This is a genomic window from Kocuria subflava, from assembly GCF_012163155.1.
Classification (GTDB): Bacteria; Actinomycetota; Actinomycetes; order Actinomycetales; family Micrococcaceae; genus Kocuria; species Kocuria subflava.
This window is the reverse complement of sequence record NZ_JAAVUN010000015.1, coordinates 1-57,511: the sequence shown is the minus strand read 5'-3', so window position 1 is coordinate 57,511 and position 57,511 is coordinate 1. Positions and strand designations below refer to the sequence as shown.

Annotated in this window: 51 protein-coding genes, 1 tRNA gene and 1 pseudogene (1 of these 53 cut by a window edge); 31 read left to right on the top strand and 22 right to left on the bottom strand. The window is 64.4% G+C overall.

Annotated features, from left to right (window positions below; all coding sequences use genetic code 11):
* The 5 genes in view from GTW58_RS08805 to GTW58_RS08785 are tightly spaced (at most 43 nt apart) and all read right to left on the bottom strand, a layout consistent with a single transcriptional unit that may run on beyond the window.
* Positions 1-185, bottom strand: the beginning of a protein-coding gene (locus GTW58_RS08805; RefSeq protein WP_370448274.1) for a THUMP-like domain-containing protein. 1,207 nt of this gene lie to the left of the window's left edge; the window shows 185 of its 1,392 coding nt (coding positions 1-185); it begins with the start codon at positions 183-185; the stop codon falls past the left edge of the window.
* 43 nt (positions 186-228) lie between these two features.
* Positions 229-984, bottom strand: a complete 756-nt coding sequence (locus GTW58_RS08800) for an iron ABC transporter ATP-binding protein (RefSeq protein WP_047689521.1) — start codon at positions 982-984, stop codon at positions 229-231.
* Positions 981-2,042: an iron chelate uptake ABC transporter family permease subunit gene (locus GTW58_RS08795; protein ID WP_047689519.1), complete on the bottom strand. Its 1,062-nt coding sequence runs from the start codon at positions 2,040-2,042 to the stop codon at positions 981-983. Before GTW58_RS08795 ends, GTW58_RS08800 begins: the two co-directional genes overlap by 4 nt.
* Positions 2,043-2,055: 13 nt before the next feature.
* Complete coding sequence (locus tag GTW58_RS08790; RefSeq protein WP_119932989.1) at positions 2,056-3,063, bottom strand: ABC transporter permease; 1,008 nt, start codon at positions 3,061-3,063, stop codon at positions 2,056-2,058.
* A gap of 7 nt (positions 3,064-3,070) precedes the next feature.
* Positions 3,071-4,051, bottom strand: coding sequence for a siderophore ABC transporter substrate-binding protein (locus GTW58_RS08785; RefSeq protein ID WP_119932988.1), 981 nt, complete (start codon positions 4,049-4,051; stop codon positions 3,071-3,073).
* A gap of 506 nt (positions 4,052-4,557) precedes the next feature.
* On the opposite strand from GTW58_RS08785, the gene groES reads away from it, so the two are divergent.
* The 9 genes from groES to GTW58_RS08740 all read left to right on the top strand — a co-directional run bounded on the left by groES (position 4,558) and on the right by GTW58_RS08740 (position 19,157).
* A complete protein-coding gene (groES, locus tag GTW58_RS08780) occupies positions 4,558-4,854 on the top strand; it encodes a co-chaperone GroES (RefSeq protein ID WP_047689510.1) in 297 nt (98 codons plus the stop codon).
* A 5-nt stretch (positions 4,855-4,859) separates the two neighbouring features.
* Positions 4,860-6,461 (top strand): chaperonin GroEL, encoded by a 1,602-nt coding sequence (groL, locus tag GTW58_RS08775; RefSeq protein ID WP_119932987.1) that lies wholly within the window; start codon positions 4,860-4,862, stop codon positions 6,459-6,461.
* Between the two features lie 166 nt (positions 6,462-6,627).
* On the top strand, positions 6,628-8,865 hold the full coding sequence (locus GTW58_RS08770; protein WP_232818037.1) for an acyltransferase family protein: 2,238 nt from the start codon (positions 6,628-6,630) through the stop codon (positions 8,863-8,865).
* Positions 8,866-8,907: 42 nt separating this feature from the next.
* Positions 8,908-10,467 (top strand): IMP dehydrogenase, encoded by a 1,560-nt coding sequence (guaB, locus tag GTW58_RS08765; protein ID WP_119932986.1) that lies wholly within the window; start codon positions 8,908-8,910, stop codon positions 10,465-10,467.
* A 77-nt stretch (positions 10,468-10,544) separates the two neighbouring features.
* Complete coding sequence (locus GTW58_RS08760) at positions 10,545-11,666, top strand: GuaB3 family IMP dehydrogenase-related protein (RefSeq protein WP_119932985.1); 1,122 nt, start codon at positions 10,545-10,547, stop codon at positions 11,664-11,666.
* A 53-nt stretch (positions 11,667-11,719) separates the two neighbouring features.
* Positions 11,720-12,685 carry an SURF1 family protein gene (locus GTW58_RS08755; protein WP_119932984.1) on the top strand — a complete coding sequence of 322 codons (966 nt, stop codon included), beginning with the start codon at positions 11,720-11,722 and terminating at the stop codon, positions 12,683-12,685.
* A gap of 9 nt (positions 12,686-12,694) precedes the next feature.
* Positions 12,695-13,297, top strand: coding sequence for a DUF3817 domain-containing protein (locus GTW58_RS08750; protein ID WP_119932983.1), 603 nt, complete (start codon positions 12,695-12,697; stop codon positions 13,295-13,297).
* 33 nt (positions 13,298-13,330) lie between these two features.
* Positions 13,331-14,974 carry a glutamine-hydrolyzing GMP synthase gene (guaA, locus tag GTW58_RS08745; protein WP_119932982.1) on the top strand — a complete coding sequence of 548 codons (1,644 nt, stop codon included), beginning with the start codon at positions 13,331-13,333 and terminating at the stop codon, positions 14,972-14,974.
* A 55-nt stretch (positions 14,975-15,029) separates the two neighbouring features.
* Positions 15,030-19,157 (top strand): hypothetical protein, encoded by a 4,128-nt coding sequence (locus tag GTW58_RS08740; protein WP_189587270.1) that lies wholly within the window; start codon positions 15,030-15,032, stop codon positions 19,155-19,157.
* A 213-nt stretch (positions 19,158-19,370) separates the two neighbouring features.
* Here the strand turns inward: GTW58_RS08740 and GTW58_RS08735 are convergent, their stop codons facing one another.
* The 3 genes from GTW58_RS08735 to GTW58_RS08725 form a co-directional block, all read right to left on the bottom strand.
* Entirely contained in the window at positions 19,371-20,210 is an 840-nt protein-coding gene (locus tag GTW58_RS08735; protein WP_081993958.1) for an SAF domain-containing protein, read from the bottom strand.
* Between the two features lie 113 nt (positions 20,211-20,323).
* On the bottom strand, positions 20,324-20,743 hold the full coding sequence (locus tag GTW58_RS08730; protein WP_119932980.1) for an FmdB family zinc ribbon protein: 420 nt from the start codon (positions 20,741-20,743) through the stop codon (positions 20,324-20,326).
* A 94-nt stretch (positions 20,744-20,837) separates the two neighbouring features.
* Positions 20,838-21,461 (bottom strand): 5-formyltetrahydrofolate cyclo-ligase, encoded by a 624-nt coding sequence (locus GTW58_RS08725; protein ID WP_156125460.1) that lies wholly within the window; start codon positions 21,459-21,461, stop codon positions 20,838-20,840.
* 217 nt (positions 21,462-21,678) lie between these two features.
* On the opposite strand from GTW58_RS08725, the gene galU reads away from it, so the two are divergent.
* From galU to GTW58_RS08700, 5 genes are all read left to right on the top strand, one after another.
* The gene (gene galU, locus GTW58_RS08720) at positions 21,679-22,593 is read left to right on the top strand and encodes a UTP--glucose-1-phosphate uridylyltransferase GalU (RefSeq protein WP_047690767.1); all 915 of its coding nucleotides are present in this window, start codon (positions 21,679-21,681) and stop codon (positions 22,591-22,593) included.
* Positions 22,594-22,613: 20 nt separating this feature from the next.
* Positions 22,614-23,222, top strand: coding sequence for a GNAT family N-acetyltransferase (locus GTW58_RS08715; RefSeq protein WP_255349597.1), 609 nt, complete (start codon positions 22,614-22,616; stop codon positions 23,220-23,222).
* 288 nt (positions 23,223-23,510) lie between these two features.
* Positions 23,511-24,317 (top strand): hypothetical protein, encoded by an 807-nt coding sequence (locus GTW58_RS08710; RefSeq protein WP_119932979.1) that lies wholly within the window; start codon positions 23,511-23,513, stop codon positions 24,315-24,317.
* A gap of 20 nt (positions 24,318-24,337) precedes the next feature.
* Positions 24,338-26,173, top strand: a complete 1,836-nt coding sequence (locus GTW58_RS08705; RefSeq protein ID WP_119932978.1) for a CYTH and CHAD domain-containing protein — start codon at positions 24,338-24,340, stop codon at positions 26,171-26,173.
* A gap of 23 nt (positions 26,174-26,196) precedes the next feature.
* The gene (locus GTW58_RS08700) at positions 26,197-27,657 is read left to right on the top strand and encodes a TIGR01777 family oxidoreductase (RefSeq protein WP_119932977.1); all 1,461 of its coding nucleotides are present in this window, start codon (positions 26,197-26,199) and stop codon (positions 27,655-27,657) included.
* Between the two features lie 16 nt (positions 27,658-27,673).
* On the opposite strand, the gene GTW58_RS08695 is transcribed toward GTW58_RS08700, so the two are convergent.
* Complete coding sequence (locus GTW58_RS08695; protein ID WP_119932976.1) at positions 27,674-28,372, bottom strand: GntR family transcriptional regulator; 699 nt, start codon at positions 28,370-28,372, stop codon at positions 27,674-27,676.
* A gap of 98 nt (positions 28,373-28,470) precedes the next feature.
* Here GTW58_RS08695 and GTW58_RS08690 point away from each other — a divergent pair.
* The 4 genes and pseudogenes from GTW58_RS08690 to GTW58_RS08675 form a co-directional block, all read left to right on the top strand.
* Positions 28,471-29,312 (top strand): annotated as a pseudogene (locus tag GTW58_RS08690) (1-aminocyclopropane-1-carboxylate deaminase); the annotation flags it as partial.
* A 3-nt stretch (positions 29,313-29,315) separates the two neighbouring features.
* Positions 29,316-30,464, top strand: a complete 1,149-nt coding sequence (locus tag GTW58_RS08685) for an MFS transporter (RefSeq protein WP_119933010.1) — start codon at positions 29,316-29,318, stop codon at positions 30,462-30,464.
* A gap of 83 nt (positions 30,465-30,547) precedes the next feature.
* Positions 30,548-30,802 carry a type II toxin-antitoxin system Phd/YefM family antitoxin gene (locus GTW58_RS08680; RefSeq protein WP_047691611.1) on the top strand — a complete coding sequence of 85 codons (255 nt, stop codon included), beginning with the start codon at positions 30,548-30,550 and terminating at the stop codon, positions 30,800-30,802.
* Complete coding sequence (locus GTW58_RS08675; RefSeq protein ID WP_052209695.1) at positions 30,799-31,200, top strand: type II toxin-antitoxin system VapC family toxin; 402 nt, start codon at positions 30,799-30,801, stop codon at positions 31,198-31,200. The genes GTW58_RS08680 and GTW58_RS08675 overlap by 4 nt, the downstream gene beginning before the upstream one ends.
* A 109-nt stretch (positions 31,201-31,309) precedes the next feature.
* On the opposite strand, the gene GTW58_RS08670 is transcribed toward GTW58_RS08675, so the two are convergent.
* The 3 genes from GTW58_RS08670 to GTW58_RS08660 form a co-directional block, all read right to left on the bottom strand.
* Positions 31,310-31,549: a DUF3806 domain-containing protein gene (locus GTW58_RS08670; protein ID WP_280842294.1), complete on the bottom strand. Its 240-nt coding sequence runs from the start codon at positions 31,547-31,549 to the stop codon at positions 31,310-31,312.
* A gap of 6 nt (positions 31,550-31,555) precedes the next feature.
* Entirely contained in the window at positions 31,556-31,744 is a 189-nt protein-coding gene (locus GTW58_RS08665; protein ID WP_047691606.1) for a hypothetical protein, read from the bottom strand.
* 560 nt (positions 31,745-32,304) lie between these two features.
* Positions 32,305-32,377 (bottom strand) — tRNA-Ala (locus GTW58_RS08660).
* Between the two features lie 115 nt (positions 32,378-32,492).
* Between GTW58_RS08660 and GTW58_RS08655 the strand changes: the two genes are divergently transcribed.
* Positions 32,493-33,491, top strand: coding sequence for a LysR substrate-binding domain-containing protein (locus GTW58_RS08655; RefSeq protein ID WP_157980490.1), 999 nt, complete (start codon positions 32,493-32,495; stop codon positions 33,489-33,491).
* Between the two features lie 69 nt (positions 33,492-33,560).
* On the opposite strand, the gene GTW58_RS08650 is transcribed toward GTW58_RS08655, so the two are convergent.
* Positions 33,561-34,508 (bottom strand): mechanosensitive ion channel family protein, encoded by a 948-nt coding sequence (locus GTW58_RS08650; protein ID WP_119933009.1) that lies wholly within the window; start codon positions 34,506-34,508, stop codon positions 33,561-33,563.
* Between the two features lie 120 nt (positions 34,509-34,628).
* Between GTW58_RS08650 and GTW58_RS08645 the strand changes: the two genes are divergently transcribed.
* Positions 34,629-35,447, top strand: a complete 819-nt coding sequence (locus tag GTW58_RS08645) for a DedA family protein (protein ID WP_168023497.1) — start codon at positions 34,629-34,631, stop codon at positions 35,445-35,447.
* Between the two features lie 41 nt (positions 35,448-35,488).
* Here GTW58_RS08645 and GTW58_RS08640 read toward each other — a convergent pair whose 3' ends face one another.
* The gene (locus tag GTW58_RS08640) at positions 35,489-36,565 is read right to left on the bottom strand and encodes a magnesium and cobalt transport protein CorA (protein ID WP_119932973.1); all 1,077 of its coding nucleotides are present in this window, start codon (positions 36,563-36,565) and stop codon (positions 35,489-35,491) included.
* Positions 36,566-36,612: 47 nt separating this feature from the next.
* On the opposite strand from GTW58_RS08640, the gene GTW58_RS08635 reads away from it, so the two are divergent.
* The 3 genes from GTW58_RS08635 to GTW58_RS08625 all read left to right on the top strand — a co-directional run bounded on the left by GTW58_RS08635 (position 36,613) and on the right by GTW58_RS08625 (position 39,573).
* Complete coding sequence (locus GTW58_RS08635; protein ID WP_280842293.1) at positions 36,613-37,188, top strand: NUDIX hydrolase; 576 nt, start codon at positions 36,613-36,615, stop codon at positions 37,186-37,188.
* On the top strand, positions 37,185-38,252 hold the full coding sequence (locus GTW58_RS08630) for a glycine betaine ABC transporter substrate-binding protein (protein WP_119932972.1): 1,068 nt from the start codon (positions 37,185-37,187) through the stop codon (positions 38,250-38,252). Before GTW58_RS08635 ends, GTW58_RS08630 begins: the two co-directional genes overlap by 4 nt.
* A gap of 94 nt (positions 38,253-38,346) precedes the next feature.
* Positions 38,347-39,573, top strand: coding sequence for a pyridoxal phosphate-dependent aminotransferase (locus GTW58_RS08625; RefSeq protein WP_047691593.1), 1,227 nt, complete (start codon positions 38,347-38,349; stop codon positions 39,571-39,573).
* 85 nt (positions 39,574-39,658) lie between these two features.
* Here the strand turns inward: GTW58_RS08625 and GTW58_RS08620 are convergent, their stop codons facing one another.
* The gene (locus GTW58_RS08620; RefSeq protein ID WP_119932971.1) at positions 39,659-41,263 is read right to left on the bottom strand and encodes an MFS transporter; all 1,605 of its coding nucleotides are present in this window, start codon (positions 41,261-41,263) and stop codon (positions 39,659-39,661) included.
* 190 nt (positions 41,264-41,453) lie between these two features.
* On the opposite strand from GTW58_RS08620, the gene GTW58_RS08615 reads away from it, so the two are divergent.
* Positions 41,454-41,993, top strand: a complete 540-nt coding sequence (locus GTW58_RS08615) for a TetR/AcrR family transcriptional regulator (RefSeq protein WP_119932970.1) — start codon at positions 41,454-41,456, stop codon at positions 41,991-41,993.
* A 24-nt stretch (positions 41,994-42,017) separates the two neighbouring features.
* On the opposite strand, the gene GTW58_RS08610 is transcribed toward GTW58_RS08615, so the two are convergent.
* Together GTW58_RS08610 and xseA are read right to left on the bottom strand one after the other, a co-directional pair.
* Complete coding sequence (locus GTW58_RS08610) at positions 42,018-42,281, bottom strand: exodeoxyribonuclease VII small subunit (protein ID WP_119932969.1); 264 nt, start codon at positions 42,279-42,281, stop codon at positions 42,018-42,020.
* 110 nt (positions 42,282-42,391) lie between these two features.
* Positions 42,392-43,678 carry an exodeoxyribonuclease VII large subunit gene (xseA, locus tag GTW58_RS08605; protein ID WP_119933006.1) on the bottom strand — a complete coding sequence of 429 codons (1,287 nt, stop codon included), beginning with the start codon at positions 43,676-43,678 and terminating at the stop codon, positions 42,392-42,394.
* Positions 43,679-43,901: 223 nt separating this feature from the next.
* Here xseA and GTW58_RS08600 point away from each other — a divergent pair, with 223 nt between their 5' ends.
* Entirely contained in the window at positions 43,902-44,948 is a 1,047-nt protein-coding gene (locus GTW58_RS08600) for a hypothetical protein (protein ID WP_119932968.1), read from the top strand.
* A gap of 117 nt (positions 44,949-45,065) precedes the next feature.
* Positions 45,066-46,148 carry a 4-hydroxy-3-methylbut-2-enyl diphosphate reductase gene (locus GTW58_RS08595; protein ID WP_119933005.1) on the top strand — a complete coding sequence of 361 codons (1,083 nt, stop codon included), beginning with the start codon at positions 45,066-45,068 and terminating at the stop codon, positions 46,146-46,148.
* Between the two features lie 38 nt (positions 46,149-46,186).
* Here GTW58_RS08595 and GTW58_RS08590 read toward each other — a convergent pair whose 3' ends face one another.
* Genes GTW58_RS08590 through GTW58_RS08570 form a run of 5 tightly spaced genes read right to left on the bottom strand, consistent with a single transcriptional unit; the run spans position 46,187 to position 50,976 of the window.
* Positions 46,187-47,416, bottom strand: a complete 1,230-nt coding sequence (locus tag GTW58_RS08590; protein WP_119932967.1) for a DNA recombination protein RmuC — start codon at positions 47,414-47,416, stop codon at positions 46,187-46,189.
* Between the two features lie 41 nt (positions 47,417-47,457).
* Complete coding sequence (locus GTW58_RS08585; protein ID WP_119932966.1) at positions 47,458-48,072, bottom strand: response regulator transcription factor; 615 nt, start codon at positions 48,070-48,072, stop codon at positions 47,458-47,460.
* A complete protein-coding gene (locus GTW58_RS08580; protein ID WP_119932965.1) occupies positions 48,069-49,193 on the bottom strand; it encodes a sensor histidine kinase in 1,125 nt (374 codons plus the stop codon). The genes GTW58_RS08585 and GTW58_RS08580 overlap by 4 nt, the downstream gene beginning before the upstream one ends.
* Positions 49,190-50,023, bottom strand: coding sequence for an ABC transporter permease (locus tag GTW58_RS08575; RefSeq protein WP_232818036.1), 834 nt, complete (start codon positions 50,021-50,023; stop codon positions 49,190-49,192). The genes GTW58_RS08580 and GTW58_RS08575 overlap by 4 nt, the downstream gene beginning before the upstream one ends.
* Positions 50,020-50,976: an ABC transporter ATP-binding protein gene (locus GTW58_RS08570; protein WP_119932964.1), complete on the bottom strand. Its 957-nt coding sequence runs from the start codon at positions 50,974-50,976 to the stop codon at positions 50,020-50,022. Before GTW58_RS08570 ends, GTW58_RS08575 begins: the two co-directional genes overlap by 4 nt.
* Positions 50,977-51,148: 172 nt before the next feature.
* Between GTW58_RS08570 and ychF the strand changes: the two genes are divergently transcribed.
* The 5 genes from ychF (at position 51,149) to GTW58_RS08545 (ending at position 57,185) form a co-directional block, all read left to right on the top strand.
* Positions 51,149-52,246 (top strand): redox-regulated ATPase YchF, encoded by a 1,098-nt coding sequence (gene ychF, locus GTW58_RS08565; protein WP_119932963.1) that lies wholly within the window; start codon positions 51,149-51,151, stop codon positions 52,244-52,246.
* Positions 52,243-53,034, top strand: a complete 792-nt coding sequence (locus GTW58_RS08560; RefSeq protein ID WP_119932962.1) for a hypothetical protein — start codon at positions 52,243-52,245, stop codon at positions 53,032-53,034. Before ychF ends, GTW58_RS08560 begins: the two co-directional genes overlap by 4 nt.
* Before the next feature lie 56 nt (positions 53,035-53,090).
* Entirely contained in the window at positions 53,091-53,603 is a 513-nt protein-coding gene (locus GTW58_RS08555; RefSeq protein WP_119932961.1) for a DUF6998 domain-containing protein, read from the top strand.
* Positions 53,604-53,689: 86 nt separating this feature from the next.
* Entirely contained in the window at positions 53,690-55,510 is a 1,821-nt protein-coding gene (locus GTW58_RS08550; RefSeq protein ID WP_119932960.1) for an ATP-dependent nuclease, read from the top strand.
* A 388-nt stretch (positions 55,511-55,898) separates the two neighbouring features.
* Complete coding sequence (locus GTW58_RS08545; RefSeq protein WP_119932959.1) at positions 55,899-57,185, top strand: hypothetical protein; 1,287 nt, start codon at positions 55,899-55,901, stop codon at positions 57,183-57,185.
* The last annotated feature ends 326 nt before the right edge of the window (positions 57,186-57,511 follow it).

Here is a 57,511-nt window from a genome sequence, read left to right as displayed (position 1 = left end):
TGGGTGAGTGCCTCGGAGACAACCTCGGGGGCAAACCCCTCTGCCCGCAGCCGGGTGGACACGGCGAGCACCTGGTCCTCGCTATAGGGACCCAGGGAATCCACAAGGTGCATGCCCTCAGGGGTGAGCAGTTGCGCCAAGGGGGTTGCGTCGTCGTGGTTGTCGGAGGGGAGGTGGGGTCTCACCTGGACCACGCTACCTGCCCGGGAACGGGCCTGAGAGACGGGTTCAGTAGAAGCAGGCCAACCGACCGCGCGGACCGTTGATGCACTGGACCGGGGTCTCAAACACCCGGCTGAGCAGATCATCAGACATGATCTCCTCCGGGGTTCCGAACTCGGCTATTTGACCGTCCTTGACCGCACAGATGCGGTCCGCGTAGTGGCAGGCAAAGTTGATGTCGTGCAGCACGATGATGATGGTGCGCCCCAATTCCCTGGCCGCTTGGTGAAGGTGTTGCATCATCTGCACGGAGTGGCGCATGTCCAGGTTGTTCAGAGGCTCGTCCAGGAGCACGTAATCCGTTTCCTGGCACAGCACCATGGCCACGTAGGCGCGCTGGCGCTGACCGCCGGAGAGCTGGTCCAGGTACCGGTCCTCCAACCCGCCCAGGTCCAGGAAGTCGATGTAGCGGGAGATGATCTCCTCGTCCAGCAGCGTCAGGCGACCCTTGGAGTAGGGGAAGCGGCCGAATCCCACCAACTGGCGCACGGTCAACCGGGTCACGTAGTGGTTCTCCTGGCGCAGGATGGAGACGATCTTGGCCAGGTCCTTGGACTTGGTGGTGGACACATCCAGCCCACCCACTTCAATCGCACCGCGGTCCACGCCCAGCAGCCGGCCGATCATGGTCAGCAGCGTGGACTTCCCGGCACCGTTGGGTCCCACCAAGGCCGTGATGCCTCCGGCGGGAAGTTGGAGGTTGACCGGGCCGATCGAAACCTCACTGTTGTAGCTCTTGGCAACGTCCGTCAGGGTGATCACAAGCGTCCCTTTCGCAGGATGACGTACAGGAAGACCGATCCGCCCACTAACTCGATGATGATGCCCACCACACCTTGGGCGTAGAACACGTGGTTCATCACAAAGTAGGCGCCGGTGAGCACCACAAAGCCGGTGAAGAAGGCCATGGGGAACACGAATCGGTGGTCGTAGGTGTCGGCGAACTGGTAGGCCAATGTGGCCACCAGGAAGCCCAGGAAAGTCATGGGACCCACCAAAGCGGTGGAGATGGCCATCAGGATGGAGACCAGAAACAGCACCTTGATGGTTTCAAACCGGTGGTTCAGGCCCAGATTGACGGTGGAATCCCGGCCCAGGGACACCAGGTTCAGGCGCCGGGCGTTGAACCACAGGGCCGCCCCGGCCACCAGGCACAGGGGGATGGCGATCGGCAGGTAACCGGCCTCTGCATTGGTCACGGAGCCAAAGAGCCGGGCGGAGAGCAGATCGAACTCGCTGGGGGAGAGCAGGCGCTGCATGAACGTGGACACGGAGCCCAGCCCGCCGCCGATGATGATGCCCACCAGCAACATCACCTGCATGTTGCCGTACTTCCCGGAGAGCAACCAGCCGTAGAGCAGCAACGCGAAGGTCACCATCACGCTGATCTGGAACAAGAACTGGGGAGTTCCGCTGAAGGCAATCAGCCCGGCGGCCCCCAGCAGGTACACCGTGGAGGTCTGGATGGCCACGTAGAGGGACTCAAAACCCATGATGGACGGGGTGATGATCCGGTTGTTGGTGACGGTCTGGAAGCTGACTGTGGCCATGGCCTGGCAGAAGGCCACCACAGCCATGATGATCACGTTGGTGGTCCGCATCTCCGCGATCCGCCAGAATCCGGAGCTGCCGTACGGTGCGGGGTTGTTCCAGGCCAGCAGCCCGAAGCCGAAGGCCGCCGAGGCCACCACCATCACCAACAGGATGGTGAAGTACCGGCGCTTGGCGGCGGACGTGGGGAAGGCGCTGGCGCCGTGGCGCACCTGCGTCACCCGGGGTGTTCTGAGTGCCGTGCCGGGTCGTCTGATCTTCTTCTGCATCACTGCCCCCGGCCTAAGCACGACGCCTCTGACGCAGCAGCAGGAAGATGAACACCACGGCCCCCACGATTCCCAGGATCACGGAGACCGGGACCTCGAACGGCATGATGATGGTCCTCGCGATCAAGTCGCAGACAGTCACGATCGCAATGCCGAGCAGGCACACCCACGGCAGGTTGGAGCGCAGATCGTCCCCTCGGAACATGGACACGATGTTCGGCACGATCAGCCCCAGGAACGGCAGATTCCCGACGACGACCGTCACCACCCCTGTGGCCACGGCAATCAATCCGGTGCCCAGCAACATGATCCGGTTGTAGTTCAGCCCCACGTTGGTGGCGACGTCCTCACCCAGACCCGCCACGGTGAGCCGATCCGCCACCAAGAACACGGCCACTGCAATCAGGGCCACGATCCACAGCAACTCGTACTGGCCACGCAGCACGGAGGTGAAGGAGCCTGCAAACCACACCCCCAGGTTCTGCAGGGTGTCCGTCTGCAAGGCGATGAACGTGGAGATCGAGCCCACCACGGCTCCCAGCATGATGCCGACGATCGGCACGATCAGGGAGGACCGCAGGGAGACTCGGCGCAGGAATAGGAAAAACACCATGGTGCCGATGAAGGCTGCGATCACGGCCCCGGTCATCCGACCGATGATGGAGGCGGTGGGGAAAATGATCATGACCGTCAGCAGGCCCAGTCCGGCCCACTCGGTGGTCCCCGTGGTGGTGGGTTCCACAAACCGGTTCTGGGTCAGCAACTGCATGACCAGACCGGACATGGCCATGGCTGCACCTGCCAAGACCAACGCGATGGTCCGGGGGATGCGGGTGATGGCGAACATCTGACCGCCGTCCCCTGCGCCGAAGACGTCGTAGACGCCAGTGGTGAGGGACAGCATCAGAAGTCCTGCCACACCCACAACGCCGAGCAGCAGCTTCCAGTCGAACAACCTCCCCTTGAATCGATGCTCGGGGCGGGTTGCCGTGGTGGAAACTGCTGCTCGTGGTGGTGTCATGGGTGAATCAGCTCTTGTTCTCCATGGCATCGGCCAGGGCGTTGAAGAACTCGGTGTAGGTCTGGATGCCCTCGTTGGTGTAGGTGTCGCTGGGCATGTAGACCACGTTGCCCTCCTGGACGGCGGAGACGTTGCTCAAGGCCTCGGAGCCCTGGATCACCTGTTCGGCAGGCGTGTAGACCTCATCCGCGCTGACTGCGGCATCCCGGTCCATCACCAGGATCCAGTCCGGGTTGGCATCGGCAATGGCTTCCACGGAGATGTCATCACCCTGGTGGTCGTCACTGGCGCCTTCGATCTCCAGAGCGGGGGTCAACCCCAGAATCTCGAAGACCGGGCCCAGGGTCCGGCCCACACCGGGTGCGATGTAGCCGATTTCGCCACCTGAGACGTTGACGGCCATGACCGTCTCACCCTCCTGGTAGGCGTTCTTGACGCGTTCAATGGCGTCATCCAGATCCTGGTTGATCTGGTCGGCCTCATCTTCATTGTCAAAGATTTCGCCCAAGGTGGAGGTCTGACGCTTCAGTTCCTCATCAAAGGGCTCGCCGTCACGGGGATCCAGCTCCACCAGGGTGGCGTCCGGGGTCAGCTGCTGGAAGTCGTCGTAATAGTCGGCAAAGCGCTGGCCGTTGATGATCAAGTCAGGGTCGGCCGCCACCACGGCTTCCAGATCGGGTTCGCGGTGGTTGCCCAGATCAATGACGTCTGCGTTCTTCGTGTAGGAAACGGTGTCCGGCATGATCGGCTTGGGGGCGGCAGCCAGCTCAACATTCCATGTGTCCAGCGTTTCGAAAACGCGGTTGTCCGTGGCCACCACGGTTGCGGGCGGAACCTCCACGGACTGGGTGCCGTGGTTGTCCTCAACTTCAACGGTGGTGGTCTCACCGTTGGATTCCTGGTTGCCGTCTGAGGTGGCGCCGCAAGCGGACAGGGCCAGAGCCAGAGCACCGGAGAGAGCCACCCAGCGGGTGCGTGGGGAGAGCATGGAGATCCCTTCTGCGTGAACCGGTTGAGACGCACGTGAAGGCCAGGTGAAAGGTGGCGTTCACGGACACAACCGGTGGATGTGGTGCGCGCGATGACATAGGGAAGGCTAGCCTAAGTTGATGAGTCAGATCGCATGTGAGACAAATTAAGACATACATATGTTCGCTAATTCTGGTGTCTTGGTCATGTGGATGGATCCTCCCGCTTCAGGATTCCGCTCACAGCTACCCCCCTGGCACTCGCCTTGACCGACTGCTAGGGGCCTCTTACAGTGAGCGTTGGCACTCTCCCTGGGAGGGTGCTAATGGGATTCGGGCCGATCGGCACCGCGACGACGATTGGCACCCCCGCAGGTCAACATCCACGTCAAGATCCCCGCGGCATCGCCGTCGAACCTGGTTCGGTGGCTGCCTTGCCCGGGGAGCAGCAGCTTGTGTGGATGGGACATGACAAGCACAAAAACTCAACTGGGACTCACACTCGAGTCCAAGAAAAGGAGACATCGTGTCGATCTCCATCAAGCCGCTCGAAGACCGCATTGTTGTCCAGGTCGTTGAGGCCGAGCAGACCACCGCTTCCGGTCTGGTCATCCCGGACACCGCCAAGGAGAAGCCCCAGGAGGGCAAGGTCCTGGCTGTTGGCCCCGGCCGTTTCGACGAGTCCGGCAACCGCCTTCCCATGGACGTCAAGGAAGGCGACGTCGTGATCTTCTCCAAGTACGGCGGAACCGAGGTCAAGTACGGCGGTCAGGAGTACCTGGTGCTGCCGGCTCGCGACGTCCTCGCCGTCGTCGAGAAGTGATCTGAATGCCCAAGCAGCTCATTTTCAACGAAGACGCACGCAATCATCTGAAGGCAGGCGTCGACAAGCTGGCTGACACCGTCAAGGTGACCTTGGGCCCGCGCGGCCGCAACGTGGTGCTCGACAAGCAGTGGGGCGCCCCTGTCATCACCAACGACGGCGTGACCATCGCGCGTGAGGTCGAACTCGATGACCCTTACGAGAACCTGGGTGCACAGCTGGCCAAGGAAGTCGCCACCAAGACCAACGACGTCGCAGGTGATGGCACCACCACCGCCACGGTGTTGGCCCAGGCCCTGGTGAACGAGGGTCTGCGCAACGTGGCCGCCGGTGCGGCTCCCGCTCAGATCAAGAAGGGCATCGAGGCTGCCGTTGAGGCCGTCTCCCAGCGTCTGCTGGATGACGCCCGCCCCGTCGAGGGGGAGCAGACCGCCAAGGTTGCTGCCATCTCCTCCCAGTCGGAGGAGATCGGTGAGTTGATCGCCCGTGCCTTCTCCGTGGTGGGCAAGGACGGTGTGATCACCATCGAGGACGGCTCGGGTACCGAGATCGAACTCGACGTCACCGAGGGCATGCAGTTCGACAAGGGTTACCTGTCGCCGTCGTTCGTCAAAGACGCCGAGCGCCAGGAAGCCGTGATGTCTGACGGCTACATCCTGCTCTACCAGGGCAAGATCTCCTCCGCTGCCGACATCATGCCGGTGCTGGAGAAGGTCCTGCAGGCCAAGAAGCCGCTGACCATCATTGCCGAGGACGTCGAGGGTGAAGCCCTGTCCACTCTGGTGGTCAACAAGCTGCGCGGCAACCTGGATGTTGTGGCCCTCAAGGCACCGGGCTTCGGGGACCGCCGCAAGGCGATCCTGGAAGACCTGGCAGCCTTGACCGGCGGCACGGTGGTGACCTCCGAGCTGGGAATCACCCTGGAGCAGGTCACCCTGGATCAGCTGGGCACCGCCCGCACGGTCACGGTCACCAAGAACGAGACCACGATCGTGGACGGCGGCGGCTCAGCGGATGCCATCCAGGACCGCGTGGCCCAGATCCGTGCCCAGGCCGAGCGAACCGACTCCGAATGGGACCGGGAGAAGTTGCAGGAGCGGCTGGCCCGCCTTTCCGGTGGCGTGTCCGTGATCAAGGTCGGTGCAGCCACGGAGGTCGAGGCCAAGGAGCGCAAGCACCGGATCGAGGACGCCGTGTCCTCCACCCGTGCCGCACTTGAGCAGGGCATCGTCTCCGGCGGTGGCTCCGCCCTGGTGCACGCCTCCAAGGTGCTGGATCAGGATGACCTGGGTCTGACCGGGGATGCCCTGGTGGCCGTGGACATCGTGCGCCGCGCACTGCGTGAACCCCTGCGGTGGATCGCTGCCAACGCGGGGCAGGACGGCTACGTCGTCGTCTCCCACGTTGCTGAGATGCAGCCAGGCCACGGGTACGACGCCAAGGCCGGTGAGTACACCGATCTGCTGGCAGCCGGGATCATCGACCCCGTCAAGGTGACCCGTTCGGCCCTGCAGAACGCAGCCTCCATTGCAGCGCTGGTGTTGACCACGGAAACGTTGGTCACGGACAAGCCTGCAGAGAAGGATGCGCACGGTCACCAGCACTGAGGTGGTTGCCCAACCAGCTGTGACCGGCGGATGAACGCCGCATGACGTGATGAGCCTCGCCTCCCCGATGACGGGGAGGCGAGGCTTTTCGCTGATAAGTTCATGCCCCGGGTGGTCCCGGGGAGAGTGGCCACCCGGAAGACGTCACACAGTGATCGAGGAATCCATGGGTGAACAAGCGGTGCCGTGGGGACAAACTCCTGCAGCAGGACGCATGGGGCACGGGACTGCAGCTGGGCACGGGACAGGAACTGGGCGCGGTGCAAAGGCTCAGGGCCAGGGGACAGTCGGCCTGGACCCCGCCTCCGTGGACCGCGTGGCTCGCTACTCCGGCTTCCGACCGGAAATCCAGGGCCTGCGTGCCGTGGCCGTGTTCATGGTGGTCTTCTACCACATCTTCTTGGGCCGGGTTTCCGGTGGCGTGGACATCTTCCTGCTGATCTCCGCGTTCTTCATGACCCTGTCCTTTGTGCGCAAGCTCGAGGGTGGACGCCCTCTGCAACTGGGGCGCTACTGGTTGCACACGTTCAAGCGGCTGCTTCCGCTGGCGGTCATCACCGTGTTGGGAACCTTGGTGCTCACGGCCATCTTCTTCCCGCCGTCGCGCTACCAAGAGGTGCTTGACCAGTCCGTTGCCACGGTGACCTACACCCAGAACTGGGAACTGGCCTTCACCCAGGTGGACTACTACGCTGCGGACCGCTCCACGGCCAGCCCGCTGCAGCACTTCTGGTCCTTGTCCGTTCAAGGTCAGGTGTTCCTGCTGTGGCCCTTGATCTTTGGTCTGAGCTGGTTGATCGTCAAGCGCACCCGGTTGAAGGTGGTGCCGGTTCTGGCCACGGCCTTCAGCCTGGTGTTCGTCTCCTCCCTGGTGTTCTCCATGATCACCACGACCTCCCAGCAGGAGTTCGCCTACTTTGACACCCGAACCCGCCTGTGGGAGTTCGCCCTGGGCTCCCTGCTGGCCCTGGCCATCCCGTTCCTGAACCCGCCGCAGTGGTTGCGCGTGGTGCTGGGGTGGGCCGGATTCATCTCCATGATCCTGGTGGGTCTTGTGGTGGACGTCCAAGGTGCGTTCCCCGGGTGGATCGCACTGTGGCCGCTGCTGTCTGCCGCCGCAATCATGGTTGCCGGGCAGTCCAATTCTCCGCTCGGCCTGGACCGGATCTTTGCCTCCCGTGCCTTGGTGAAACTCGGGGATGCCTCCTATGCCCTCTACCTGGTGCACTGGCCGCTGTTGATCACCTACCTGGTGGTGCGGGACCGGACACAGGCGGGACCGATCTCCGGCGTCGTGCTGATTCTGATGTCCTTGGGTCTGGCCATTGCGGCCACCAAGTTCATTGAGCGTCCGTTGAAGAAGTGGAAGTGGCCTGAACTCACCAAGCCCCGCATGGCCGGTGCCGTGGCGGTGTGCCTGGCTGTGGGGCTTGCCCCGGTGCTTGCGTGGCAGGGCGCGATTGACAACCAGGTGGAGAACGCGGCCATGGGTCCCACGGTGGACAACCCCGGCGCCTACGTCCTCCAGCCAGGTTTTGAGTTCACGGGCAACGCGGGTGCGCCTGCGCTGCCGCTGCCCGGGCAGCTGGATCGCCAATCACCCAATCGTGGCCCCTCCTGCCCGGATGACTGGAACATCCCGGAGGTTTCACAGGAGCAGTGCACCAACGCCACCCCGGAGATCCAGAATCCTGACCGGACGATCCTGTTGATCGGCAACTCCCACACCGAACACTGGTTGGATGCCCTGCGTCCGTTGGCGGAGGCCGACAACTGGCGAGTGGTCACCTACATCGGCCCCGGGTGTTTCATCACCAGTGACCAGGACCAGGCCTTTGAGAACTGCATCCCGTGGCTGGATGGTGTGGACCCGTTGATTGATGCCGTTGATCCGGATCTGATGGTCACCACCTCCACCTTCACCAACTCCCAGGTGGAGTACGACCGTGCCGGGTTTGTGGATCGGATGCAGCGCTACACGGATGAGGGGCACCGGATTCTGGGCATTCGAGACATTCCCCGGTTTGACGACTGGTTGATCGAATGTGCCATGGATTCCGGGGACCCCACTGACCCCGAGTGCACCGGCACCCATTCCATGTTGGGCACCCCGGATCCCATGCAGGGCATGGCTGACGAGAATCCGCTGTTCTCCCAGATCGATCTGCTGGATCAGGTCTGCCCGGAGCAGCAGTGCCCGGCCTCGATCGGCAACGTCTACGTTCAGCGCGACGGTGGGCACCTGACGATTCCTTTCACCAAGTCCTTGGCTCCGGTCTTTGCCCAACGGTTCACGGAAGCCGTGGAGTCCGACGGTTTTGACGTGCCGGTACAGCCTGATCTGCCCTTGCCGCAGGATGCTGAAGACACCTTCGACCCGACCAGTGACCCCACGTACTTCTGAGCGCGGCAGGCCAGTCCGTGCCGCCCATGACAGGCGCATAGAATGGCCGCACAGTCATTGACGAAAGGTGCCGTAGTGTCCCAAACCCCCGTGCCCACTGCTTTGTCCGAGGATCCCTTTGGCTTCACGGGGCTGACCTACGACGACGTCCTGTTGCTGCCCGGCAACACCAACGTGATCCCGTCGGAGGCCTCCACCCGGTCCCGGCTGTCCAAGCGGATCGAATTGGACGTCCCGTTGCTCTCAGCAGCCATGGACACGGTGACCGAGTCCAAGATGGCGATCCAGATGGCGCGCCTGGGCGGCATGGGGGTTCTGCACCGCAACCTCTCCATCCAGGACCAGGCGGAGAACGTGGACCGGGTCAAGCGCAGTGAGTCCGGAATGATCACCGCCCCCGTCACCGTGGGACCTGAGGCCACCATTGCCGAGTTGGACCGTCTGTGCGGTTACTACCGGGTCTCCGGGCTGCCGGTGGTGGAGGACGGCAACCGCCTGGTGGGCATCATCACCAACCGGGACATCCGCTACCTGCCGGAGGCCGACTATCAAACCCGCACGGTGCGCGAGATCATGACCCCCATGCCCCTGATCACGGGGCATGTGGGCATGGACAAGGAGGAGGCCTTCAAGCTGCTGGCCTCCAACAAACTGGAGAAGCTGCCACTGGTGGATGACGCCGGGCGGTTGACCGGTCTGATCACCATCAAAGACTTCACCAAGGCCGAGCAGTACCCCAACGCCTCCAAGGACGATGAAGGCCGCCTGCGCGTGGGCGCTGCGGTTGGTTTCTACGGGGACGGTTGGGAGCGGGCCATGGCGTTGGTGGAGGCCGGCGTGGACGCCTTGTTCATCGACACCGCCAACGGCCACTCCCAGGGCGTGTTGGACATGATCGCCCGCCTCAAAGCGGAGGCTGCCGTTGACCACGTGGACGTGATCGGCGGGCAAGCGGCCACCCGCGCAGGTGCCCAGGCCCTGATCGAGGCCGGGGCGGATGCCATCAAGGTGGGTGTGGGTCCGGGCTCCATCTGCACCACCCGCGTGATCGCCGGTGTGGGTGTTCCCCAGGTGACCGCCATCAACGAATCCGCCAAGGCAGCCATCCCCGCAGGGATTCCCCTGATTGCTGACGGCGGCCTCCAGCACTCCGGTGACATCGGCAAGGCCCTGGTGGCCGGAGCCGACTCGGTGATGGTGGGGTCCCTGTTAGCCGGCACCGATGAATCCCCTGGGGATCTGATTTTTGTGCAGGGCAAGCAGTTCAAGGCCTACCGCGGCATGGGTTCCCTGGGGGCCATGCAGACCCGCGCCGGGAACACCTCCTTCTCCAAGGACCGCTACTTCCAGGCAGATGTCTCCTCTGACGAGAAACTGATCCCGGAAGGCATTGAGGGCCAGGTGCCCTACCGCGGCCCGCTGGCCTCCGTGCTGCACCAGCTGGACGGTGGCCTGCGGCAGACCATGTTCTACACCGGTGCCTCTGACATCTCTGAGCTCAAGCACAAGGGGCAGTTTGTCCGGATCACCCCGGCAGGGCTGAAGGAATCCCACCCGCATGACATCTCCATGACAGTGGAGGCCCCCAACTACCGGCGCTGAACCGCACGAGTCACATCAAGGCCCAGACCACCGGGTGCAAGCCCGTACCGAACTGATCAGGACGCAGACCATTGAACATGAATCTGGACATTGAGATCGGCCGCTCCAAGCGCGCTCGCCGGACCTTCTCCCTGGACGAGGTGGCACTGGTGCCCTCCCGGCGCACTCGGGACCCGCGTGAGGTCTCCACTGCGTGGAAGATCGACGCCTACTCCTTTGACACCCCGTTCATCGGTGCGCCCATGGACTCGGTGACCTCACCTGCCACCGCGATCGCCATGGGCAAGTTGGGTGTCCTGGGAGTGCTCAACCTGGAAGGTTTGTGGACCCGTTACGAGGACCCCCAGCCGCTGCTGGACGAGATCGCGGATCTGCCCGGCGACGACGTCTCTGCAGCCACCCGCCGCATGCAGGAGATCTACGCCGAACCCATCCAGCCCGAACTCATCACCGAACGCCTGCGGGAAATCCGTGAGGCCGGTGTGATCGTGGCCGGTGCTCTCACCCCGCAGCGCACCCAGGAGCACTACCGCACCGTGCTGGAAGCCGGCGTGGACCTGTTTGTGATCCGGGGGACCACGGTGTCTGCCGAGCACGTCTCCGAGGCCCAGGAGCCGCTGGATCTCAAGAAGTTCATCTATGACCTGGACGTTCCCGTGATCGTGGGAGGTGCCGCCGGGTACACCCCTGCACTGCACCTGATGCGCACCGGTGCAGCCGGTGTCCTGGTGGGCCTGGGTGGCGGAGCCGCTGCCCGTACCGAGCACGTCCTGGGCATCCACGCCGCCGGTGCCTCCGCGATTTCCGACGTCGCTGCCGCCCGCCGGGACTATCTGGATGAATCCGGTGGCCGATACGTCCACGTGATTGCCGACGGCGGTTTGGGCACCTCCGGTTCGATCGTCAAGGCGCTGGCCATGGGCGCTGATTCCGTCATGCTGGGCACCGCCCTGGCACGGGCGGAAGAGGCTCCGGGGCAGGGCTACCACTGGGGTGCTGAGGCCCACCACGCGGAGCTACCGCGCGGGGCCCGGACCCACGTGGGGTCCGTGGCACCGCTGGAACAGTTGTTGCGTGGGCCCTCCTACCACGTGGACGGGACCTCCAACCTGGTGGGCTCACTACGTGGTGCCATGGCCACCACCGGGTACACCGATCTGAAGTCCTTCCAGCGTTCGGAGGTCGTGGTCCGCGGCTGAGCCGCCCGGATCTGGATTGGATGACTCCCGGATGCGATCACTAGACTGACACGGTGCTCCGGACAGCTCTCAGACCCAAGTCATTGATCGTTCTGGCGGTCTGTCTGAGCATCGCCACCGTTTTTGTGCTGCTCAGTCGCTGGCAGTTGAGTTCCAGCGAGGAGGGCCGCACGGTCTTCGACCCCGCCAAGGAAACGGTGCAACCGCTGGTCAACGCCATTCCTGCCGGGGAACCTGCACTGGCTTCATTCGCGGACCAAGCCGTGGAGGCCGAAGGCTCCTACCGGGAGGACTCCACAGTTCTGGTCGACGGCCGGATCCAGAACGGCCAGACCGGATGGTGGGTGGTGGATGCACTGACCGTCACGGATTCGGCCGGGCAATGGTCGGATGCGGGTCAGGACATGGTCATCCCCGTGGTGCGCGGCTGGATTTCCGAGCCGGAGGCGGCCCAGGAGATTCACGTCCCGTCAGGCGACGTCGTGGTGGTGGGGCGATTCCTGCCACCCGAGGCGCCGCTGTCCACCGAGGACCAGGACCCGGGCGTGTACCGCAGTTTGTCCCCGGCGCAACTGACCAACGTGTGGGATGCGCCCGTCTACTCCGGATTCGTCACAGCAGAAGCCGAGTCCACGGCGGCTGACGGCCCCCAGATCAACGACGACGGCACCCTGCCCCAGGACGGTGAACTGCTCAGCTCAGGACTCCAGGTGGTCCAGGTGGACCAGCAGCCCACGGACACCTCCGTGAACTGGCTGAACCTGTTCTACGCCGTGGAATGGATCGTTTTTGCAGCGTTCGCCCTGTGGATCTGGTACCGCTCCGTGGCCGATGACCACAAGCGCCAAACCGACCCCGAGGACTGGTTTGTCCTGGGCGGGGAAGAAACTCCGTACTACTGGGATGAGCAGACCGGGCGTTACTACTACTACGACCCCGTTGCGCAGGCCTACTACTTCTTTGACGACCAACAACCGGCTGAGTCCGGTGCCGGCCGCCCGGAGACGAACAGAAAGTGACACCACGCCATGACTCAGCCAACTGACCCCGCGGCTTCGCCCACCGACTCCGCTGCCGCGCGCCCACAGGAACGCACTGACGGAGTACGGGTGCCGGTGCCGGCAGGCGCTGACCCCAACAAGGCGTTGCGCCCCGGCGGCCCCGATTCGGCTGCCATTCGTACCAGACGCCGCTTTGGCGGAACCGAGTCCCAGATCCGCGGTGCGCTGTGGTTCTACATGGTCTGTGCTTGGGTCTCAGGTACGTTCCTGCTGCTGCTGGTGGCGGAGATGATCACCCGCTACGGCTTTGGGTATGACCTCATCGCCGGGGGCACCTGGGCGGCCACGGGTGAGTCGAACGTGTTGGGCATGCGCAACAACGAGTTGATGAGCATTGAGGGCGGGGTGAACATCTCCACCTGGATCCTGATCATTCACGGTTGGTTCTACGTGGTGTACCTGTTCTCCTGCTTCCGGATCTGGCTGATGATGCGTTGGCCGTTCCCGCAGCTGATCGTCATGGCGTTGGGCGGTGTGGTGCCCTTCCTGTCCTTCTTTGTGGAACGCAAGATCCACCGCACCACCACGGCAGAGCTCGCTGCCAACCCCAAGGCCGCCAAGCGCTACTGAATCGGCAGAAGTGCGGGGGCGGATTGACCTAGAATGACGGCCGTGACCTCGCACTCAACTGAACCGGCCCACCCATCCGCAGCAACTTCTCCGGACGGCCTCCAGCAGGGGCCCGTGCTCGTCGTGGACTACGGCGCCCAGTACGCCCAGCTGATTGCCCGGCGTGTCCGGGAGGCTGACGTGTATTCGGAGATCGTTCCGCACACGCTGAGCACCCAGGAGATCCTGGCCAAGAACCCCTCGGCACTGATCCTCTCCGGCGGTCCCTCCTCCGTGTGGGCCGAAGGCGCTCCACAGCGCGACGCCGCCTTGTTCCAGGCCGGTGTGCCCGTGTTCGGCATCTGCTACGGGTTTCAGGTCATGGCCCAGGCACTCGGTGGAACGGTGGCCAAGACTGGGGCACGCGAATACGGCTCCACGGACGTTGCCGTGGACGTCACGGACGGGGCCGAACCGTCGTCGATCCTGGAAGGGACTCCCGCCACCCAGGTGGCGTGGATGAGTCACGGGGATTCGGTGACTCAGGCACCCGAGGGCTTCACGGTGCTGGCCTCCACTCCCGGTGCACCCGTGGCGGCGTTCGCGGACGAGTCCCGGAAGTTGGCCGGTGTGCAGTGGCATCCGGAGGTCCGCCACTCCCAGTACGGCCAGCAGGTGCTGCGCAACTTCCTGTTCCAGATCGCTGGGCTGAAGCCCACCTGGTCCACGGAAAACATCATTGAGCGTGAAGTCACCAAGATCCGCGAGCAGGTGGGGGAGGGGCGAGCCATCTGCGGCCTCTCCGGTGGTGTGGACTCAGCCGTGGCGGCAGCACTGGTGCAGCGAGCCATCGGGGACCGCCTGACCTGTGTTCTGGTGGACCACGGTCTGATGCGCCAGGATGAGGTTGAACAGGTGGAACAGGACTACGTGGCCGCCACCGGTGTGAACCTCCACATCGCCAGGGAGGCGGACCGCTTCCTGAGTGCCTTGGCCGGTGTCACGGACCCGGAAACCAAGCGCAAGATCATTGGCCGTGAGTTCATCCGTGCCTTTGAAGCCGCTGAGGCTCAGGTGCTGCTGGATGCCAAGGCCGACGGCGCCAAGGTGGGTTACCTGGTGCAGGGAACCCTGTACCCGGACATCGTGGAATCCGGTGGTGGTGAGGGTGCTGCCACCATCAAGTCCCATCACAACGTGGGTGGTCTGCCGGAGGACCTGGAGTTCGAACTGGTGGAGCCGCTGCGCGAACTGTTCAAGGACGAGGTCCGTGAGGTGGGCCGTCAACTGGGCCTGCCGGAAACCATTGTGGGCCGGCAGCCGTTCCCGGGACCGGGACTTGGCATCCGCATCATCGGAGAGGTCACCGAACACCGCCTGTACATTCTGCGCCGGGCCGATGCCATCGCCCGCGCCGAACTGACCGCGGCCGGTCTGGACGACCAGGTGTGGCAGATGCCGGTGGTCCTGTTGGCAGACGTCCACTCGGTGGGCGTCCAGGGGGATGGCCGCACCTACGGTCACCCGATCGTGCTGCGCCCGGTCTCCAGTGAGGACGCCATGACGGCCGACTGGTCCCGTTTGCCCAGCGATCTGCTGGCCCGGATCTCCAATCGGATCACCAATGAGGTGGAGGAGATCAACCGAGTTGTGCTGGACGTGACGTCCAAGCCGCCCGGAACCATCGAATGGGAGTGACGCGGTAACCCCACCCGCCAAACGTCTCACGAGCTTGAATTCGTCAGGAGAAGCATTGTCCCCCTCGTCCACCACGCCCACCACCCAGGGCACCGTCTCTCTGCACGCCTGGACCCGTCAGATGGACGCCTACACGGGCCCGGACACGTTGCTGGACTTCAACCAGGTGGACAACGTCTGCATTGACCTCACGGAGGCCAACTCCTCCGGTCAGGCGCAGCTTCTGATGAGCCGACCCACCCGGCTGTCCACCATCCTCAGGGAACCACACGAGTTCTCCCGCGCCGCCACGGCGGCTCAGGCCTTGCGCACCAAGGTGCACGAGCTCTCCACCCAGCACGGCCTGGATGCGGCCTACCTGGCGGCGGGGACGGCGTCGTGGTTGTACCAGGGGCCCGCGGGCAAGGGGCCCAAGGGGTCGGCCGCGGGGGCGGGGCAGTTGAGCGCGGAGAAGCGGTTCATCGCACCCGTGCTTCTGGCCCCGATCACCATCAAGCCGCGTGCGGATCACGGTGACTTCGACCTCCAACTGGTGGGTCCGGCCCGGATGAACCCCGCCCTGGTACGGCGGTTGCTGGCCGATCACGATGTTGACCTCAGCACCGGTGAACTCGCCCGGTTGGCCTACGGAACCCGCCGCCTGGATCCAGCGCCCGTCCTGGAAACCTTGCGCGCGGTGGCCGCCGGGGTGCCGGGCATGCACGTTGAACACCGTCTGCTGGTCTCCACTTTTGCCGATGTGCATGATCGGCCCTCGGATGACCGCGTGCCTGCACGCACGCCGTTGGTCCGGGACCTGTCTCAGCTGAAGGAACCGGGTTCCCAGGTACCCCGGGTTCAGCCGATCCACTCCACGGCAGCCCCCCTGGACCACCGGGACCCCGACGACGAACTGCTGTTGCTGGATGCGGATTCCTCCCAGCAGGACGTGGTGGATCTGGCCACCGAGGGGCATTCTTTTGTGGTCAAGGCGGCACCGGGCACCGGGCAGATCGCCACGGCTGTGAACACCGTCGGTGCGTTGGTGGCTCGTGGACGCTCGGTGTTGGTGCTGGCCGAACGCCGCTCCACCCTGGCGGATTTCCACGGCGGGTTCGAGATGCTGGGCTTGAGCTCCACCGTGCTGAAGTTGGGATCACACCTGACCGGTGAGGACGTCGCCCAGCAGCTGATTGCCGCCATCACCCGCAATGAACGCGCCGATGAACCGGACCTTGCTGCCTTGCACGAGCAGCTGCGCTCCACCCGCGCAAAATTGGCCGGACACATGCAGTCCCTGCACTCCCACCGCACCCGGTGGGGTGCCTCCCCGTATCAGGCCATGCAGGCTCTTGCTGATCTGACCTCCCGCCCGGACGGGCCGCGCACCAAGGTCCGGTTCTCCCGTGGGGTGCTGGATGCCTCCGCCCACCGCCAGGAAATCACGCGGCAGTTGGAGCGGGCTGCCGAGCTCGGGGCTTTTGAGGCCTCCACACTGGAGGGCCCGTGGGAGGGTGCGCGCCTGATCAACGAGGACGAGACACGTCAGGCCCGCCACCTGGCGCAATCTCTGTTGTTGGAGCTCACCACGTTGGAGACCGGCATGCGCAAGGTGCTGGCCGTCTCCGATCTGCCGGCAGCGGCAACGGTACCCGAGTGGGGTCAGCAGTTGCGGCTGCTCCAGGAAGTCAGGGACTCGCTCAAGCGCTTCACGCCAGACATCTTTGACCGCCCGGTGACCGATCTGATTGCCGCCACGGCAGGGTCTTCCTGGCGCAAGGATCATGCCATCGCCATGTCCGGTCTGCAGCGTTCCCGTCTGCGCAAGGCCGCCAAGGAATACATCCGCCCCGGCGTTCACCTGCCGGACCTCCACTCGGCGTTGGTCAAGGTCCAGTCCGAACGCGACCGATGGCGTTCCTGGTCCTCCACGTTGGAACAGCCCAGCGTGTCAGAAGAGATCGATGAGATCGCAGCCGTCCATGCCCGGTTCATGCAGGACCTGGAGGGCCTGGCGGTGGCTCTGGACGGCTCGGAGACCGGCCGGGGTCTGATGGACCGGGACGCCACGGTGTTGCGTGAAGTCCTCAACGACCTGATCGACGACGAAGACAACCTGGCCACCATCCCCGAACGCATCCTTCTGCTGGAGGGGCTGCGGGACCGGGGCTTGGGTGAGTTCATTGAAAACCTCATCAAGCATCGGACGCCCAAGGACAAGGTGTCCCAGGAGTTCGACCTCGCCTGGTGGCAGTCGATCCTGGAGGCCATGATCACCGGTGACGACTTCCTGCCCATGACCGATGGCCCCTCCCTGCGGGTGGCCGAGCAGCAGTTCCGACGTGCGGACTGGGCACACATTTCCTCCGGGCCGTCCCGGTTGGAGTGGTCCCTGGCGCAACGCTGGCACACCACCGTGAGCGAGAACCCGGAAGCAGCCGGGCAGCTGCGGGACATGCTGCGGGTGGGGTCAGCCCCCCTGCACCAAGTGCTGCGAGCGTGTGAACCGCTGGTGGGCTCGCTGGTGCCGGTGTGGACGGCCAGCCCTCTGGTGCTCTCCGCGGCCCTTCCGGAGGACGTGGACGTGGATGCCGTTGTGGTCCTGGACGGTGAGTCCTCCCCGCTGGCCTCCGTGTTGCCTGCAGTCACTCGAGCCAACCAGGTGGTGGTTTTCGGTGACCCGGCCCTGGGCGTTCCCCAGCCGTTCACGGTGGCGCCCATGACTTCTGCCCAGCGCCCCGCGCCGGCGGAGATCGACTCAGCCTACGATGCCTTGGCCCGTGTGGTGCCCGAGCGGGTGCTGAGCACCATGTACCGGGACATGGACGCTGAGTTGTTCACCCAGTTGAATCAGGATTTCTACGACTCCCAACTCACTCGGATGCCCACTGCGGATGCGGTCATCGGGGGCAGGCCCATGCTCCAGGTGGAGTACGTGGAGGACGGCACGGGGGTGGAGACCGCCGGACGTGGAGGTGTTCAGTCGCCCAACGCGGAGATTCGCCGGGTGGTGCAGCTGATTCTGCGCCATGCCACTCAGACTCCCAAGCGCTCTTTGGCCGTGGTGACCCCCAGCGCCACGCATGCCAACCGAGTGGCGCAGGGACTGCGCGCCGTGTTGGCGCAACGTCCGGAGGTGGCCGAGTTCTTCAAGGCCGGCAATGAGCCTTTCCGCGTGGTGGATCTGCACCGGGCCGTGGGGCTTCAGCGTGACACCATCATCTTCAGCCTGGGATTTGGTGCCACGCAGGACGGTGTGGTCGCCCCGTATTTCGGTGAGCTCTCCGAGCGTCACGGACGGCAGAACTTTGTGCTGGGGCTGACCCGGGCGCGCCACCAGACCTTGGTGGTCTCCTCCATCCGCCCCCAGGACGTTGAACAGCACACGCTGCAACATGGAGCACGTGACTTCCACCGGCTGCTGGAGCGGCTGGAGGGGGCCGGAAACGTCCGCGAGGCCGTGGAGCTGGCTCCGTTGGTGCCGCAAGAGGACCCCGATCCGCACAACGACCCCGATCCGCACAACGACCCCGACGACGACGCTGCAGGGACCGATGGACCTGAGACCTCCTCCGGTGAGGAGACTCTCAAGCGTCCGGTGCTCTCCCTGGTGCGCGATGACGCCTCCGATGAACCCACCATCAGCCGAGAAACTCGATCGGCGGATGACTCCGAGCCTCAGTCCTCTGACACCGAAACCCCTGACGGTGCGGATGGCCCAGAGGCGCTGCAGGCCGCTGATCCGCAGCCGCGAGCTGTGGTGCACGATCCCATGGACCTGGCAGATGCTGCCGTGCACGAGGACGCCCTGGTCCAAGACCTGTCACGCCGCCTGGTGCAGCGCGGAGCCGTGGTGCGCCATCACTTCCAGGACATGATCGATCTGATCGCATGGTCCGAATCCGCCGAGTCCATGTCTGCCGGGGCGGTGGTCAGTGGGCGTCGTCGGGAAGAAGGGCAACCGCTGCGCATTCCCGTGGCCGTTGAATCGGATGGCTCCGAGCACTCCGCCCGGATGTCCGTTCGGGAGCGTGCCCGACTGCGCCCGCAAAGTTTGGAACGGGCCGGCTGGAACTACCTGACGCTGTGGACCATCGAGGTGTTCACGGACCCGGACACCGTGGCAGAGCTGATCCGGCGCTACTTGGGTTTGTCCGGGGCCCGGCAGAGCCAGTCGGCGGGATCGGAGCACAGCACCTCGTGACTCAGGGGCCACGATCCAGGCCGGCGCGCGGCACACGGCGTGCCTCCGGCGGTTCAACCTCGCCCAGATCCACCGGCAGCGGTGGTTCCGGGGATCGCGCTCCGAGCACGGGAACTGACCGGGAACCGCGGTGGGCCGGGTTGGGAGAGCAGACAACCGATCCGGAGGGCGCTCAGGACCTGGAGGCGGGAACCGATGCCCGCGATCAATGGATCAGGGCGCAGCGGCCTCCCCACTGGGGTTGAGGGCCACCAGAACGGGAACAAGCTCCTTGGTGTCACTGGCAGCGATCGCCTGAGCCGTGGGGGAGTCTGCCCCGACCACCAGAAGGTCCTGTTCCGATCCGCCTGCAGATGACAGGAATCCCGTGCTGGGTTCCACGGGGTCGGCCACCCAGAGCACGGTGACGTCACGAGCCACCACGCTGCGATTGGCGTCGGCCTCCGGGGAGCTCGAGGGGCTGGGTTCGGGCTGATCCACGGAGTTGGTGGTGGACCGGTGCACCAGGTCCACGCGTTGGCCTGGTCGAAGATGAGTAAGCGCGCCGGGGTCGGCCACCCGGACAGTCACGGCCGTGGTTCCCTCAGGCTGGCCTGCCAGCAGGTCAGGGCCCACCACACTGGCAACCGTCAGTGGCTGGCCTTCAACCACTGCGGTGGACAACGTGCGCCCCACCCAGTCCTCCACCCGATCCGAGGATGCTGGAGGACTGATCACCTCCGCTGAGCCGTCCACGGCAGAAGCCTGTGAGGTGGAGGATGTGTTCTCCGTGTTGCCTGCGGGAACCAGATCCACCGGGTACTGAGCCACCGTCAGATCACCGGATGCCAGCACCGTGCCTGCTCCCAGGGACTTGGCGGCCACCACCACGGGCACGGTGTCACGATCCCCGGGACTCAACACCAGGATGATCAGGGCTGCGGCAAGGCTCAACAGGGCTGCAGCCACCAGGCGGCGTTTGCGGGAGATGGCGGTGCGCAGCTGCAAGGCCAGGGGATACGTGGGCCGCGACTTTCGTGTTCTGCGTGATGAGGTGGTCCTTGTGGTGCGCATGTCAGCACGGTAAGGATCACCGGTTGATCACATCAGTGGGGCACCGCAATATGTGGATGCAGGTGGGCCGTTCCGCACCGGCCATGGGACTTGTGGAGTCGCCAGGGCTGGACTCAGGCGCCGGATGAACCAGACGTGCTGGTGGTCCGGGAGCCACTGGAAGAGCTGGAGGACCCCGATGACGATGACGAATCGGAGGAGCCGGAGGACCCACTGCCGCTGCCTGATCCACTGCTGCCAGAACTGCCCGAGCCGTTGGAACTGCCAGAGCCATTGGAACCACCGGAGCCATCGGACTTTGCCGAGCCATTGGAATGACCGGAGTTGCCAGACCCGCTGGAGGTGTTCTTGCCGGAGTCTCGGGAGTCATTGCGGTAGAAACCGGATCCCTTGAACACCACACCCACCGAGTTGAACTGCTTACGCACCTCACCGCCGCATTCGGGGCAGACCTTCACGGCAGGATCTGAGAAGGACTGACGCAGATCGAACTGGTGGTTACAGTCCTTGCACTTGTAGGCGTAAACGGGCACGGAGAACTCCTGGTGTGTTCTGTGGAATGGCGCGAATGGTCCCGCGCCCGGGCCTCCGGGAACACCGGAGCGGGCTGGAGGTCGGCTCAAGATTCTACGCGCTCAGATCCCGGACTCCGCGTTCGGTGAGCACCATCGGAATGCGTGCGTCCCACGGGTCAGCGGGTACTGCCCCGGTAGGCAGGACCTCCTGGTGGAACACGCAGGCCACTTGGGCCGCGGGAGGGACGCAATCGCGGTTCGCCTCAGCCAAGCCATTGAGGTCAGCCAAGAAAATGTCGTAATACCCACCACCCATCCCCAGCCGTACACCGTCGTCGTCGATGGCCATGGCAGGGACCAGAACCAGTGCGGGACGCTGCGGGGCGGGCAATGCAGGCCCAACGGGTTGCATGAGCCCGCCGGGACCGGTGGGGCGGAACCGGGTCTGAGGGGACCAGCGGACCCACAGCAGTTGCCGTTCGGGCTGGACCACGGGCAACCAGACCTGACGGGTGAGCTGAAGTTTCTCCAGGGCCGGGCGCAGGGGTGGTTCCTGTTCCGTGGGCAGGTATGCCAGGACCGGGCCCACTGGAAGCTCCTGGCACAGCTGGTCCAACCCACTGCGAAAACCGGCAGCTGCCTGGGAACGGAAGGGCTGCGTGAGGCCTTGGCGCTGCCTTCGGATGGTGCGGCGCAAGTTCTTCTTGGCTTCGTGTCGGTCAAGATGTTGGTTCATGAACAAGATCTCCCGGCTGGGTTCGTCCACAGTGTGGGTGACGTGGTGCGCTCTCACATGCGTCGCGGCTCACTCGAGTGCATGTATCGGGCTAGGTGGACGTGACTCGGTGGCCCGCTCGCACACAGTTCCCAGAGTGGTTTTGTAGGCCGTCCCGTGGTGATGGAGATTCAGCACACCCTCGGTTAAGTGGTGCATGTCAGATATTCTCAGCCCCATGACCCAAGAAAACGTGAAGCACCCCGTCCGGAAGGCCGTTCTGCCCGCTGCAGGGCTCGGCACTCGTTTCCTGCCCGCCACCAAGGCCACTCCCAAGGAGATGCTGCCCGTGGTGGACCGCCCCGCCATTCAGTACGTGGTGCAGGAAGCCGTGGACGCAGGTCTGGATGACCTGCTGGTGATCACGGGCCGCTCCAAGCGTGCTCTGGAAGACCACTTCGACCGGATCCCCTCCCTGGAGGATCAGCTGGAGGCCTCCGGCAAGACCAAGCTGCTGGAAGCTGTTCAGCATGCCTCTGACCTGGGGGATCTGCACTACCTGCGGCAAGGTGATCCCAAGGGCCTGGGCCACGCCGTGCTGCGCGCCAAGACCCACGTGGGTCAGGAGCCGTTTGCCGTCCTGCTCGGTGACGACCTGATTGACGAGAAGGAGACCCTGCTCTCCGACATGATCAAGGTGCAGGAGACCACGGGGGCCACCGTGATCGCCCTGATGGAGGTTCCGCAGGAGGCCATCAGCGCCTACGGCTGTGCCGACGTCTCCGTGGTGGAGGGCCAGGACTACGTCAAGGTCAACCGCCTGGTGGAAAAGCCCAGGCCGGAAGAGGCCCCGTCCAACCTGGCGATCATTGGCCGTTACGTGTTGCACCCGGACGTCTTTGAGGTCCTGGAGCACACCGAGCCCGGCGCCGGTGACGAGATTCAGTTGACGGATGCCCTGCAGGAACTGGCCGGCCGTGAGGGCGAAGGCGGCGGCGTGTACGGCGTCGTCTTCCGTGGCCGCCGTTATGACACCGGTGACAAGCTCTCCTACATCAAGGCGAACATCACCATTGCCTCCGAGCGTGAGGACCTGGGTCCGGAGCTGCGTGAGTGGCTGGTGGAGTTCGTGGAGGGACTCGACGCCAAGTGACCGCGGGGGCCCATTGGCCCGTGAGCTTGTCCTGGGGAGACCTGCTGCTGCGGCCCATGCGCATGAGTGACCGCGCTGAATGGGATGCAGTGCGGTGGCACAACCGGGAGTGGCTGGCACCGTGGGAAGCCTCCCAACCCGAACCGTCTGAACGACTGCCGTCGTTCAGGCGGTTCGTGCGTGATCAGAACCGTGATGCCCGCGCCGGTGGAAGTCTGCCGTGGGTCATCACGGAGCGTGACCCGCAGACCGGCCACCACGACTTGGTGGGGCAGCTGACGGTTTCCTCCATCATCCTGGGGGCATTTCGCTCCGCCTCCCTGGGCTACTGGGTGGATCATCGCCAGGCCGGACGGGGGATCACGCCCATGGCTGTGGCCATGGCAACCGACTTCTGCTTCCAGCACCGCAAACTGCACCGGATGCAGATCAACATCCGTCCGGAGAACACGGCTTCCTTGCGGGTGGTGGAGAAGCTGGGGTTCCGGGAGGAGGGCTACCACCGGAACTACCTGCACATTGCGGGGCAGTGGGCGGATCATCGAGCGTTCGCTCTGACCGCACCGGAGGTTCCGGGTGGCTTGGTGAGGAAGTTCACGGGTACGCAGACTGGCATCACGGTGCGCTGAGACCTCTGCCCAGACCTCCGTTTCGGCCCGTTTCAGGCCGCAGAGAGGGCTCGAACGGAGGTCTCGGCAGGTGGGTTCAAGAACTGACCGGACACACCTGGGATCTGGCATTACACGGGTGTGATTCTCCGATATTGTTGTACCCGATCCGGCGGCTCCAACGGCACAATTCCATGTACTGGCCAGGGGCAGCTCGTGATCCACTTCCCGCCAACGCCGAGCATTCTCTGCACAACCAGTCCCGGGTACACCTGAGCCCGTGGCTGATGACCCCCAAGGAGTCAGGATATGGCCATCAGCGCGACCAAGAAGGTGGAGACCGCCTTCGAGGGCCTGAGCATCAAGTGGGATCGCACCATCATCTTCTTGTTGGGCTGCGCTGCTCTCTTCCTGGCCATCATCACGGGAATCTTGGCACCGCTGACCGTTGCGGTGACCTGGCCGTGGCCGGTGTTCCTGGTTCTGGTGGGAGCGGGGTCCATTGCGGCCCTGCGCTACCTGGCCGTGCAGGAACGCCGCGAGCGTGCTGCTGGAGTCACGGGAGGTACCGCAACGGGCAGCGTGGCCGAAGCCTCATCAGCCACCCGTGCCACTGTTTTCAACAACGAGGAATACATGGCACAGGAGTCTGTGCGCCGCGAACAGCAAGAGCGCGCAGATCTTGACCTGCCGGAGGACCAGGCTTTCCTGGATGACCTCCGGTTTGCCGAGGACTCCGGTCAGGGCAGCTACAGCTTGCCCGCAGCCGAACAGGCTCCGCAGGAGCTGCCCGAGCAACTGACGGATGCCGACCTTGAGGTGGCAGCGCCCACCAAGGTGGCGCGGGAGATCCCCACCCATGACGAGTTGGTGGCCGCCGCGCGTCAGGTGGCAGCCCAGTCCGCCAACCGGACGTGGGAGCCCACTCTGGTTCCCAAGCCCACCTATGCCCGCACGGCCGTGGCTCACCGTGAGGCACCCAAGGCTCTGGAAGTTCCCCAGGCCCCTGTTGCTGATCGCGGCCAGAGCCTGAAGGATGCTGCCAAGGCACCCGAGCCTGCTGCCAAGACCCCAGGCATCAATGTGGACGACGTCCTGAACCGTCGCCGCGCCTGATCCCCACCCAAAGGATTCTCATGACCCCGAACGTGCAGTTGGAGGTCGAGCGCAAGTACGAAGTGCCGGCCGGTGCGGAACTGGACTGGAGCACACTTCCTGTCCTCACTGTGGAGCCGGAGCAGGTACCGCGTGATCTCCACGCCGTCTACTTTGACACCCCGGGCAACCGCTTGGCGGCCTTCGGCATTGTTCTGCGACGCCGCAAGGGTGGGCCGGATGCCGGTTGGCACCTGAAGTACCGGGATCAGATGGGCAAGCACGAACTTCACGTGCCCATGCTGAAGACCTCTGACCGTCTGCCTGCGCAGATGAAGCAGTATGTTGCCGGGTTGTTGGCCGGGCAGGAGCTGGAGCCCCTGGCCACGGTGGTCAACAACCGTCAGGTGCTCAATGTGCAGCACCCGGATTTTGGCCACGTGGCAGAGATCTGCATTGACGACGTCGTGGCCACGGACGAGCGCGCCGGTCTCAAGCGTTCCTGGTCCGAGTACGAGGTCGAGCTGGTCAACGGCAGCGGTGCAGACGGTACCGCTGTGTTCGAGGAGCTGGAAACCGCGCTGTTCGCCGGCGGTCTCAAGCCCTCCGCCTCTGCGGCCAAGATCGCCCGTGCGATGGGTGCCGACGACGACGCTGCCGCGGTGACTGTCACGGATCTGAACGGCGATCCCGTGGGCGGATCCAAGGACGAGTCCAAGGCCGACAAGAAGAAGTCCAAGCAGAAAGCCGACGCCAAGAAAAAGGACGAGTCCAAGAAGAAGGGCAAGTCCAAGGGCGAGGACAAAGGCAAGTTCAACGACAAGGGTGCAACCCCTGCACAGGAGACCCCCGTAGACCCTGCTGCGGTGGAGCCGGAGCAGGTGGCCCCAGAGTCCGCTGAGGACCAGGTGTGGGTTCTGGTCAACACCTCCGTGGCGGGATTGCTCTACGCCGATTTCCTGCTGCGTATTGGCGATCCGGAGGGTGTGCACGCGGTGCGTGTGGCTACCCGCCGCCTGATTGCCGTGATCGAGGGAGTGGGCCAGGAACTGGCCGGTGAATCACACCCGGAGCTCTCAGAGCAGTTGGCTGCCTTCAGTGACCAGCTCTCTGCTGCCCGGGATGCTGAGGTTGTGGTGGAACTGTTGCCGCAGCGTGCTGCCCTGGTGGGGGAGCAGGTCAGCAGTGCGGGTCTGGGGCAGCTCAATGCCTTGGCACAGTCCAACCGTGAGTCCACGCGAGCCGCGGCTGTCCGTCACCTCAACAGCAAGGCGCACATGCAGCTGCTGGCTGACCTTGCTACCTGGGCCGAGGGCATCGAATTGAATCCCAAGGCCCGGGAGATTTCCACCAAGAAGCTGGCCACGCGGGCCGTCAAGCGGTGGAGCCGGGCAGTGGCAGAAGCGGACCAGACCCTGCCCAGCTCGCAGGACGCCGCGCAGGAGACTGCTGCCGTGACGCAGGAGGACCCCGCAGGAGAGGACAACCAGGCGGAGCACCCCGAGATCGAGCTGCCGGATGCCCAGATCAAGATCTCCCAGGCGGTGGATCTGGTGCACGCGCACCGCAAGGCCCTGCGCAATCTGCGCTACGGGCTGGATGGGTTGGCTGTCACCACCGGGTTGGTTCCCAAGAAGTCCTGGCGGGGTCTGCTGGACAACGCCGGGCAGATCCAGGCGGAGCTGTCACAGATGATGGATTCGGCCGTGATGGATGACTGGTTCGCCTTTGCCGCGCGCTCGCTGATCCGCACCGGCGGGGACCGCTACGTCGTGGGTCTGCTGCACGGACACGAACGTGCCCGGGTCCAGGATTACGAACGGCGTGCGCCCGAGCTGATTGACAGGCTACTGTCGGAAACGTCACCTGACGCTTGATCAACCACACTGAGGGAGCTCCCATGGCCGTCTTCGAATCCACCGAACGCCTCGAGTACCCCTTGGATCGGGTCTGGGCCTGGCATCAGCGCCCGGGTGCGTTGACCCGACTGAGCCCCGAGTGGGCGCAGGCAGTGGTCAGTGAGTCCTTCCCGCCGCTGCAGCCCGGTACCCGTGCGCGCTTGTTGACTTCCGTGCCGGGCACAGCAGGGACCGTGCGCGTGCCATTCGTCTCCGAGCACGACGACGGCCCCGTGCCCCGGTCCTTTGTGGATCGGATGGTCAAGGGGCCGTTGGCTTCCTGGACGCACACTCACACGTTTGCCGATCCGGACACCAGCACAGGATCAGGCCGGGATGCCAGTGAGGCCTGTGTGGTCCATGACCGCATCCAGTACCAGGCCGTTCCTCAGAAGTTGCGCGGTCTCAGCTCGGCCGGGGACACATTCGCAGGGGCTTTCACCCACCGTGCCATGCACTCCACCTTGGCCAAGACCTTTGCCGACCGCACGGAGAGATTGCGTGCTGATCTGGCATTCCAGACTCAACTGGAACAGCGTTTCGGCCAGCAGGAGCTGAACATTCTGATCGGCGGAGCCTCCGGGCTGGTGGGTTCCCAAGTTGCTGCATTGTTGTCCACCGCAGGTCATCAGGTCCGTACGTTGGTGCGGGGGCGGCGTCGTCGTGAAGATCAGGTCCAGTGGGACCCGGCCAAGGGGATCCTGGATCCCAGTGCTGTGGTCTGGGCAGATGTGGTGATTCATCTGGGAGGTAAGTCCATTGCCACCCGGTTCACGGAATCCAACAAGCAGGAGATCCTGAACTCGCGCATTGAGAGCACACGGCTGATTGTTGAGTCCTGTGCCGCCTTGGACGCGGCAGACCGACCACAGGCTTTCATCTGTGCCTCTGCCATCGGTGCCTACGGCACGGACCGCGGAGACGCCTTGCTCAGCGAGAAAGACGATTTCGGGGACGGGTTCCTGGCTGAGGTCTGCCAGCAGTGGGAATCGGAAGCGGCACGAGTCCAGGAGCTGGGCATGCGGTGGGTCTCCATCCGCACGGGCATTGTGCTTTCCAGCCTGGGTGGGGTTTTGAAATTACAACTTCCCCTGTACCTGGTCGGCGCCGGCGGGCCCCTGGGCAGTGGTCAGCAGTGGTTCTCCTGGGTGTCCCTGGATGACATCGCCAGTATGTACGCGTGGGCCGCGGTGGATGAGTCCGTCACCGGGCCGGTCAATGCCGTGGCACCGGAGCCTGTGCGGCAAAAGGAGTTCGCCAAGGTCCTGGGCAAGGCACTGCGGCGGCCTGCTGTGCTGCCCGTGCCGTCATTCGGTCCGGCGGTGCTGCTGGGGCGGGACGGCGCCAAGGAATTGGCCCTGGCCAACCAGCGGGTGACCCCGGAGGCACTGGAAACAGTGGGCTTCCCGTTCCGGCACCAGCGATTGTCCGAGGCCCTCGAATGGACATTGCCCCCGCGTTGAGTTGGTGCGTCGGAGCTCAGTCCTGTTGGACGGGCGGTGCCAAACGCAGCCAGTTTTGCCGGGTCAGCTCCGCTGCCGTGGACACGTGACCCTCTTGCAGTGCGTGCATGATGGCACGGTGCTGGTCGGGGGAGTCGGAGCCCGTCAGGGACCCGACATGCAGAAATTCACGACGCCGCAGCGTGGCCGTCACTGATTCCAGGTGCTGCCCAATCAACGGGTTGCCGCAGACCTGCACCGCCACGTCGTGGAAGGCGTCATCAGCGTCAATGGCCTCAGACGCGCATGATAACCTGCGACTGTGCTGGGAGTCGTCCCCGGGTGCTGCCACAGTGTCCAGTGCGGTGGTCAAGGCCTGGTTGGCTCGTTCCATCTCCGCAAAATCCTCCGGTCCCAGCGTGGGTGCTGCCAGCGTGATGGCCAGGGCATGCAGTTCTGCTGCCACCTGCTGGGCGTGCCGGACGGCGTCGTCGTTCTCCGGGGCCACCATGGTGAGCCGCCCCGGGGTGGCCACCACCAGTCCGGCGCGCTCCAGACGTAGCAGCGCCTCACGGATGGGTGTGCGGGAGACCCCCAACCAGTCGCTGAGTTCGGCATCACGCAGCTTTTCCCCGGGTTGGAGATCGCCGCGGATGATGGCATCACGCAGGCTGCGGTAGACGTCGTCTCGCAGCAGCGAGCGTTGGTGAAGGCCACGGGTCTGGGGAACGGGCATGGATCCTCCGGCAGTGGGAAAACGTCCTTGACAGTCTAAACCGCCGATACGCAATATATTGCATATCGAAAGTGACACCCGGCGAGCAAGAGTCCCTCATGGCCATCACCGATTTCCCCCGCTACCCGCTGACATTCGGCCCCAGCCCGATCCATCAGCTCAAGAATCTGACCGCCCACCTGGGTGGTGCCCAGATCTGGGCCAAGCGTGAGGACGTCAACTCCGGGTTGGCCTTTGGTGGCAACAAGACCCGCAAGCTGGAGAACATCGTCCCGGACATCCTGGAATCCGGTGCCGACACCTTGGTGTCCATTGGCGGCTACCAGTCCAATCACACCCGGCAGGTGGCAGCGGTTGCGGCTCACCTGGGGCTGAAGGCCCGCCTGGTCCAGGAGAAGTGGGTGGACTGGAATGACCCCGTCAATGACAAGGTGGGAAACATTGAACTGTCCCGGATCATGGGCGCTGACGTCCGGTTGGATCCGGCTGGTTTTGACATCGGCATCCGATCCAGCTGGGAAAACGCCCTGGCTGAGGTGGAGGAGGCCGGTGGCAAGCCCTACCCCATCCCGGCCGGTGCCTCCGAACACAAGTACGGCGGCCTGGGATTCGCCAACTGGGCCTACGAGTGGCCCAGCAGGAGGAGGAACTGGGCGTTTTCTTCGACACGATTGTGGTGTGCACCGTCACCGGTTCCACACATGCCGGCATGATCGCAGGCTTTGCCGCGCTGAAAGAGGCCGGTGGGCGTGCGCGACGAGTCCTGGGAATCGATGCCTCAGCCACCCTGGAGAAGACCCGGGATCAGGTGGGCCGCATTGCCCGCAACACGGCCGAGCTGATCGGTCTGGGCCGTGAGGTCCGCCAGGAGGAAATCACTGTTCTGGAGGGATGGGCCGGACACCTGTACGGCATTCCGGTGGAGCCCACCGTGGAGGCCACCATGACTCAGGACCACACCTCCTCCCGTCCGGTAGAGCAGGATGAAGCACAGTTCGAAACCGGCACCCAGGTCAACCCGCCCAGCGTGAACTCCCGGCCGCTGTCAGCCGGAGTGTCACTGGATGGATCCGTGTTGGATGAGATCGCCCAGGCGGGCTCTCTGATCACAGTGTTTGCGGTGGGCATGGTGATTGGTGCCCCACTGCTTGCGCTGGCCACCATGCGCCTGTCCAAAAAGCTCACGTTGTTGATTGCGCTGATCGTGTTTGTGGTGGGACACATGGTGGTTGCCCTCAGCTCAGACATGACGGTTCTGATGACGGCCCGATTCGTCACTGCACTGGCCGCCGGGGCTTTCTGGGCGGTTTCTGCTGTGGTGGCCGGTGGGTCACTGGCCACGGTGTTGGGCGTGCCGATCGGTGCGTTCATTGCCCAACATGTGGGCTGGCGTGGCACCTTCTGGGTGTTGGCGCTGGCAGCTGCTGTGGCCGTGGTGTCCATCGCCCGTTTGGTGCCCACGGACACGCCACCGCCCAAGGAGGAGTCAGTGTTCCGGGGGCTTGTTGATCTGCGCTCGCCCCGACTCTGGCTGGTTCTGGCTGCCTGCCTGACCACCACCGGTGGCGTACTGGCCACCTACTCCTACGTCACCCCCATCCTCACCGATCAGGCCGGATTGTCGGCTGGGCTGGTCCCGTTGGTGCTGGCCGGATTCGGCATCTGTTCGTTCTTTGGCACCCTGCTCGGCGGGCGGTTGGGGGATACCAGGCCGCATGCGGTGATCATCGTGACCCCCATGGTCAGCACCGTGGTGCTGCTGGCCATGGCCTTGTTCACGGGAGCCACGGCGGTCACGGTCACCCTGGTGGTGCTTTTGGGTGTCTTCGGGCTCAGCGCCAACAGCGTGCTGATCCACCTGGCAGTCAGTCACGCCGGCCGTGCGGCCACGTTGGGATCCGGGCTGGCCGTGGCCGCCTTCAACGCCGGCACCGCCATCGGCACCACGGTTGCCGGGGCAACCCTGGCGGGCCCGCTGGGACTCTCCGGGCCGGCCACGGTGGGCGCTTCCATTGTTGTCCTGACCTTGATCCCGGCCGTCACGCTCGGGGTTCTGGCACGACGACGGCGGGCCGTGACTGCGGCGTCGTAATCCTGGTGTTGCGGGCGCAGGGTCCTGTGGGCGATGAGGGGCTGCAATCTCACCAGGTGCTACGGAAGTGCTACATTCGCCGTATGAGGACGATCAGCCAGCGCGAGTTGCGCAATGACAACGCCAAGGTCATGCGTGAAGTGGCTCAGGGGGCCAGCATCCGGGTGACCAGCCGTGGTGTCCCTGTGGCTGTGATCAGACCGATCACCGAACAACCGCATCAAGTGCTCGCGGAGTTGGTGGTCCGGGAGGGCAGCGGCGCCATGGAATTTCCCACCGGTGTCCATGTGGCACGGCCCACAGCAGATGCGCTGGCGGAGCTGCGGGGCGACCGGTGATACTGCTGGACACCTCCGCCTTGGCCAAACTGCTGGTGGAGGAAGCGGAGTCTGCGTTCCTCCGGGCCGAGTTGAGTCGACTGGCGGGTTCCGCGGAGCCCATGGTGGTCTCAACGATTGCCACCGTGGAGTTGCGCCGTTTGGCCATTCGGCTCGGAGTGGACCAGGACAAGGTTGAACCTGTACTGAGGCCGTTCACCGTGCTGCGGTTGACCGAAGGCGTCTTGCACCTTGCCTCCCGGATACCCGCGCAGCATCTGGGCACGCTTGACGCGTTGCACATCGCCACGGCGCTGACGGTTGAGGCCGATCGCCTGTTGACCTACGACGACCGGCAGGCCGCAGCCGCCGTGAACGAGGGACTCACGATTTTGCGACCCGATCCAGCCAGTCCATGATGAAGGCTTCCGTGAGCCGCGGGCGTTCGATCTGCAGCAGGTGTCCGGCGGCGTCGAGCACCGCGTACGTGGCTCGCGGGTAATGCTCCAGCAGATCCCACTGGTCCTGTCAGCTTTGCCTGCTCAGCCGCAGGGCGTCGGTGCCGACGTCGTCGAACAGGTTTCGGATGCTCACGGGATCGAGGCGTTCACCACGCTCGGCTCGTTTCGAGAGCATGGTGAGAGGAAAGACCACGCTGTCGGTTCGAGCATCGGCCACCAGACAGGGGTCCGTTCCGTACTCGTCCGTGATTTCACCCCACGGCAGACCGACGGCCATACCGAGGGCGTCCCCGAACACGACGCCCAGTGCCTGCTACCCCGTGGTGTTCTCCAGGTCCAGTTGTTGGGCCACGGCCCCGACGACGGCCAGCTTGGTGTCCACGTCGGTGTCGAAGGCTGTGGCCGTGCCGGGGTTTGCGATCAGGCCCCGGACCCATTGGCGGTGGTTCTCCAGCGTGTCGGCCCACTCACTGACCTGTCCGATGTGTGCTCTCCCGTCCATGATCGGGAGCCTACTGGGTGGGGGAGTCGCTGGGCTGCAGTCGACAGCACTGATGACCTGTACCTAGTACTGCCTGATCGACCGACCTGCCACACCACTGCGGACGTCCAGCACACGGTTGTCTCGTCCAGAATTCTGCGAACCGAGCTGACCCGGGTGCTGCGTCGTGAGGGTCTTCCTGTGTCTCGGTGGGACGAGCTTCTCGACGTCCTGGCCCTGGTGCCGGTCACCGAAGGCGTGCTGGCTGTAGCGGATTCGATCGAACGTCTCCTCAAGGCCCTTGACGCCATCCATGTGGGGTCAGTGATCCCCTCCGGACGCGATGCCACCATCGTCAGCCACGACACAACGATGCGGAGCGTTGCTACTTCCCTGGCTACCGAACGCTAGACCCACTCGAGGAGTTAGGTGACGTCCTCCGGCCGGTCGGAAGAGGATCGAGTCCAGGGATCGGGTGCGCTGACCACTGGCGGCGCTCTGGTCAGCGCCGTGACGCATCAGTGACACATGAAACCCGTAGGTCGAGCGACACCGTGGGTATTTCCCCCTGGTGAAAGCAGTGGAGCTAAGGGGAATCGAACCCCTGACCTTTTCATTGCGAACGAAACGCTCTACCAACTGAGCTATAGCCCCGCACGCCCCGGCAGCTGACCGGATGCGTTGCGGCCCATGCTACGCCTGACCCCGGGGCCCCTCCACTCGCGGACCATGCCGGAGCGCGTTCACCCGGCCCACTACGCTGGTGCTCATGGATCAGGACACTTCAGTTGAGCCCACGGACACCCCGGACGCTGAACAAGTCGGCTCCGTGGAGGCCGACCAGGCCGCTGAGCTCACGGAGACCGGCCCCACTCTGCGTGTTGCCTACGAGACCGGCATGATGCCCGCCAAGTGGTTCGACCGCTGGCGTGACCGCCTGCCCGGCGCCCGCCTGCAGGACACCCAGGTGGAATCGGGTACGTGGTCTCAGATGTTGGGGCAGGCCCAGGACGTGGCCCTGATCCGCCTGCCGGCCCACCCCAAGCCCGGCAGCCAGGACCTGGAGGGGCTGCGCGGCCACCACCGCGCCGTGCCTGCCTACCAGGAACTTCAGGTGGCGGTCCTGCCGATCGATCACGAACTCACCCTCCTGGACGACCTCAGCATTACCGACCTTGCCGATGAACGCCTGGTCCACGACCTCACCGACCTTCCCGAACACCGCCCCTCACCCACGGGTGCCGGCACGGACGACGACGGCGCACCCCTCCCGCCCCTTGAAGCTCGCGGTCCCGAGGACGTCATGGAATATGTGGCTGCGGGCATCGGCCTGGCGGTGGTTCCCATGTCCATTGCCAGGTTCTTCCATCGCAAGGATCTGACGTACCGGGTGGTGGAGGACCTGCCGGGTATCGACGTCGTCGTGGTGTGGCCCCAGGATCTGGAGGAGGAGACCGAGGCCATGGTCCAGGACCTGGTGGGGGTGGTGCGCGGACGCAAGAAGGACAGCTCCCGTGGCCAGGCAACTCAGCTGGGAACGGACACCGATCCGCAGCCGACCCGGCAGAAAACTGCCAAGCCCAAGCGGGCCAAGGCCAAGGCCGGGACCACCAAACTCAAGCCGGGGGAGACAGCATCCCGCACAGCCAAGGGCACCAGCCGGGGAGATCAGCTGAAGGGCAAGCGCCTGGCCGGTGGCAAGGCCCGCCGCGGCGCCAAACCGGGCCGCCCCAGCACGCGTGGCGGGGGAGGGCGCAAGGGCCGCTGAGGTCCTGAGCCAGACAACATCATGGGGGACGTACGTTTTCAGGCCGAAGAACGTACGTCCCCCATGATCTCAACCGTCCTCGGAAGCCGCCCCAGCAGAAGTACCTGCGCCTCCACCCCCGTACAGGTCCTTTGCCGTGCCGCCGCGCACCATGGTCTGGTTGAGCAGCGGGACGGAGAGACCGTGCTGGTCCAGCATCTTCTTGACCTTCACACGCAGCACTCGGCTCACGGCCCATTGCTGGGCCGGGGCGGTCTTGACCACCACACGCACCGTCACTGACTCGCCGGTCAGGGACTCCACGCCCCAGACCTCGGGGTCATCCAGGACGTATTCGCCCACGTCGGGGTCATGTTTGATCCCGGCCAAGGTTTGGCGCAGCAGTGTGGTCATGGAGTCCAGGTCGGCGTCATAGGGCAGGGGTACGTCCAACACCGCGCGAGCCCACCCCTGGGAGGAATTGCCCACGCGCAGAATCTCCCCGTTGCGCACGTGCCACAGCGTCCCTTGGACATCCCGCACCTGCGTCACGCGCAGGCCAACGTCCTCCACCGTGCCGGTGGCTTCCCCCAGGTCCACCACATCCCCGATGCCCAACTGGTCCTCGGCCACCATGAAGATCCCTGACAGGTAGTCCTTCACCAGAGACTGCGCACCAAAAGACAACGCCACACCCGCAATGCCCGCCGAAGCGATCACCGGAGCAATGTTGAAGCCGAGTTCGGACACGATCATCAACAGGGCAATGGCCCACACCGCCAAAGTGGCCACAGAAGCCAGGACGGAACCCACGGTCTTGGCCCGCTGAGCCTGCCTCTGCCGCGCCAGTCCGGCGTCCTCCACCCACCGGGCCGCTCCCGAATCCAGTTTGCGGATCACCCGGGAGCGGGTTCCGCGCTCGATTCCGCGCACTATTCGGTGGATGATCAACCGGATCGCCGCGGAGGCAACGCCGGCGATCAGTAAGATCAGCAGGATTCGTGCTGGGATTCCCAGCCAGAATTCCCAGGACGCCATGTTCGGCATGGTTGTGCTCGCATTCGCCAAGAGGTCCACACGGACACCCTACGCAGCCCGCCTCCACGTCAACTTGGTACCGCCCGGCAGCACCCGCCGCATTCACCGTCAAGGAGCCCCATGGCCTCACCAACTCTCACCTCCACGGTCGCCACCGCATTGACGACGACGCCCGCCGCCCTCCCCGCACAGTCCGTTTCCGAAGAATCGGGGCTGACCGGTATTGCCGGCTGGGCGGTGGATGTCATGGAAGCCATTGGGGCACCAGGTGCGGGGTTGTTGGTGGCCTTGGAGAACCTGTTCCCTCCGCTGCCCTCCGAGATCATTCTGCCGCTGGCCGGTTTCACCGCCGCCCAGGGTGGTTTCACCTTGTGGGAGGCCCTGTTCTGGACCACCTTGGGCTCCATTGTGGGTGCCATCGCGTTGTACTGGCTGGGGGCAGCCCTGGGGCGGCGTCGTCTGTACCTGATCGTGGACAAGATGCCGCTGGTGGACATCCACGACGTTGAACGCACCGAGGACTGGTTCGACAAATACGGCCCCTACACCATCTTCTTTGGCCGCATGATCCCGCTGTTCAGGTCCCTGATCTCCATTCCAGCGGGCATTGAGCGAATGCAGATCGGCATGTTCGTGGGGTTGAGCCTGTTGGGTTCCCTGATCTGGAACACCATTTTTGTGCTCGCCGGATGGTTCCTGGGCTCCCAGTGGCACATTGCAGAGCAGTACGCCGGGGTGTTCTCCAACGTGGTGTACGTGGCCGTGGTGGTGTTTGTGCTGTGGTGGGTGATCAAGCGCATCATCCGTAACCGCAAGGGCCTGGCGGATGGAGCACGCAAAGAAACGGTGGATGAAGTGCTGGCTCGCCGTGACGCCAAGGTGGCTGCTCGCGCGCAGCAGGTTGCAGAACGTAAGGCGGCGCGTCGTCGTCGAGGGTGAGCGCAATGCTCGGCTGACTGTGGCAGTGCCCGGTCAGCCCATCACAGCCAGTCCTTGCGTTTGAACACCACGTACAGCACCACCCCGACCGCCAGCATGAGAACCAGTGAGTAGGCATAGCCGTACTCCCAACTGAGTTCCGGCATGTGCTGGAAGTTCATCCCGTAAATGGAGCCGATCATGGATGGGGCAAACAAGATGGCGGCCCAGGCGGAGATCTTCTTGGTTTGTTCGTTGAGTTCCATGGCGGCATCGTTCTGGCGGGCCGCGGTCAAGGTGGCGTCCAACTGCATGGCGTCATTGAGTTGGGCGCGGAAGGACTCCACACGGGAGTTGACCACCAGCACGTGGTCGCGGACGTCCCGGAGCATGTGTTGCAGTTCTTGATCCGTGTGCCACTTGTTGAATCCGGCCTCGAACTGATCGGCCAGCAGGGTCAGGGGAGCCACTGCGCGGTGAAAAATATTGACCTGCCGCGCCAACTCGTAGATCCGCTGGGACACATCTGACTCCCCGGAGAACAGGCTGTCCTCGATCTGGTCGGTGTCATCTTCCACGGCCTCCAAAATGGGGAAGTAGTCATCCACCACTTGATCGATCAGCGCGTACAGCACCGCCTCCGGGCCGCGTGCCAGCAGCTGCGGTTCACGTTCCGCACGGTGGCGGACCTTGCCCACCCCATTGGTTTCGGCGTGCCGCACGGTGATCACAAAGTTGGGTCCGGTGAACACATGGATTTCACCCAGGCGGATGGCTTCATCGGCCTCGTGGTAAGAGGCCGGGCGCAGCACGGTGAACAGCGTCTGACCGTAGCGTTCGGTCTTGGGGCGCTGGTGTGCCAGAACGGTGTCCTCCACCGCCAGATCGTGCAGACCGAACTGCTCCTTGAGTGCCAGGATCTCCGCCTTGGCGGGACGGTAGAGCCCGATCCAGGCCAGGGCGGAGTGTTCGTGATGGTGGTCAACGTCCGTGCAGGGAGTGTGTGGAGTGGGGTAGCACTCATGGTCACCGGCGGATTGGTGATCCAGCTCCCTCAAGAGTTGGAAAGTTTCTTCCAGAGAGGCGGGGGAGGCCACCCGGCGTCCAGCTTTGTACACGGCGTTGTCAACAATGCTCACGAACCCATTATCGAGCCCAACCAGGCAGCATCCCTAAACTGGTGCGCATGGCCCCACCACCGGCAGCTCAGCCAGCCCCGCCCACTGCCACGCAGTCACCCCAGACGCCCATGGACACACGCGCGGGTGCCTATGCCGTGATGGTGGAAGGTGACAGCATTCTGCTCTCCCGCTGGGTGCCGCGGATCGCCGCGTTGCAGCCCTCCTGGACCTTGCCCGGCGGTGGCATGGAACTGGGCGAGCAACCCGAGCAGACAGCGGTTCGTGAGGTCTTCGAGGAGACCGGGCACATTGTGGAATTACAAGAACTTCTGGGTGTCAGCAGCTTTTACATCGCCCCGGAACTGCGCCAGTCCGCCGGTCAAGGGCACCTGCATGCGTTGCGAGTGATTTACCGGGCCACCGTCAACGGCGGCACCTTGACTCCGGAGGTGGGCGGGTCCTCCGACGACGCCCGGTGGATTCCCCTGACTGATCTCAAAGATCTACCGGTGCTGGACCTGGTGCGGGTGGGCCTGGATCTGGCAGGCCACAACACCGAGGAGCTGGGCTTGGCCCCGGAACAACTCAAAGCAGGTACAGAACAACGCACAGCGGCCACGGAACAAGGAGCCACGGCATGAACACAGCTGCATTCAGCAAGCTTGCGCACGGCCGTCGTCGTCGTGGTGCTGCAGCCCTGGCTGCCGTGGGGCTGTTGGCACTGACCGCGTGCAATCAGGACAACGCTGCCGATCCGCAGCCCACGGCCACCGGTAGCGGTGAGGCGAGCACCGTTGTGGTGGGAATGGGCCCCACGCAGCAAAGCCGAACCGTGGCTGAGGTGTGGGCGTTGGCTCTGGAGGATTCGGGCGCGCAGGTGGAGGTCAAGGAAGTGGAAGGCGGCCGGGCGGGGTACCTGCAAGCCGTTGAGGACGGGGAGATCGACCTCTATCCGGACTACACCGGGGATCTCTACCTGGAATTGCGCGGCACCGAGCCGAGCCCGGCGGCAACCTCGACCGCTGATCCCACAGCCACCACGGCCTCTGCATCGCCTTCCACCCCCGGAACCACGGAGAATCTTGTGAACTCCCTGGCCAACCTGCTGGGGCAAGGTCAGCAGGGGGTCACCGATGCTGACGTGGAGGCAGCGCTGGCGGACCAACTGCCCGCCGATGTCCAGATGCTCAATCCGGCGCCGGCGGAGAACAAACGGGTCCTGGCAGTCACCTCAGCCACTCAGGCCAAATTGTCCGTGAACTCCATTGCGGACCTCTCCAGGCACTGTTCGGACCTGAAGTTCGGCGCGCTCACCGGTGAGGACCAAGCCGCCGTGACGTCAGCTGCCGTGGAGGACACCTACAACTGCACCCCTGGCGAGGTGAAGGACTACAACTCCCTGCAGGAGGTCACCCAGGCCTTGCTGGACGGTGAGATCGATGTGGCGGGCATCCTCTCAGCGTCGCCAGCCGTGGGGGACAACTCCTTGAAGGTGCTGGATGACAACCGGGATGCGCTGGTGCCGGAACGGGTGATCCCCGTGGCCGGTGCGGATCTGCCACGCAGCGCTGTGGATGAGGTCAACAACATCACGGGCCGGTTGGACACGGATGCCCTGGTGCTGTTGACCCGCATGACCACGGCCTCCACCCCGTACTCGCCCGAGGACGCCGCGAGCTACTGGTACGGCACCGTCCAGCCGTGACCTGGCTGGTGGCTGGCGGCAGGTGACTCGGCGCGGGAGGGATCGGTGATCGGGCGCGGACGGGGCAGCGCCCACCCGGGGGTATCGTGAAAGCATGCCCAAGAAGGTTACGCAATCAGAGAAGCTTGCCAATGTCCGCTATGACGTTCGAGGCCCGGTCCTGGAACAGGCCGAGAAGATGGAGGACGCCGGTCACCGGATCCTGCGTCTGAACATCGGCAACCCAGCACCGTTCGGCTTCGAGGCACCCGATGCGGTGCTGGTGGACATGATCAAGAACCTGCCCTACGCGCAGGGCTACTCGGATTCCCGCGGCATCTTTTCCGCCCGCACGGCCGTGGTGCAGTACTACCAGACCAAGGGCATCATGAACCTCTCCGTGGACGAGGTCTTCCTGGGCAACGGTGTCTCCGAACTGATCACCCTGGCGCTGCAGGCCTTGTGCAACCCCGGGGACGAAATCCTGGTGCCCTCCCCGGACTATCCGCTGTGGACCGGAGCCACCACACTCTCCGGCGGTACGGCCGTCCACTACGTGTGCGATGAAACCGATGGCTGGAACCCGGACCTTGAGGACATCCGTTCCAAGATCACGGAGCGCACCCGCGGCATTGTGGTGATCAACCCCAACAACCCCACCGGCGCGGTGTACTCCCGCGAAACCCTCAAGGGCATTGTGGAGATCGCCAAGGAACACGAGCTGATCATCTTTGCCGATGAAATCTACGAGAAGATCACCTACGACGACGCCCAGATGATCAACCTGGCCACCCTCACGGGGGAAGACGTCCTGTGCCTGACCTTCTCCGGGCTGTCCAAGGCCTATCGGGTGGCGGGTTACCGCTCAGGGTGGATGGCCATCACAGGCCCCAACTGGAAGGCGGAGTCCTACCTGGAGGGCATCAAGCTGTTGGCCAACATGCGCATGTGCGCCAACGTCCCGGCCCAGCACGCCATTCAGACCGCATTGGGCGGGTATCAGTCCATCAATGATCTGATCCTGCCTGGCGGTCGGCTCAAGGCTCAGCGTGATTTGGCCTTTGAGCGTCTCAACGCGATTGACGGGGTGAGCTGCGAACCCGCTGACGGTGCCTTGTACCTGTTCCCCAAACTGGACGTGGAGAAGTTCAACATCACGGATGATGAACGCTTTGCGCTGGATCTGCTCAAGGAACAGAAGATCCTGGTCAGCCACGGATCGGCGTTCAACTTCAACACCCCGGACCACTTCCGGCTGGTATTCCTACCGCCTGTGGAGCAGTTGGACACGGCCCTGGACCGGATCGAGGAGTTCCTCTCCGGGTACCAGCAGGTGCTCTGAGCCGGCTACCTTCGGGAACTTTGGGCATGGATAAAGGCGCCACAGACCTTCTGTGGCGCCTTTATCCATGCTCAAAGGTGTGGGCTCAGTTCTGCGCGCCCGGAGCAGGGACCATGGTCAGCTGACCGGTGCGGGTGTCCAGTTCCATGACCTTGCGAGGTGTGCGCAGAAGCCAGAACACCAGGACGGTGAAGGCCAGGACCGTGATCCCCACGGACACACCGGTCAGGGAGATCGCCTGGTTGTAAGCCAATGAGGCCGCAGCCGTCAGATCGGCACCTGCCGGAATGGTCTGAGCCACGGAGTGGGCGCCGCCCAGGGTCTCGCGAGCAGCAGCCGCGGAGGCTGAGTCCACGTTGGCGGGCACGGCCAGGAACGCCTGGTAGAACCCGGTCACCAGGCCACCCACCACAGCGGTGCCCAGAACCGCTCCGACCTCGTACCCGGTCTCCGAGATGGCAGATGCAGCACCGGACTTCTCAACCGGTACGGAACCCACCACCAGCTCGGTGGACAGGGTGGTGGCAAAACCAATGCCCAGACCCAACACGCAGTAGGCCACCACCATGGGCCAGGAGCCGTTGTTCACGGTGGCCGCAACCACCAGATAACCGGCTGCGGAGAGGACAAGGCCGGTGACAACCACCGTGCGCGCACCCACCTGACCGGCCCAGCGTGCCCCGAACAATCCAGACAGGATGGCCAGGGTCATGCCCGGAATGATCAGCAGACCGGCGGTGAAGGCATCAAGACCTGCCACCAGCTGCAAGTGCTGGGTGATGAAGAACAGGAAACCGAACTGCACCAGGTTGCCCATGATGTTCACCAGCACACCACCGGTGAACCGGCCGCTGCGGAACAGCGCCAGCTCCACCATGGGGTTGGCCAGGCGGTTCTGGCGTAGCACAAAGATCACACCCACGGCCAGGCCGAACACAATGGCCACCACGCCGTTGAGCACCTGACCACCCGTGGCCAGGGTCTTGATGCCGTAGACAATGGGCGTCATGGTCAGAATGGCCAGGAACGCGGAGACCACATCCAGTTTCCCGGGGCGCGGGTCCTTGGACTCCGGCAGGGCAAAAGGCGCCACCACGGCAAAGCCCAAACACACGGGAACGGCCACCAGCACTGCTGCGTGCCAGCTGAAGACCTGCATCAGGGATCCGCCCACAATGGGTCCAAGGGCCGCGCCGGCGCTGAATCCCGCCGTCCAGATGGCAATGGCGGTGCGGCGGGCGGCGTCGTCGTCGAAGATCACGCGGATCAGGGACAGTGTGGCAGGCAGGAGCATGGAGCCGAACACGGCAATGGCCACGCGGGCGGCAATCAGCATTTCTGCGGAGGTGGCCAGTCCGCCGAACACGGAGGCGCCTGCAAACCCCAGGGACCCGATGATCAGCAGCAGACGGCGGCCCACACGGTCGCCCACGGTGCCCATGGGGATCAAAAGACCTGCCAGGATCAGGGGGTAGACGTCCACAATCCACAGCAGCTGCGTGGCCGTGGGGCGCAGGTCAGCGGCAATGTCCGGCAGGGCAAAACTCAGTGCGGTGGTGGTCACGGAGACGGTGAGCACCGGGAACATCAGGGCTGCCAGGGCCAACCACGGATGGATCTTGCGCGGCTGCTCAGGCTGCGCGGTGCGCACCGTGCCTGTCTGCTGGGTGCCGGTGGATGCTGTGGACATGAATACCTCCCCACGGGTGACAAAGGGTGATGCGCCGTCAAAGCGCCAATACTGTACCGACCAGACGGTACAGTTTGGGGGGAGGTAAGGCAATGACGGGAGGCTGTGCCGTTGGCCACCACCGTGGCCAGCTGCGCCCCGTATGCTCAAAGTCGGCCCCGACCCCCAGTGGAAGACAAGGAGTTCACCCGTGGCACGCAAACCCGTGGCCCGCGATCGCGCGCTGGAAGCCTTCCAGGCGATCCTGGTGGACGACGGCGAACGCGCCGCCACCCTGGAGGCCGTTGCCGCAAGGGCGGGGGTCTCCAAGGGTGGGTTGCTCTACCACTTCGCCAGTCGCCAGGAACTGGTCCACGCCATGCTGGAACACATGAAAACCCTGGGGGACCAGGACTGCAGATCCATGGCGGAATCCTCCGAAGGCGCCGCCCGGCAGTTCCTGCGCAACTCGGTGTGGGCGGGGTCGGAGATCGACCTGGCCATCGTGGCCGTCTCCCGCCTGGCCCAAGGTGGTGAGGACGCCGCCCGGGAAGCCCTGCAGGACCTCAAGGCCCGCTGGTACGACCTCCTGTTGACTGACCTGGGCGAGCCCGCTGTGGCCAATGCTGTTCTGCACATGGGCGACGGGCTCTACTACAACGCCAGCATCGGATGGGTCCCGGCCAACCAGGGCGAAAGCCGGGTCATCCTGGACCAACTGCTGGAGGTTCTGGAGCGGCTGCGCCCCTGACTCCAGGGGTGGCTCAGCGGGGCGTCAGCCCTGGTCCTCGGCTTCTTCGCGGCGCTCGCGTGCTGCTTCCAGGCGCTCGCGGGCACCGTCCAGCCACTGCTCACACCTGTTGGCCAGGGCTTCGCCGCGCTCCCACAGGGCCAGGGACTCTTCCAGTGCGGTGCCGCCGGCCTCCAGCTTGGCCACGGTGCGCACCAGTTCTTCGCGTGCTTCCTCGTAGCCCATCTTCTGGATGTCGGAGAGGTCTGGTCCGGTGGCGGGCTGCTGGGTGTCTTTCTTGGGGCTCATGGGTGGTGTTCCTGTCTACGAATGTGAGGGTGCAACTGGCTGTCTGGTCAAGTGGGCGTCTGGGCGGGCGCGCATCTGGCGCCGGAGCGGGTTGGGGTGGAGGAGTTGCTTCAGGTGGCCGCGTCACCTGGCTGGCGTTGGGAGGTCTGGGTGACCGCTGCGGTGACCTCACCGAGGGCAAGTCGGATGGCCAAGGTGTCCTGGACCTTGACCTGCGCGGAATCCTTGACCACTCCACCGTCTTGCGTCATGACCACGGCGTATCCGCGGGAAAGAGTTTCCTGGGGGGAGAGTGCACGCACGCGGTGCTTCATCTGGCGGATGGTCTCCTGTTCACGTTCGCTACGGTGCAGCACGGTACGCAGGGATCGTTCCCGGAGGCGGTCCACGTCCTCCTCCCGCACCAAGATCATGCCTTCCGGTTGATCCAACACGGGGCGGGAGCGGATGGAATCCAAAGCTGCTTGCTCACGGTCCAGGAACTGGATCACGGCCCGGTCCAACACCACACGAGCACGCGCCACGTTGGCTCGTTCCTCCACCAGGTCAGGGACCACCCGTTTACCGGCGTCCGTGGGGGTGGAGGCGCGTAGATCTGCCACATGATCCAGCAACGGTTGATCGTTTTCGTGGCCGATGGCGGAAACCACCGGCGTCTGCGCAGCGGCCACCGCCCGAATCAGGGATTCATCGCTGAAGGGCAGCAGGTCCTCAAAGGCGCCACCGCCGCGTGCAATGATGATCACGTCCACCCGGGGATCGGCGTCGAGCTCCTCAAGAGCGCCGGTGACGCCGCGCACGGCGCTGGTTCCTTGAACGGCCACATTGCGGATTTCGAATTCGACGGCGGGCCACCGCAGCCGAGCGTTGCGGACCACATCCTTTTCCGCATCTGAATTGCGCCCGGTGATCAGGCCAACCCGCTGCGGCAAGGGTGGCAGGGGTTTCTTGCGCTCGGCATCGAACAGGCCCTCGTCCGCCAAGGCCCGGCGCAGACGTTCGATCCTGACCAGCAGATCGCCCAGGCCCACGGGCCGGACACCCTGTCCGATCATGGACAGCCGACCGGTCTTGGTCCAGAAGTCTGGTTTGATCTGCGCCACCACGCGCATCCCGCGTTCCAGTGGGGTTTCCATCTGGGCCATTTCACGGGCGAACAGCGTGACGGGCACGGAGACTTCCTCGTCCACGTCCCGCAAGGTCAAGTAGGTCACCCGGGCGCGCTGGTTCAGTTCCACCACCTGCCCCTCAACCCAGGTGGGGTCGCAGCGGGCAATGTAGGCGTGGAGGTTCTCGGAGAGCAGACGCAACGGCCAAGGATTCTCCGGCGTGGTGAGTCCAGCGCGCGGCGGGAGGGTGCGCTCCTGGGCGGGCTGATCGGCGTCGTCAGAACTCATGAACACATGCCTACCACCCTGCACGGACAGCCCACCGCTGATCCGCGCAGAAAAATGACGAGTCCGTGGGCAAGCTCCAACAGGTATGGGCAAGAGGTGGCTGTGGAGCGGAGACGGCCAGAGGTTCCGCGTAGGGTGGCAGCTGTTGGAGGTTGGCAGACCGTGCGTTCCATGGGCTTGTCACAGACCCCGCACGTCATCCCCGTCATGTTCGGAGGCCCCGTTGGGCGAATCAGAGCTGAAGAGTTCCCGGTCCCGCCGCCAGCACGGCTGGGTGGGAATGCTGCGCACGGTTCTGGGGTGCGTCCTGGCGCTGGCTGGAGCCGCTGCCGTGGTGGTCGGTGTGACTCTCCAGTGGTTGCAGGATTCTCTGGTGGACAGGGACGGGTTTGCGCAGATCTCCCAGGAACTCGCCCACGATGAATCTCTGCAGCAGGAGTTGACGGACACTGCCGTGACCCAGGCCTCGGATGCCGTCCAGGGCCAAGACCTGGGGGCGGTGCCCTTCAGTGGAGCCCTCAAGGACATGGCAGATCGCCGCATCGCCGGTTACATCCGCGAATACGTTGACTCCGATCAGTACGTGGATGACTGGAATGACGTCCTGCTGACCACGCACCAGATCAACATTGAACCTGCAGGCTCCCTGCCGGAAACTTCTGGGGACGGCGCTCCGGAGGACCTGGAGCTGTACGTGGCGCCCGTGGTGGGGTCGCTGGAGTCCCACATCGAGGACCGGCTGCAAGACACGCTGGGCGTGCGCCTGAATCTGGATCTGCGCGACCAGGAGGGGCTGGGCGGTCAGGACGGAATCATTGTGGTGCGAGATTCAGCCACAGGCCCTGCCTTTGACACCATTGCCGATTCCACCGTCCAGGCACCGCTGTTGCTGTGGGGCGGTGTGGCCGCCCTGGTGTTGGCTGTGCTGCTGAGCCGCCACCGGGAATGGGTCCTCGTGGGAGCCGGTGTGGGTGCGGCCACTGCGGTAGCGGTGGCCCAGCGTGGTGCTCAGGAGCTGACGTCCACCGTCCTGGCCTCACCAGACCTGCAGGACGTGGGGCGCAGTCTGGTGGAACGGGTCTTCCAGATTCTGCTCACGGGCATGGACCACACCCTGGCGCCGTGGCTGTGGGGAGGGGTGGCGGTCGCCGTCGTGGGGGCGCTGCTGGCCGCCGCTCGGCTGCTGTGGCGCTCCTGTTCACGGGACAGTTGGGAAACGGGACACACGCTCACCCAAGATCAACGACGACGCCGCGTGGTGGAGATCTGAGGTGGCACAACTCGGCAGAGGGCCCCGTCTGGCTGCTGAAGCGTAGGTTTCTGCGATCCTCATCACGGCTTGGCTCAGCAGGTTACCTGTCAGCAGTGACCCCGTACGATGGGGGACATGTCCACGCCCGTAGCACTTGCCATGCCGTCAGTTCCGCGTCTCCGCCGCACCCCGGAAGACGTTGCTGCTGCAGCGCCCGTGGACGGCCCCAAGAAGGTCCTGTTGGCCTCACCCCGTGGGTACTGCGCCGGTGTTGACCGTGCCGTGATCGCTGTGGAGAAGGCCCTGGAGCACTACGGGGCTCCCGTGTATGTGCGTAAGCAGATTGTGCACAACAAGCACGTGGTGGAGACCCTGGAAGCACAGGGTGCGGTGTTCGTGGAGGAAGTGGACGAGGTTCCGGAGGGTTCCCTGTTGGTGTTCTCCGCTCACGGTGTCTCACCTGCAGTGGTGCAATCTGCAGCGGAGAAAAACCTGGAGACCATTGACGCCACCTGCCCATTGGTGACCAAGGTGCACCGGGAAGCAGTGCGCTTTGCCAAGCGCGGCCAGCAGATTCTGCTGATCGGGCACGTGGGGCACGAGGAGGTCGAGGGCACCTACGGCGAGGCGCCGGATCAGACCATCATTGTCAACAGCCCCGAGGACGCTGACACCATTGAGGTGGATGACCCGGACAACCTGGTGTGGCTCTCCCAGACCACGTTGAGCGTGGACGAGGCGCTGGAGACCGTGACGCGTCTGCGCAAACGATTCCCCAACCTGCAGGATCCGCCTTCGGATGACATCTGCTACGCCACCTCCAACCGGCAGGGTGCCATCAAGGAGATCGCACCGCGTGCGGACCTGGTGATTGTGGTGGGCTCTTCCAACTCCTCCAACTCCGTGAGGCTGAAGGAAGTTGCTGCCGAATACGGTGCCGACCGCGCAGAACGCGTGGACAACGCCAACCAGGTGGATGAAACGTGGTTTGAAGGCGTGGCCACCGTTGGCGTGACCTCCGGGGCCTCCGTGCCCGAGGTGCTGGTGCGTGACGTCCTGGCTCTGCTGGCCGACTACGGCTATGGGGAGATCGAGGAAGTGGTCACCGCTGAGGAGGACATCCTGTTCTCCCTGCCCAAGGAGTTGCGCGCGCGACTGACTGCGGATGGTGACGCCGACCGCAACCTGGGTGGCCGCGGAGCGCGCCCCAACCGCTGAGTTTTCTGAGCCCTCCCGACCAGATCCACACTTCGCGTTCAGGAGTCCGGGAGGTCCCTCAGTAGTTCGGGTGCGGTGATCGCCTGCGGCTGGATTTCGACGGCGGAGGTGACCAGCCGTTCGTCGTCGCCGGCGGTGGGGTCCAGGTCGTTGAGCTTGCGGGCTGTGGGGAGTACCCGTCGTTCGAGGGAGCCCACGAGTTGGTTGTACTGCTCCACGCTGCGGCGGATGGAGCCGCCCATCTTGCTGAGGTGGCCGCCCATGGTGCCCAGACGGTCGTAGAGTTCGCGGGACAGTCGGAGGAGTTCCGTGGCGTCCTGTGCCAGGGTCTCCTGCCGCCAGGAGAAGGCCACGGCCTTCAGTGAGGCCAACAGGGACACGGGGGAGACCAGGGCGACCTTTCGTGCCGCCGCGTGGTCCAACAACGTGGGGTCGGTTTCCAGGGCCGCGGCAAGCGCTGATTCCACGGGGATGAAACAGAGCACCAGGTCCGGAGAACCAGGCAGGGCATCCCAGTACTTCTTCTTGCCCAGCGCATCCACGTGGGCCCGCACGGCCTTGGCGTGCTGTGTCAGCTGCTCGGAGCGTTGACGTGCGCCGGCGACCGACGGGTCACTGATTTCCTGAGCTTCCAGGTAGGCGGCCAGGGGAGCTTTGGCGTCCACCACGATCTGCTGGTCACCGGGTAGGTGGACCACCATGTCCGGACGCACCTGCGTCTGCTCCGTGGTCACTGTGAGTTGCTCGGTGAAATCGACGTGGCGGAGCATCCCGGCTGCCTCCACCACGCGCCGGAGTTGCATCTCTCCCCACACTCCCCGCGCGGAGTTGGACCGCAGGGATCCTTCCAGGGCGCCGGTGACCTGCTGGAGCTTCACGTCCGATTCCCGAGCGGCTTGCAGGGCGCGCGAGACGTCCCCGAACTGCTGGGAGCGGTCGCGTTCCAGACGGGTCACGTGGTCCTGCATCTGCCGCATCCGGTCCGTGAGCGGGGCCAACGCACGGAGCATGTCCTGGTCCTGTGCGGCCCGCTCTTCCAGCTCTTGAACCCGTGAGGTCTGCAGACGCGCGGCCTCCACGGCGGCGGCGTGCTCCGTGGCCAGCTGCTGGTTGGACTGCGTCAACGCTTCCAACCGTCCCAGCGTGGCGTCGTCGGACTGATTGGCCTTGCGCTGGCCCAGGACCCACCCGACCACGACCCCCGCGACCACACCCACAGCGAACAGCACCAGGGGCAGGAGCAACAGAGTCAGGGCGTTCGATTCCATGTCCCCAGGTTGCCAGTGACCTCGGACAACCTAAGCGACGCTCACAACCACCCGTTCTCGCGCGCTTTGAGCGCCGCTTCCGTCCGGTTGGCGGTGTGGGTCTTACCGATGGCCGAGGACAGGTGGTTGCGCACCGTTCCGGGTGACAGGCTCAAGCGGGCGGCCAGTTCCTTGACGGCGTGACCGTCCAAGGCCGCGCGGAGCACATCGCGCTCGCGGTCCGTCAACGGGTTGGATCCGGAGACCAGGGATTCTTCGGCCAGGCTGGGGTCGATCACCCTTCGCCCTGCGTGGACGGAACGCACCGCCTCGGCCAGTTGATCCGCGGGGGTGTCCTTGACGACGAAGCCGCTGGCCCCCGCATCCAGAGCCCGGCGCAGGTACCCCGGCCTGCCGAACGTGGTGACCACCAGGCTTCGACACGGCAGCCCGGAAGCTGCGATGTCGCGGGCGGCGTCGATGCCGTCGCGTCCCGGCATCTCGATGTCCAGCAGCGCGACGTCCACGCGCTGCGCCTTGACCTGGTCAAGGACCTCCGTCCCGGAGGACACCTCGGCCACCACGTCCAGGTCGTCCTCCAGGGACAACAGTGCAACCAGGGCACCGCGCACCAAGGCCTGGTCGTCGGCCAGCAACAGACGGATGGGGTCGCTCACGGCAGGGTGATCTCCAGTCGGGTTCCGGGGGAGTGGTGGGCATCAGGTGACGGGCCAATTCTGAGGCTACCGCCAGCCTCTTCCACGCGTTCCTTCATACCGCGCAGGCCGTTTCCCTGACCGCGATCGGACGGGATGCCGCGTCCGTCGTCGGTGACCGTCAGATATCCGGAACCCGCTTCGACCACGCAGCGGGATGCCCGAGAGTGCCGAACCACGTTGGTCACGGCTTCCCGGAGACACCAGGCCAGGAGCGGCTTCTGTTCGGCCGGGATTTCGACGGCGGAGCCCGGGAGGTCGGCGTCGATCTGTGCCGCCCGCAGTGCGGTCCGTGACGACGCCACCTGCGCCGACCATTCCGGTGTGCGCAGTTGCCCCACAGTCGCGCGGACTTCCCCGAGGGCCTCGCGTGACAGGTCGAGGATCGACTCCAGTTCGGCAGCAGCTCGCGCGGGATCGCGGTCGAGCAGCTTGCGCGCCAGCTCCGTCTTGACAGCGATGACCGTCAGAGAGTGGCCCAGAAGGTCGTGGACGTCCCGGCCGATGCTCTCCCGCTGGCGGGCGAGTTCCAGTTCGTGGGTCAGCTGCCGCGAGCGGTCCTCCCGGTCGATCATGACGGAGATCCCGGCCATCAGGAAGGTGGAGCCCAGCATCATGGGCGGGACCCAGTAGCTCAACGGCGGACCCGCCCACACGGCGAGGCCAAGGTAGATGACCAGGAGCACCAGGACCGCGGGCACGTAGACCTTGGGCCGGAGCTTGAATGCCAGGCAGGCGACCAGGAATGGGCCGGTGCTCAGGGCGCTGAGGCCGATGGCGGGGGCGGTGGCAGCGGACAGGGCCGCCAGCAGGAGAGTCCAGGCGAATGTGTTGCCCGTGGGACCCAGCGACCGGATCGGGCGCGTGAACCACCAGGACGCCGCGTAGGCGAAACCGAACACCGTCAGTGCCGCCAGGGAGAGGATCCGCCAGCCCAGAGGGGCTTGGGAACTCAAGGTTCCGACGATCGGGAACAGCAGGAAGATCAACCAGACCGAGGGGTACCCCAAGGCGTAGAGCAGGCCTTCGGGCGGACGACCCCAGGGGTCCTCCTTCCGAGGGCACGTCGCGTCGTCGCTCATGCGCGCCGAGTTCCCCGGCGTGCAGCCAGGAGGGCCATCAGCCCGAAGATCACGGTCCACACCACCACACTAGTGACCAGCATCCCCAACGTGTCCGGATCGAGCGCCTCACCCATGGAGGACATCAGTTCCCCTTCCATCTGCGGCCAGGTGGCCAGACCGTGGATGCCGTACAGCGGGGTGAACTTGGCGATTTCCAGCATGGTCCCGGACAGCGGGGTGAAGAGGTTGCCGAAGAATCCGAGGACCACCAGCAGGCCGCCGGCGGCTCCGACAGCCGCTTCCGAGCGGAACATGAGGCCGAAGAACAGGCCGTAGAGGGCGAACATCGTGGAGCACAGGACGCTCAGTGCGCCCGCCGAGAGCCAGATGCCCAGGGATCCGAGTTCAGCTCCCGTCATCGAGGCGACGACGAACACGACCACCACGGGGAGGACAGCGATGGCCAGGGCCACCACGACCTTGGCGACCACGTACTGCCACTGGGCCATCGGGGTCAGTGCCAGCAAACGCCCCCAGCCCTGGGATCGTTCGACGGCGGCCGAACCCGCGATGCTCGTGGTGGCCGTGACTGCGCCGTACACGGCCATGGAGGTGGCGATCGACCCGGAAACCGTGCCGTGCCCGGCGGGGAAGTCTCCGTAGCTGGTGATCGAACCGAACATGATGAACAGTGCGGCCGGGAGCACGATGATGAAGAACAGGCTTTCGAACATCCGCAGTTGCCGCCGGAAGTCGAAGGCCGCGTACTTGAGGATCCCCACCAAGGCGTTGGGTCGCGCGGGCGACGACGACGGGGCGGAGTTGCCGGGGATGGTCTGGGTGTTCATGACTGCTGTGCTCCTTCTACGGACTGCTGCTCCGTGGACGCCTGGTCGGTGGTTTTGTGCGTGAGGCCGATGAACGCCTCTTCCAACGGAACCTGCACGATCAACAAGTCGTTGGCGGACGTGCGGGTCAGAAGGTGCCTGGCGATGGCGTCCGTGTCCGGCCCTGTGAACACCGTGCGGCCGCCGTGGACCTGGACGGTTTCGGCCCCGGGGATGTCGGCCAGCGCGGCGGTGGGGTCGCCGTCGTCGTCGTTCCAACGCACGGAGACGGTGCGGAAGCCGCCCAAGGCGCGCACCTCTTCGGTGGTGCCGTCGGCCAGGATGCGGCCGTCGGTGATCACGACGATCCGGTCGGCGAACTGTTCGGCTTCCTCCAGGTAATGCGTGGCGAAGACGATGGTGCGGCCGCGTTCGGCTTCGGCATGCATGGCTGCCCAGAAGTCGCGGCGGGCGTTGACGTCCATGCCGGCCGTGGGTTCGTCCAGGATCAACAGATCGGGTTCGGGCAGCAGTGCCAGGGCGAAGCGCAGACGCTGCTGTTCACCGCCCGAGCACTTGGAGACCTTGCGGTGGGCGAAGTTCGTGGCTCCGGCCCGCTCCAGCGCTTCGTCCACGGGGAGGTGCACGCCGTGCTGGGAGGCGACCATGGCCACCGTCTCCCGCACGGAGAGGTCATCGAGCAGGGAGCCCGTCTGCAGGACCGCCGAGACGCGGCCGTCGCGGACCGCTTTGCGCGGTTCGGAGCCGTAGACCAGGCATTGGCCGGAGGTGGGGGTGGTGAAGCCGAGGACCATGTCCAGGGCGGTGGTCTTGCCTGCGCCGTTGGGGCCAAGGAAGGCCACGATCTCGCCGGTTTCGATGACCAGGTCCACACCGTCGACGGCGCGTACCTTGCCACCACGGGTGGAGAACGTCTTGTGGAGGTCGATGAGTTGGACCGCTGGTGTGTTCATGCATCAATCCTGCGTGGGTTCCTGCCCGCGCGGATGCGGCAAGTGTCATGACCTACCCGTGACAGATGACATGGGTGCGGGGTGGTGTGTGTCGGGGAAGGGCCCAGCCCTGCGATCGGTGTCGCCGTCGTCGTTCCTGTGCTGTGGGTGGTGGCCGGTAGACTCGGCTCCCGTGGCTTTAACTATTGGAATTGTGGGACTGCCCAACGTCGGCAAGTCGACCCTCTTCAACGCGCTGACCCGTAACACCGTGCTTGCGGCGAACTACCCGTTCGCCACCATTGAGCCCAACGTGGGTGTGGTGAACCTGCCGGATGAACGGCTGGGGCAGCTGGCCTCCGTGTTCGGTTCGGAGCGCGAGGTCCCGGCCACGGTGTCTTTCGTGGACATCGCGGGCATTGTCAAGGGTGCGTCTGAGGGCGAAGGTCTGGGCAACCAGTTCCTGGCCAACATCCGTGAGGCCGACGCCATTGCCCAGGTGGTGCGCGCGTTCGAGGATCCGGATGTGATCCACGTGGACGGCGCGGTCAACCCGACCTCAGACATCGAGACCATCAACACCGAGCTGATTCTGGCGGACATGCAGACGCTGGAGAACGCGATCCCGCGCCTGGAGAAGCAGGTCAGGATCAAGAAGGCCGATCCGGCCAAGCTGTCGGCTTATCAGGCGGCGGCTGAGGTGCTGGGGGAGGGGCACACGGTGTTCTCCCGCGCTTCCGACCTGGACATGGAGCAGCTGCGGGATCTGACGCTGCTGTCCGCCAAGCCGTTCATTTTCGTGTTCAACGCCGACGACGGCGTGCTGGGTTCGCCTGAGCGCCAGGCCGAGTTGGCTGCGTTGGTCGCCCCGGCTGAGTGCGTGTTCCTGGACGCCAAGCTGGAGTCCGAGCTGGTCGAGCTCTCCGAGGAGGAGGCCCGCGAGATGCTGGAGATGTCCGGCCAGGAGGAATCCGGCCTGGACAAGCTGGCGCGGGTGGGATTCTCCACCCTTGGCCTGCAGACCTACCTGACCGCGGGTCCCAAGGAATCCCGGGCCTGGACCGTGCGCAAGGGTGCGACGGCGCCGCAGGCCGCCGGAGTGATCCACACGGACTTCGAGCGGGGCTTCATCAAGGCCGAAGTGGTGTCCTTCGACGACCTGCTGGCTGCGGGCTCCATGGCTGAGGCCAAGGCTGCGGGCAAGGTGCGCATGGAGGGCAAGGACTACATCATGCAGGACGGGGACGTGGTGGAGTTCCGTAGCGGACTAACGTCTGGCGGTAAGAAGTGATCTCGGCGAAGGACGCCGAGGAGTCGCTCTGGGGCTTCGAGTTTTCGAACCTCACAGAGCCGGACCCGCGCGCCTGGGGCAACCTTCCTGAGGTGCAGGTTGCGATCGGTGCGGCTCGGTCTTCCGCGGAGTCGGCGATCGCGATGGCTTACACGATGAACTCGCTTCGCAAGACCGCCGAGGGTAAGGCTGTGCGTGGGAAGTTTACATCGGAGGCGGTTGACTGCTTACGATCTGCACTTTTGTTCTGCGGTGCAGGATTGGACACGGCACTCAAGAGGCTGGTCGCTGAAGCGCTACCCCTGCTAGCGAAATCGGACCAAGGCGTATCGAAGAAGCTCAGCGATTTCGCCGAGACCCAGATTGGCGACGTAGATGGTGCCGTGCGGGCAAAGGATCTGGTGCGCGTCCTCTTAGGGGAGGGGAAAGATCCCCGAGAAATCATGGTTGGAAGATGGATTTACGCACTGGAGTCGAATAGCGCTCAGTCGGCGGACCGCGTTTCTGAGATTGCGGGCGCTCTCGGCGTAGTCGACGGCGATCTGAGAAAACGGATCGGGTCGACGAAGACTCGATCCTCCCTTCTGGAGAAGGCGTTCAGCGCCCGAAACGAGATCGCGCATGAACTGGATGTCACTAAGCCCGCGGAGGCGGCAAGAAAGCGCCTCGAGAACATTCGAAGATATCGGAATGTCGATGACATCACGAGCCTCTGTAGAGAACTACTGGATGTGACCCAATGCATTGTGAACGATGTCATTCGAAGGATGCCCAATGATGCAGACTGATCGAGACGTTGTGGAGTTCCGTAGCGGATTAACCTCTGGCGGGAAGAAGTAGCTCGATGCTGCCCGACGTCTCGAGGCTCCACGTACGGGAGCTGCTCCAGGTGGAAGCAAGCGTAGTCGAGGAGCTTCGCCAGCGAGGCTTGGTGCGCACCAATAACAAGCCTCTGGGAGACATCGCCGAACAGGTGGTCCTTGCGGCTCGTGGAGGAGTTCTTGAGCCGAACTCAACGAAGTCACATGACGTCACCGATCCCAGCGGCCGGAGGATTCAGGTCAAGGCGATGGGTGGGCGGACTGCTGGCAAGGCTGGCAAGTTCAGCCCGTTTCGTAGCTTCGACTTCGACACTGCGGTCTTCCTCGTCTTCGAGTTTCAGACCTTCGATTTGGCCTTCGCTCGTGAGGTCAGCGCGAACGACGTCGAAGCAGTGTCTCAGTACAGTGCTCACACGAACGGGCGACAGCCGACGCTGAGGCAGATCGAGAACGCAGGGATTGACGTGACAGACGAAATGCGCGCCGCATACGAGGCACTTGACGGTGAAGCGGTGGAATTTCGTTTTGTACTTTAACGTCTGCCAAAGGCTGAACGACGACTCATCGCTTCGTGCACTCCGGCCGCCGGCACCAGACGCGGCCCAACTTCTAGGCTGACGTCATGCACATCGAACAGGTCCACATCGAGCGCCTCCTGGGCTTCAAGGCGCTGTCGCTTGACGTGGACCCGAGCCTTCAGCTCATCGCAGGACCGAACAACGCAGGCAAGTCGTCGTTCATCCGTGTGCTCGAGACCTTCTTCTCGGATCCGACGTCGGACGATTTCAGGCGGCTGAAGCCGCTGAACGACTACTACGTCGACGGCGGCCCCAGGATGCTGTCGAGCATCAAGGTCCACTTCGGTGGCCTCTCGCAAGCAGAGGCCACCGAGCTGGACGGCACGCTCGGCCGCGATGGGACGTTCTGGGTCCAGATCACCTGCTCGAGGAAGGGCAAGATCAGCTATCGCACTTGGAAGGGCACGGAAGCGCGGTCTCGCGAGATCTACGAGTGGGCGCTCCAGTCGTTCGACTTCGTGAAGATCCCCTCCATCAGGGTGGGCAGTGCCGACCAGGGCGATGCAGACCAGTCGTTGACGCGGCTCCACGACACCCTGGAGGGCGTGCTCGTCCGTTCGGGCAACTCCCGCTCCACGCAGCTCCAGAAGGACTTCGCGAAGGTGATGGAGCCGGTCGAGGATCTGGTGCGGGAGGTCCTCAGCGAGTCGGTGAACTCGGTGGCGACCGAGCTGCCCTTCCAGGATCCGGTCCTCGGAGTCGACCTGCCTGCGCCCCAGCACGCGCTGCGCGGAATGCTCCGAGAAGCAGTGATCACCAGTCACGACGACGTCGTGGTGCCGATTGCCGAGCGCGGCACCGGATTCCAGTCCGCCCTGGTGCTCGGCATCCTTCGCTACGTCTCGTCGAAGAGCAGGCAGGCGGGGACCAACGTCATCTTCGCCATCGAGGAGCCCGAGGCCTTTCTCCACCCGCAGACGCAGCGAGCCATGGCCAAGATCCTGAAGGACATCTCGGCGGAGGCGCAGCTGCTCGTGACGACCCACAGCCCGGTGCTCGTCGACTCGTTTTCGGTCACCAGGATCGCGCGACTTCCGCTCAGTCCGGAGGGCATGACCTACTCGGCATTGAAGCCGGACCTGGCCGTCGATGAAGAAGGACGGTTGACGCGCTACTGCGACGCCACAAACAGCGAGCTCGTGTTCGCCAGCTCGGTGATCCTGGTCGAGGGCCACGGCGACAAGCTCGTCATCGACTACCTGCTGGAGAGCATCACCGGTGGACCGGGCGGCCACTATGCCCTGGGCATCGCGGTGATCGAGGCATCCGGGATCACGACGATCTCGCACCTGCTCCGGCTCGCTCAGCTCTTCGGCGTCCGCGCCTACGTGCTCACGGACAAGGACGGCGTCCACAAGAGCGGCGACAACAAGCGTGCCCTGGTCGAGATCCTGAAGGGCAAGGACCCGAAGCCGTCCACGCTGTTCCTCAACGGCCTGCGCGATCTGGCGGACAGACGGGTGACGACCCTCAAGGCTGCGCTCGAGCACCAGGAGGAGCTCAACACGATTCTGCAGCCATGGGACGCGTTCGTGCTGAGCTCCGATCTCGAAGGCCTGCTCCTCGACGTGGTCGGTCAGGAGAAGCTGGCGAGAATGCTCGGCCCCGACGAGACCGGGGAGGTAAGCAAGGAGACCGCGGAGGATTTCGCGACTGGAGCCTCCGGTCGCGAGGCGATGGCGGCACACCTCGGTGCGAAGGGCTGGAACTCGGACCGCAAGAAGTCCGGCAAGGCGAAGCCGCACGTTCCGTCGGCGCTGCTGCGGCAGCACCTCGGCTCGACGTCAGGCCAGCACCGCGCCATCAAGCCCTTGACGAAGTGGCTGAGCGAGATCGTGGACGCGCACAAGCGCGCGCCGCTCTGATCCTTCCCGCTGACGGAGCTTGCCCCCAGCCCTCTGGGCGTGAGAGGTTGCTCCGTGCCGTAAATTGGTGGAATTTAGATTTGCGCTCCAACTTCTGTTAGCGGTGGCTGTCGCTAGTTCTTCAGCGCGCACTAGTGCGAACGCACGATACAGAGACTCTGTCGGAGAGGTCTTAGGCAAGATTGGTTTCCTCGCAGTTGCGCTCAGGCAAAGCGCTGCTACCGCGAACCTGACCGCTGGGAAAGTTGTAGAGTTTCCTCGGCCCTCAGCGGTCTTGAGTGCCCGTTAAGGGATCCGACAGTTGTCGGTGTGCCTAGATACGATTGGGCAAAACCCGTAGTGACAAGTGGCTTGGGCAAACATGCTGAATAATCGTGAACTTGCGTCCGTGATCTTGATCGCGTTGCTGGTCGTGCTCGCCATGGTATTGCCTAAATGGCGTGGCATCGTGTTCCCTGCTCTCGGTTCTGTTGCGTGCTCTCTCTTCAAATGGGCGGTGCTCCGCGTCTTTGGGCTCTTCGTCGTTTGGGCCGCACTGTGGGTCTGGCTCGCATGGCTCCTCGGCATCTGGCACATGGAGCTATTGAAGGACACCGTCGTCATCGTGGTCGGTGTTGGCTTCCCGCTCCTCTTCAAATCCATAGAAGCGAAGTCCGGCGTTGAGATCCTCGATCACGTCCGTCGCGAGACCCTCACGCTGTCCACGCTGTTCCTGTTCTACCTGAACTTGGAATCGCTGCCTCTGTGGGGCGAGCTGATCGCGCAACCGGTCATCTTTCTCCTGGCGGCGATGACGGCCTTTGCTCAGCGCGACGAGAAGGGCCAACGAGTACTCGGGTGTTTCTCGATCCCGCTCGTGCTGATCGGACTGGGCCTGCTCGCATGGACCACCGCCCAGACCTTGAACAAGTGGGACGAGCTCGTCTGGCCCGACCTACTGGCTCCGTTGGCGCTATCAGTGTGGCTCCCATTCGCGATGTTCCCTTACCTCTACGCAGTGGCGTTCTACGCCGCCATTGAAGTGATATTGAAGCGGCTCCTGTGGACAAACGAAGAGATGCCACTACGTGCACGCTTAGGAGTCTCCGCGGGGCTAGACGGATCTGTGCGCTGGGCGAAGGAACTGACCGGCCGCTACAACCACGTGGCGCGAGCAACAACATTTAGGGGAGCGCTGTCAGAGATGCGCGACTTCCGACACGACGTGACCCGACGCGAGCAACTCGAAGCTGATCGGCTCGCAGCCCTGGAGATGTTTTCAGGTCAGGCCGGGGTTGACGAAACGGGGGCTCAACTCGACCGTAGAGAGTTCGACGGCACTAAACGCGCTCTGCAGTTCATCCATACTGCCCAGGCTCTCCGGTACGAACGGCGGGGAGAGACGTTCTGGGATGACCTCACCGACATGGTGGTCAGCCCCGTGTCGAAGTGGGGCTTACCAGATCAGCACGGCATCGTTGTTCAGACGACGAACGACAAGAAGAAGTGGCGAGCGTGGCGTCGTTTGCCGTCAGGCTGGGTGCTCGGGATCGGGGGGACTGGTCGCTTTGGAGAGTATCGGTATGCCGGTGCCGAACCGCCCACGACGTGGCCAGGAACGTCCGACGAGTGGACCGACTCTACTATCGCGCTGGGTCCCGTCGATTGGGATCGGAACGACGGTCCCAGGTTGTGACGATCGCTTTTCCCCGACGTTACTGTCACGCATGAGCGATGACCGTTTTGTCGGGTGAGACGGCTTTGCCGAGTTCGCAAGCTGAGGTTATTCGGCTACGGAACGTGGTTGAGTTTAGGTTCAACGTGTGATCGACGGCCGATTACCGGGCACGCTGGACTTCAGTTCATCTGTGGTCGAGTGGCCCAGGCGTTGACATTGCATTGCTGCTCGGTGTGATCGCCCGCAGCCACGACTGTTCCGTCGGCGCGCAGCTGGGCCGCCCCCTTCATTCGGTCCGGTCGCTCTGTGAGTCGTCGGTTTCGATTTGATGGGTGCACTGCCGA

What these genes read in the sequence shown, in the direction of transcription:
- GTW58_RS08795 (WP_047689519.1), bottom strand. Translation starts at nt 2,042, where the DNA reads ATGCAGAAGAAGATCAGACGACCCGGCACGGCACTCAGAACACCCCGG.
- GTW58_RS08790 (WP_119932989.1), bottom strand. Translation starts at nt 3,063, where the DNA reads ATGACACCACCACGAGCAGCAGTTTCCACCACGGCAACCCGCCCCGAG.
- GTW58_RS08785 (WP_119932988.1), bottom strand. Translation starts at nt 4,051, where the DNA reads ATGCTCTCCCCACGCACCCGCTGGGTGGCTCTCTCCGGTGCTCTGGCT.
- groL (WP_119932987.1), top strand. Translation starts at nt 4,860, where the DNA reads ATGCCCAAGCAGCTCATTTTCAACGAAGACGCACGCAATCATCTGAAG.
- GTW58_RS08770 (WP_232818037.1), top strand. Translation starts at nt 6,628, where the DNA reads ATGGGTGAACAAGCGGTGCCGTGGGGACAAACTCCTGCAGCAGGACGC.
- guaB (WP_119932986.1), top strand. Translation starts at nt 8,908, where the DNA reads ATGGCCGCACAGTCATTGACGAAAGGTGCCGTAGTGTCCCAAACCCCC.
- GTW58_RS08760 (WP_119932985.1), top strand. Translation starts at nt 10,545, where the DNA reads ATGAATCTGGACATTGAGATCGGCCGCTCCAAGCGCGCTCGCCGGACC.
- GTW58_RS08750 (WP_119932983.1), top strand. Translation starts at nt 12,695, where the DNA reads ATGACTCAGCCAACTGACCCCGCGGCTTCGCCCACCGACTCCGCTGCC.
- guaA (WP_119932982.1), top strand. Translation starts at nt 13,331, where the DNA reads ATGACGGCCGTGACCTCGCACTCAACTGAACCGGCCCACCCATCCGCA.
- GTW58_RS08735 (WP_081993958.1), bottom strand. Translation starts at nt 20,210, where the DNA reads ATGCGCACCACAAGGACCACCTCATCACGCAGAACACGAAAGTCGCGG.
- GTW58_RS08725 (WP_156125460.1), bottom strand. Translation starts at nt 21,461, where the DNA reads ATGAACCAACATCTTGACCGACACGAAGCCAAGAAGAACTTGCGCCGC.
- galU (WP_047690767.1), top strand. Translation starts at nt 21,679, where the DNA reads ATGACCCAAGAAAACGTGAAGCACCCCGTCCGGAAGGCCGTTCTGCCC.
- GTW58_RS08710 (WP_119932979.1), top strand. Translation starts at nt 23,511, where the DNA reads ATGGCCATCAGCGCGACCAAGAAGGTGGAGACCGCCTTCGAGGGCCTG.
- GTW58_RS08705 (WP_119932978.1), top strand. Translation starts at nt 24,338, where the DNA reads ATGACCCCGAACGTGCAGTTGGAGGTCGAGCGCAAGTACGAAGTGCCG.
- GTW58_RS08700 (WP_119932977.1), top strand. Translation starts at nt 26,197, where the DNA reads ATGGCCGTCTTCGAATCCACCGAACGCCTCGAGTACCCCTTGGATCGG.
- GTW58_RS08695 (WP_119932976.1), bottom strand. Translation starts at nt 28,372, where the DNA reads ATGCCCGTTCCCCAGACCCGTGGCCTTCACCAACGCTCGCTGCTGCGA.
- GTW58_RS08685 (WP_119933010.1), top strand. Translation starts at nt 29,316, where the DNA reads ATGACTCAGGACCACACCTCCTCCCGTCCGGTAGAGCAGGATGAAGCA.
- GTW58_RS08680 (WP_047691611.1), top strand. Translation starts at nt 30,548, where the DNA reads ATGAGGACGATCAGCCAGCGCGAGTTGCGCAATGACAACGCCAAGGTC.
- GTW58_RS08665 (WP_047691606.1), bottom strand. Translation starts at nt 31,744, where the DNA reads ATGGACGGGAGAGCACACATCGGACAGGTCAGTGAGTGGGCCGACACG.
- GTW58_RS08655 (WP_157980490.1), top strand. Translation starts at nt 32,493, where the DNA reads ATGGATCAGGACACTTCAGTTGAGCCCACGGACACCCCGGACGCTGAA.
- GTW58_RS08650 (WP_119933009.1), bottom strand. Translation starts at nt 34,508, where the DNA reads ATGGCGTCCTGGGAATTCTGGCTGGGAATCCCAGCACGAATCCTGCTG.
- GTW58_RS08645 (WP_168023497.1), top strand. Translation starts at nt 34,629, where the DNA reads ATGGCCTCACCAACTCTCACCTCCACGGTCGCCACCGCATTGACGACG.
- GTW58_RS08635 (WP_280842293.1), top strand. Translation starts at nt 36,613, where the DNA reads ATGGCCCCACCACCGGCAGCTCAGCCAGCCCCGCCCACTGCCACGCAG.
- GTW58_RS08630 (WP_119932972.1), top strand. Translation starts at nt 37,185, where the DNA reads ATGAACACAGCTGCATTCAGCAAGCTTGCGCACGGCCGTCGTCGTCGT.
- GTW58_RS08625 (WP_047691593.1), top strand. Translation starts at nt 38,347, where the DNA reads ATGCCCAAGAAGGTTACGCAATCAGAGAAGCTTGCCAATGTCCGCTAT.
- GTW58_RS08620 (WP_119932971.1), bottom strand. Translation starts at nt 41,263, where the DNA reads ATGTCCACAGCATCCACCGGCACCCAGCAGACAGGCACGGTGCGCACC.
- GTW58_RS08610 (WP_119932969.1), bottom strand. Translation starts at nt 42,281, where the DNA reads ATGAGCCCCAAGAAAGACACCCAGCAGCCCGCCACCGGACCAGACCTC.
- xseA (WP_119933006.1), bottom strand. Translation starts at nt 43,678, where the DNA reads ATGAGTTCTGACGACGCCGATCAGCCCGCCCAGGAGCGCACCCTCCCG.
- GTW58_RS08595 (WP_119933005.1), top strand. Translation starts at nt 45,066, where the DNA reads ATGTCCACGCCCGTAGCACTTGCCATGCCGTCAGTTCCGCGTCTCCGC.
- GTW58_RS08590 (WP_119932967.1), bottom strand. Translation starts at nt 47,416, where the DNA reads ATGGAATCGAACGCCCTGACTCTGTTGCTCCTGCCCCTGGTGCTGTTC.
- GTW58_RS08580 (WP_119932965.1), bottom strand. Translation starts at nt 49,193, where the DNA reads ATGAGCGACGACGCGACGTGCCCTCGGAAGGAGGACCCCTGGGGTCGT.
- GTW58_RS08575 (WP_232818036.1), bottom strand. Translation starts at nt 50,023, where the DNA reads ATGAACACCCAGACCATCCCCGGCAACTCCGCCCCGTCGTCGTCGCCC.
- GTW58_RS08570 (WP_119932964.1), bottom strand. Translation starts at nt 50,976, where the DNA reads ATGAACACACCAGCGGTCCAACTCATCGACCTCCACAAGACGTTCTCC.
- GTW58_RS08555 (WP_119932961.1), top strand. Translation starts at nt 53,091, where the DNA reads ATGCTGCCCGACGTCTCGAGGCTCCACGTACGGGAGCTGCTCCAGGTG.
- GTW58_RS08550 (WP_119932960.1), top strand. Translation starts at nt 53,690, where the DNA reads ATGCACATCGAACAGGTCCACATCGAGCGCCTCCTGGGCTTCAAGGCG.